General features: G+C 66.9%; 53 protein-coding genes and 2 tRNA genes. 32 read left to right on the top strand and 23 right to left on the bottom strand.

Going from position 1 to position 56,780, the window contains the following annotated elements; genetic code table 11:
• Positions 1–6 precede the first annotated feature (6 nt).
• The 4 genes from N7573_RS11135 to N7573_RS11120 all read right to left on the bottom strand — a co-directional run bounded on the left by N7573_RS11135 (position 7) and on the right by N7573_RS11120 (position 4,898).
• Complete coding sequence (locus N7573_RS11135) at positions 7–3,063, bottom strand: TonB-dependent receptor (protein WP_032129773.1); 3,057 nt, start codon at positions 3,061–3,063, stop codon at positions 7–9.
• A 76-nt stretch (positions 3,064–3,139) separates the two neighbouring features.
• Entirely contained in the window at positions 3,140–4,177 is a 1,038-nt protein-coding gene (locus N7573_RS11130; RefSeq protein WP_032129774.1) for a LacI family DNA-binding transcriptional regulator, read from the bottom strand.
• A gap of 149 nt (positions 4,178–4,326) precedes the next feature.
• Positions 4,327–4,578 carry a BolA family protein gene (locus N7573_RS11125; RefSeq protein WP_032129775.1) on the bottom strand — a complete coding sequence of 84 codons (252 nt, stop codon included), beginning with the start codon at positions 4,576–4,578 and terminating at the stop codon, positions 4,327–4,329.
• Between the two features lie 20 nt (positions 4,579–4,598).
• Positions 4,599–4,898, bottom strand: a complete 300-nt coding sequence (locus tag N7573_RS11120; protein WP_032129789.1) for a YciI family protein — start codon at positions 4,896–4,898, stop codon at positions 4,599–4,601.
• Positions 4,899–5,273: 375 nt separating this feature from the next.
• Between N7573_RS11120 and N7573_RS11115 the strand changes: the two genes are divergently transcribed.
• Genes N7573_RS11115 through N7573_RS11105 form a run of 3 tightly spaced genes read left to right on the top strand, consistent with a single transcriptional unit; the run spans position 5,274 to position 8,707 of the window.
• A complete protein-coding gene (locus tag N7573_RS11115) occupies positions 5,274–6,179 on the top strand; it encodes a ScpA family protein (RefSeq protein WP_006456456.1) in 906 nt (301 codons plus the stop codon).
• A 13-nt stretch (positions 6,180–6,192) separates the two neighbouring features.
• Positions 6,193–7,068 (top strand): SMC-Scp complex subunit ScpB, encoded by an 876-nt coding sequence (scpB, locus tag N7573_RS11110; RefSeq protein WP_279912778.1) that lies wholly within the window; start codon positions 6,193–6,195, stop codon positions 7,066–7,068.
• Entirely contained in the window at positions 7,061–8,707 is a 1,647-nt protein-coding gene (locus N7573_RS11105; protein WP_110712888.1) for a pseudouridine synthase, read from the top strand. The genes scpB and N7573_RS11105 overlap by 8 nt, the downstream gene beginning before the upstream one ends.
• Before the next feature lie 106 nt (positions 8,708–8,813).
• Here the strand turns inward: N7573_RS11105 and N7573_RS11100 are convergent, their stop codons facing one another.
• A complete protein-coding gene (locus tag N7573_RS11100; protein ID WP_279913860.1) occupies positions 8,814–9,602 on the bottom strand; it encodes a helix-turn-helix transcriptional regulator in 789 nt (262 codons plus the stop codon).
• A 90-nt stretch (positions 9,603–9,692) separates the two neighbouring features.
• Here N7573_RS11100 and N7573_RS11095 point away from each other — a divergent pair, with 90 nt between their 5' ends.
• On the top strand, positions 9,693–10,820 hold the full coding sequence (locus N7573_RS11095; RefSeq protein WP_279913859.1) for an MFS transporter: 1,128 nt from the start codon (positions 9,693–9,695) through the stop codon (positions 10,818–10,820).
• A gap of 95 nt (positions 10,821–10,915) precedes the next feature.
• Complete coding sequence (locus tag N7573_RS11090; protein ID WP_049401115.1) at positions 10,916–11,209, top strand: hypothetical protein; 294 nt, start codon at positions 10,916–10,918, stop codon at positions 11,207–11,209.
• On the opposite strand, the gene N7573_RS11085 is transcribed toward N7573_RS11090, so the two are convergent.
• The 4 genes from N7573_RS11085 to N7573_RS11070 form a co-directional block, all read right to left on the bottom strand.
• Positions 11,196–11,630: a hypothetical protein gene (locus N7573_RS11085; protein ID WP_071229733.1), complete on the bottom strand. Its 435-nt coding sequence runs from the start codon at positions 11,628–11,630 to the stop codon at positions 11,196–11,198. The two genes, N7573_RS11090 and N7573_RS11085, sit on opposite strands and share 14 nt — an antisense overlap.
• A 103-nt stretch (positions 11,631–11,733) precedes the next feature.
• Positions 11,734–12,540 (bottom strand): amidohydrolase, encoded by an 807-nt coding sequence (locus N7573_RS11080; protein WP_279913858.1) that lies wholly within the window; start codon positions 12,538–12,540, stop codon positions 11,734–11,736.
• Between the two features lie 64 nt (positions 12,541–12,604).
• The gene (locus N7573_RS11075; protein WP_279913857.1) at positions 12,605–13,216 is read right to left on the bottom strand and encodes a DUF4304 domain-containing protein; all 612 of its coding nucleotides are present in this window, start codon (positions 13,214–13,216) and stop codon (positions 12,605–12,607) included.
• A 5-nt stretch (positions 13,217–13,221) separates the two neighbouring features.
• Positions 13,222–14,370: a pyridoxal phosphate-dependent aminotransferase gene (locus tag N7573_RS11070; RefSeq protein WP_279913861.1), complete on the bottom strand. Its 1,149-nt coding sequence runs from the start codon at positions 14,368–14,370 to the stop codon at positions 13,222–13,224.
• Positions 14,371–14,557: 187 nt separating this feature from the next.
• On the opposite strand from N7573_RS11070, the gene ccmA reads away from it, so the two are divergent.
• From ccmA to N7573_RS11015, 11 genes are all read left to right on the top strand, one after another.
• Positions 14,558–15,187 (top strand): heme ABC exporter ATP-binding protein CcmA, encoded by a 630-nt coding sequence (gene ccmA / locus N7573_RS11065; protein ID WP_032129784.1) that lies wholly within the window; start codon positions 14,558–14,560, stop codon positions 15,185–15,187.
• Complete coding sequence (gene ccmB, locus N7573_RS11060) at positions 15,184–15,879, top strand: heme exporter protein CcmB (protein ID WP_032129785.1); 696 nt, start codon at positions 15,184–15,186, stop codon at positions 15,877–15,879. Before ccmA ends, ccmB begins: the two co-directional genes overlap by 4 nt.
• A 43-nt stretch (positions 15,880–15,922) precedes the next feature.
• Positions 15,923–16,693: a heme ABC transporter permease CcmC gene (ccmC, locus tag N7573_RS11055; protein ID WP_006378253.1), complete on the top strand. Its 771-nt coding sequence runs from the start codon at positions 15,923–15,925 to the stop codon at positions 16,691–16,693.
• Entirely contained in the window at positions 16,690–16,878 is a 189-nt protein-coding gene (locus N7573_RS11050) for a heme exporter protein CcmD (RefSeq protein WP_032129786.1), read from the top strand. The genes ccmC and N7573_RS11050 overlap by 4 nt, the downstream gene beginning before the upstream one ends.
• On the top strand, positions 16,875–17,336 hold the full coding sequence (gene ccmE / locus N7573_RS11045) for a cytochrome c maturation protein CcmE (protein ID WP_279912583.1): 462 nt from the start codon (positions 16,875–16,877) through the stop codon (positions 17,334–17,336). The genes N7573_RS11050 and ccmE overlap by 4 nt, the downstream gene beginning before the upstream one ends.
• On the top strand, positions 17,337–19,256 hold the full coding sequence (locus N7573_RS11040; protein WP_279912582.1) for a heme lyase CcmF/NrfE family subunit: 1,920 nt from the start codon (positions 17,337–17,339) through the stop codon (positions 19,254–19,256).
• Positions 19,257–19,264: 8 nt separating this feature from the next.
• Positions 19,265–19,882, top strand: coding sequence for a DsbE family thiol:disulfide interchange protein (locus N7573_RS11035; RefSeq protein WP_049423972.1), 618 nt, complete (start codon positions 19,265–19,267; stop codon positions 19,880–19,882).
• 4 nt (positions 19,883–19,886) lie between these two features.
• Positions 19,887–20,336 (top strand): cytochrome c-type biogenesis protein, encoded by a 450-nt coding sequence (locus N7573_RS11030; protein ID WP_049401127.1) that lies wholly within the window; start codon positions 19,887–19,889, stop codon positions 20,334–20,336.
• Complete coding sequence (locus N7573_RS11025) at positions 20,330–21,319, top strand: cytochrome C biogenesis protein (protein WP_279912581.1); 990 nt, start codon at positions 20,330–20,332, stop codon at positions 21,317–21,319. Before N7573_RS11030 ends, N7573_RS11025 begins: the two co-directional genes overlap by 7 nt.
• A gap of 138 nt (positions 21,320–21,457) precedes the next feature.
• The gene (locus tag N7573_RS11020) at positions 21,458–22,570 is read left to right on the top strand and encodes a homoserine O-acetyltransferase (RefSeq protein ID WP_279912580.1); all 1,113 of its coding nucleotides are present in this window, start codon (positions 21,458–21,460) and stop codon (positions 22,568–22,570) included.
• Positions 22,571–22,915: a DUF1294 domain-containing protein gene (locus tag N7573_RS11015; protein WP_149909178.1), complete on the top strand. Its 345-nt coding sequence runs from the start codon at positions 22,571–22,573 to the stop codon at positions 22,913–22,915.
• A 91-nt stretch (positions 22,916–23,006) separates the two neighbouring features.
• Here the strand turns inward: N7573_RS11015 and cydC are convergent, their stop codons facing one another.
• Positions 23,007–24,680 (bottom strand): thiol reductant ABC exporter subunit CydC, encoded by a 1,674-nt coding sequence (cydC, locus tag N7573_RS11010; RefSeq protein WP_279912579.1) that lies wholly within the window; start codon positions 24,678–24,680, stop codon positions 23,007–23,009.
• Complete coding sequence (gene cydD, locus N7573_RS11005) at positions 24,677–26,422, bottom strand: thiol reductant ABC exporter subunit CydD (RefSeq protein ID WP_279912578.1); 1,746 nt, start codon at positions 26,420–26,422, stop codon at positions 24,677–24,679. The genes cydC and cydD overlap by 4 nt, the downstream gene beginning before the upstream one ends.
• Before the next feature lie 228 nt (positions 26,423–26,650).
• On the opposite strand from cydD, the gene N7573_RS11000 reads away from it, so the two are divergent.
• The 10 genes from N7573_RS11000 to pgaD all read left to right on the top strand — a co-directional run bounded on the left by N7573_RS11000 (position 26,651) and on the right by pgaD (position 37,343).
• Positions 26,651–28,240: a cytochrome ubiquinol oxidase subunit I gene (locus N7573_RS11000; RefSeq protein ID WP_071229725.1), complete on the top strand. Its 1,590-nt coding sequence runs from the start codon at positions 26,651–26,653 to the stop codon at positions 28,238–28,240.
• 15 nt (positions 28,241–28,255) lie between these two features.
• Positions 28,256–29,407, top strand: a complete 1,152-nt coding sequence (gene cydB, locus N7573_RS10995) for a cytochrome d ubiquinol oxidase subunit II (protein WP_279912577.1) — start codon at positions 28,256–28,258, stop codon at positions 29,405–29,407.
• A gap of 58 nt (positions 29,408–29,465) precedes the next feature.
• Positions 29,466–29,582 (top strand): cytochrome bd-I oxidase subunit CydX, encoded by a 117-nt coding sequence (cydX, locus tag N7573_RS10990; protein ID WP_005410354.1) that lies wholly within the window; start codon positions 29,466–29,468, stop codon positions 29,580–29,582.
• A gap of 55 nt (positions 29,583–29,637) precedes the next feature.
• Positions 29,638–29,714 (top strand) — tRNA-Pro (locus tag N7573_RS10985).
• A 140-nt stretch (positions 29,715–29,854) separates the two neighbouring features.
• A tRNA-Pro gene (locus N7573_RS10980) sits at positions 29,855–29,931 on the top strand.
• Positions 29,932–30,153: 222 nt separating this feature from the next.
• The gene (locus N7573_RS10975; RefSeq protein ID WP_279912576.1) at positions 30,154–31,359 is read left to right on the top strand and encodes an MFS transporter; all 1,206 of its coding nucleotides are present in this window, start codon (positions 30,154–30,156) and stop codon (positions 31,357–31,359) included.
• Between the two features lie 343 nt (positions 31,360–31,702).
• Positions 31,703–33,730, top strand: coding sequence for a poly-beta-1,6 N-acetyl-D-glucosamine export porin PgaA (gene pgaA / locus N7573_RS10970; RefSeq protein WP_279912575.1), 2,028 nt, complete (start codon positions 31,703–31,705; stop codon positions 33,728–33,730).
• Position 33,731: 1 nt separating this feature from the next.
• The gene (pgaB, locus tag N7573_RS10965) at positions 33,732–35,618 is read left to right on the top strand and encodes a poly-beta-1,6-N-acetyl-D-glucosamine N-deacetylase PgaB (protein ID WP_032129408.1); all 1,887 of its coding nucleotides are present in this window, start codon (positions 33,732–33,734) and stop codon (positions 35,616–35,618) included.
• Between the two features lies 1 nt (position 35,619).
• Positions 35,620–36,876: a poly-beta-1,6-N-acetyl-D-glucosamine synthase gene (pgaC, locus tag N7573_RS10960; protein ID WP_010486660.1), complete on the top strand. Its 1,257-nt coding sequence runs from the start codon at positions 35,620–35,622 to the stop codon at positions 36,874–36,876.
• Positions 36,873–37,343, top strand: coding sequence for a poly-beta-1,6-N-acetyl-D-glucosamine biosynthesis protein PgaD (pgaD, locus tag N7573_RS10955; RefSeq protein ID WP_032129407.1), 471 nt, complete (start codon positions 36,873–36,875; stop codon positions 37,341–37,343). Before pgaC ends, pgaD begins: the two co-directional genes overlap by 4 nt.
• A gap of 137 nt (positions 37,344–37,480) precedes the next feature.
• On the opposite strand, the gene N7573_RS10950 is transcribed toward pgaD, so the two are convergent.
• The 11 genes from N7573_RS10950 to N7573_RS10900 all read right to left on the bottom strand — a co-directional run bounded on the left by N7573_RS10950 (position 37,481) and on the right by N7573_RS10900 (position 48,912).
• Positions 37,481–38,752, bottom strand: a complete 1,272-nt coding sequence (locus N7573_RS10950) for a glutamate-5-semialdehyde dehydrogenase (protein WP_279912574.1) — start codon at positions 38,750–38,752, stop codon at positions 37,481–37,483.
• Positions 38,749–39,906, bottom strand: coding sequence for a glutamate 5-kinase (proB, locus tag N7573_RS10945; RefSeq protein ID WP_279912573.1), 1,158 nt, complete (start codon positions 39,904–39,906; stop codon positions 38,749–38,751). The genes N7573_RS10950 and proB overlap by 4 nt, the downstream gene beginning before the upstream one ends.
• An 11-nt stretch (positions 39,907–39,917) precedes the next feature.
• Positions 39,918–40,181 carry a YciI family protein gene (locus tag N7573_RS10940; protein WP_032129404.1) on the bottom strand — a complete coding sequence of 88 codons (264 nt, stop codon included), beginning with the start codon at positions 40,179–40,181 and terminating at the stop codon, positions 39,918–39,920.
• Entirely contained in the window at positions 40,181–41,476 is a 1,296-nt protein-coding gene (gene argH, locus N7573_RS10935; RefSeq protein ID WP_279912572.1) for an argininosuccinate lyase, read from the bottom strand. Before argH ends, N7573_RS10940 begins: the two co-directional genes overlap by 1 nt.
• Positions 41,477–41,496: 20 nt before the next feature.
• On the bottom strand, positions 41,497–42,450 hold the full coding sequence (argC, locus tag N7573_RS10930; protein ID WP_279912571.1) for an N-acetyl-gamma-glutamyl-phosphate reductase: 954 nt from the start codon (positions 42,448–42,450) through the stop codon (positions 41,497–41,499).
• Positions 42,447–43,049, bottom strand: a complete 603-nt coding sequence (locus N7573_RS10925) for a GNAT family protein (RefSeq protein ID WP_049401159.1) — start codon at positions 43,047–43,049, stop codon at positions 42,447–42,449. Before N7573_RS10925 ends, argC begins: the two co-directional genes overlap by 4 nt.
• 3 nt (positions 43,050–43,052) lie before the next feature.
• On the bottom strand, positions 43,053–44,381 hold the full coding sequence (locus tag N7573_RS10920; RefSeq protein ID WP_134951255.1) for an acetylglutamate kinase: 1,329 nt from the start codon (positions 44,379–44,381) through the stop codon (positions 43,053–43,055).
• A 75-nt stretch (positions 44,382–44,456) separates the two neighbouring features.
• The gene (locus N7573_RS10915) at positions 44,457–45,545 is read right to left on the bottom strand and encodes an acetylornithine deacetylase (RefSeq protein WP_279912584.1); all 1,089 of its coding nucleotides are present in this window, start codon (positions 45,543–45,545) and stop codon (positions 44,457–44,459) included.
• Positions 45,546–45,697: 152 nt separating this feature from the next.
• On the bottom strand, positions 45,698–46,894 hold the full coding sequence (locus tag N7573_RS10910) for an argininosuccinate synthase (RefSeq protein WP_049401153.1): 1,197 nt from the start codon (positions 46,892–46,894) through the stop codon (positions 45,698–45,700).
• A gap of 119 nt (positions 46,895–47,013) precedes the next feature.
• Positions 47,014–48,024 carry an N-acetylornithine carbamoyltransferase gene (locus N7573_RS10905; RefSeq protein WP_032129398.1) on the bottom strand — a complete coding sequence of 337 codons (1,011 nt, stop codon included), beginning with the start codon at positions 48,022–48,024 and terminating at the stop codon, positions 47,014–47,016.
• A 318-nt stretch (positions 48,025–48,342) separates the two neighbouring features.
• A complete protein-coding gene (locus N7573_RS10900; RefSeq protein WP_049447897.1) occupies positions 48,343–48,912 on the bottom strand; it encodes a hypothetical protein in 570 nt (189 codons plus the stop codon).
• Between the two features lie 188 nt (positions 48,913–49,100).
• Here N7573_RS10900 and cysS point away from each other — a divergent pair, with 188 nt between their 5' ends.
• The 3 genes from cysS to N7573_RS10885 are packed head-to-tail and all read left to right on the top strand — an operon-like array spanning position 49,101 to position 52,227.
• Positions 49,101–50,477 (top strand): cysteine--tRNA ligase, encoded by a 1,377-nt coding sequence (cysS, locus tag N7573_RS10895; protein WP_032129396.1) that lies wholly within the window; start codon positions 49,101–49,103, stop codon positions 50,475–50,477.
• A gap of 53 nt (positions 50,478–50,530) precedes the next feature.
• Entirely contained in the window at positions 50,531–50,983 is a 453-nt protein-coding gene (locus N7573_RS10890) for a SufE family protein (RefSeq protein WP_049423936.1), read from the top strand.
• Entirely contained in the window at positions 50,980–52,227 is a 1,248-nt protein-coding gene (locus tag N7573_RS10885; RefSeq protein ID WP_032129395.1) for an MFS transporter, read from the top strand. The genes N7573_RS10890 and N7573_RS10885 overlap by 4 nt, the downstream gene beginning before the upstream one ends.
• Positions 52,228–52,855: 628 nt before the next feature.
• Here the strand turns inward: N7573_RS10885 and dksA are convergent.
• A complete protein-coding gene (gene dksA / locus N7573_RS10880; RefSeq protein WP_279913948.1) occupies positions 52,856–54,085 on the bottom strand; it encodes an RNA polymerase-binding protein DksA in 1,230 nt (409 codons plus the stop codon).
• Between the two features lie 272 nt (positions 54,086–54,357).
• On the opposite strand from dksA, the gene yidD reads away from it, so the two are divergent.
• From yidD to N7573_RS10865, 3 genes are all read left to right on the top strand, one after another.
• Positions 54,358–54,612 carry a membrane protein insertion efficiency factor YidD gene (gene yidD / locus N7573_RS10875; protein ID WP_014037867.1) on the top strand — a complete coding sequence of 85 codons (255 nt, stop codon included), beginning with the start codon at positions 54,358–54,360 and terminating at the stop codon, positions 54,610–54,612.
• A gap of 1 nt (position 54,613) precedes the next feature.
• Positions 54,614–55,960, top strand: coding sequence for a dihydroorotase (locus tag N7573_RS10870; RefSeq protein ID WP_010486624.1), 1,347 nt, complete (start codon positions 54,614–54,616; stop codon positions 55,958–55,960).
• Positions 55,960–56,780, top strand: an 821-nt coding sequence (locus N7573_RS10865; RefSeq protein WP_279913949.1) for a M23 family metallopeptidase, incomplete at its 3' end; no start/stop codon positions are given. The genes N7573_RS10870 and N7573_RS10865, both read left to right, overlap by 1 nt.

The raw sequence follows: 56,780 nt of genomic DNA, 5'->3' as shown, positions 1-56,780 counted from the left end.
CCGGGCTTAGAAGCGGAAGCCCACTTCGGCCTTGATCTGGCGCGGAGTACCGATGATTTCGCCGGTCTCGTTGTAGCTGGCCTGCAGCTTGCCGTTGGTCTTGACGTAGTTGTAGGTGGAGAAGTTGTCGAAGTTGAACACGTTGATGATGTCGATACGCGCGTACAGCTCGGTATCGCCCGGCATCTTGAACGTCTTCGTCGCCTGCAGGTCCACCGAACGGTAGCCGAAGATCTTGCCACCCACCAGGAACTTGCCGGTGGCATTGGGCACGGCTGCCTGCGGGGTCGGCAGGGTGTAGCCGCTGGCCTGCATCACCGGATACCAGTCGTTGACGGCAGTCGGGGTTGCCAGGGTGATCTTGCCGCCGAAGGTGATGCCCCAGAAGCCCGCGTACGAACCGGTCACCACCAGGCGGTGGCGCGGCGCGCCGTTGGAGCGGATGGTCGGATAGTCACCGATCAGGCCGCGGTCAAACGCGTACTTCTCGTTGATGTCGCGGTTGTGGCGGGCGGTGGTCCAGGTGTAGGCGATCGAGGTGCCCCAGCCGCTTTCCTTGGTGAACGGCTTCTGCGCCGACAGCAGGACCTGGGTTGCACGGGTCTTGATGCCCTGCTGGCCAATGATCAGGCTGCCGAAGCCCGGCACGTTGCAGCTCCACGCCTGGCTCAGGCCCGGATCGGTGCCGCCACACAGGCGCGGGTCATCGAAGAACTGGCCGGTCGGGTAACGGTTGCCCAGCGTGAAGGCGAAACCGTCGTAGCTCAGGGTACGTGCGATGGTGGCATCGGTCAGCCACTCGCCGATCCGGTTGCTCATACCCAGGCTGAACTGGTCCGAATACGGCGCCTTCAGCTTGTTGTTCAACAGATCGACTTCCAGACCGGCATTGCTGGTCGCACCGACCAGCGACTGCAGGTTGCCGATGCCGTTGAGCAGGTTCGGATCCCAGTTGTAGCAGGCGGCCTGGCCGTTGATGCAGGTGCCGGTGTTGGGGTTGCGGAAGTAGATGGTCGGCTGCGGCAGGGCCAGCTTGGTGGTTTCCAGCTGCAGGTTGTCGAACAGGTCACGGTCGTAGGAACGGCCGGCACCACCGTGGATCACGTGCTGCTCGTCGGCATTGATGTCATACGAGAAGCCCAGGCGCGGCTGCCAGGCATCCTTGAACGCTTTGCGGTTATGACCGTTGCTGATGTAGTCGCTGATGTCCAGGCCGCCCAGCGCCAGCGAATCGGCGTAGGTCTGGCCGGCAGGCGCACGCGGATCCTGCGAATAGATGGCGTCGACCACCTGCTGCGGGGTTACGAAGTTCAGGTAGGTCGGAGTCTTTTCGTAGTCCCAGCGCAGGCCGATGTTCAGCTGCAGGTGGTCGTTGACCTGCCAGTCGTCCTGGATGAACACGCCGTACTGCTTGGACTTCGAACGGACTTCGCCGGACACCCCCGACACGCCGGTCACCGGCTTGACGAACTGCGCCTTGTACGGAATCGAATCAGGGAAGTCCGGATCGCCCAGGGAGTAGGTGAAGGTCGGGTTGATCTGTGCCGCATCGGAAGCGTACAGATCGATCTGCTTGTACTTCACGCCCATCTTGATGGTGTGGTCGCCAGCCCACTGGATGCCATCCAGAGTCAGGTTGTCTTCGATCGACCAGCCCTTCTGGCCCTTCACCTGCGAATCCAGCGCCGATGCGCCACCGATCTTCACCACGGTGCGGTCTTCGGGACCGTCCGGCGCGGTGTAGGTGATGCCGTTGGCCAGAGTCAGCGGGTTCGGATTGTTGAACGAATCTTCGTGAGTAACCATCAATTCGTTGTAGTAGCGCTCACCGCTGTGGTTCCAGCGCAGCGCGTAACGACGGTCGGTGTTGACCACCTCACGACCGGCCTCCGGCGAGGTCTGGCCACTGAACTGCGACTGGGTTTCGTCGCGGTCCTGGAAGGTCAGCTCGATGCGATCATTGTCGGTCGGCTCGAAGTCGATCTTGGCGAAGATCAGGTCCTGCTGGAACGGCTGGCTGGCCGGACCAAGGCCAGCGGCGCCGATGGCCGGCAGCAGACCGGCAGCACCTGTGACCGCACCATCCGGCGCGATGGTCACCGGCAGGTCGAAGCGCTTGGCTTCGTAGGTCACGAAGAAGTGGGCCTTGTCCTGGATGATCGGGCCACCCAGCGCGAAGCCGTATTCCTTCTCCGCCGAATCCTCCTTGCCCTTGTTCGGCTGGCGTTCGGCCGGGGTCATCGCGCGCATGCTGTCGTTGGTGTAACGGTAGAAGGCTTCGCCCTTGAACTCGTTGGTACCCGACTTGGTCGCAGCGGTGACGGCAGCACTGGAGACCTGGCCGTACTCGGCCTTGTAGTTGCCGCTGATGACCTTGTACTCGCCAATGGCCAGCTGCGGGAACGGATTGCCGGCGCTGCCGGACTGGCCCGCCACGCCGCCGCCCTTCACGTAGCTCTTCTGGCCCACGCCGTCGATGTAGACGTTGGTGCCGTCTGCATTGGTGGCACCGCCGCGCAGCGAAGTGTTGCCCTTGGCATCACGGGTGAAGATCAGGCCCGGCACCGCGTCGGCGAATTCCAGGAAGTTGCGCGAGACCTGCGGCGTGGTCTGGATCTGCTGCAGGCTGACGGTCTTGCCGACTTCGGACGTGCGCACTTCCTGCAGCAGGGTCGGCGCGACAACGTTGACGGTGTCCAGGTTGGTGGCCGCGGTCGAACCCGGGGTACTGCTGGCGGCACCGGCGAAGTTCAGGGTGGCGGTCGAGGCCACGGTGACGGTGACCTTCTGGGTCTGGCCATTGGCGACCACGTCGTAGGTGCCCGGGTCCAGGCCCATCAGCGAGTAGCTGCCATCGGCACGGACGGTGCCGCGACGGACGGTGCCGGTGGCCACGTTGGTAGCGGTGACTTCAGAACCGGCCTGGGCGCCGGATACCTGGCCGCGCAGGCTGGCATTGGCCGACTGCGCCATGACGTTCGGAGCAGCAGCCAGCATCAGGCAGCTGACCAGTGCGGTGCTCAGCAGCCGGCGCGCCGGCGTGCGGAAGGTGGTGTGCATCATCAACTCAATCTCCGGGTGGCGGTAACCGCTCGCGCGGTCCCTGCGATCAATCAAAAAAGAAGGAACGCCTCTGGCTTCAATGGCCCGATGGCGGAGTGGTGGAATCGCGAACTATCAAGCGGGGAACCAGGGTCTGCTTGTCCCCTGTCCCGTCCGTGGAGGTGCCGTCCATCAACTGCAGCAGGCGCGTCATGGCCCGGTCGCCGAGCTCGGCGATGCTGACCTGCATGGTGGTCAGCGACGGGTGGACGAAACGCGCCAGTGGAATGTCATCGAAACCCGCCAGGGCGACATCGGTCGGAACACGGACACCGGCCTGCGTGAATGCATACAGGCATCCCAGGGCCATCATGTCGTTGGCGGCGAACACGGCATCAGGCAGCGCTCCGGCTGCCAGCAACTCCTGACCGGCGCGATGGCCGGAAGCTTCGTCGAAATCACCGGGCAGCTCGATGCCCTCGGCGCCACCGCCAAAAGCCGCCAGCGCGTCACGGAAGCCGCGCAGGCGCTCGCGCGCGTCGAAGTTGAGATCCGGGCCAGAAATGAAAGCGATACGACGGTGGCCGGCGTCAAGCAGATGGCGGGTCATCGCCATCGCACCGGCATGGTCGTCGATGCTCAGCACCGGGTGGTCCTGCCCGGGCAGATAGGTGTTGATCAACACCGTCGGCAACGACTGCGGCAGGTTGTCGGTCAGGAAACCGGGGCTCTCGGCATAGGGCGAGAGCACCAACAGGCCGTCGACGCGGCCGCGCATGGCGCGCAGGGCCGCGCCCTGCTGCTCCTGGTCACCGTGGTAGCTGGACACCAGCAGGTGCTGGCGACGGCTACGGGCGACATTGTCGATGCCACGCATCAGTTCGGAGAAGAATTCGCCGTACAGGTCAGGCAGTACCACGCCCACCGTATTGGTGCGGCGGCTGCTCAGGCTGCGGGCGGCGGCGTGCGGGGTGTAACGCAGCCGTGCGGCCACCTCCAGCACAAGCTGGCGGACCGGTTCGGCGACATTTTCATGCCCGTTGAGCGCGCGGGAAACCGTGGCCACGGAGACCCGGGCTTCGCGAGCGACGTCTTTGATTGTGATAGCTGCCTTGTTCACGAAGCCGCCCTCCACGGCTTGGACCTACCAGCATTGGCGCGGAATGTAAGCGTTTCCATCTGGGCTTGTAAACAGTCCGTTAGGCGAATGTCCCGAAATGGACATGGAAATCTGTCTGCAGCGAGCCCCCGCAGGGACCCGCCAGGACAGCGTGGGACAAGGGCTCAGCCCTGTTCTGACGGGGTCTGCGCGCGGATGGACAACGCGTGGATATCGGTCTCCATCATCGTCCCCAGCGCGGCGTACACCGCGCGATGCCGGGCCAGCGGGCCCAGTCCGGCGAAGCGTTCACTGACCACATGTACGTTGAAATGGCCGCGGCCATCGCGCGCACCGGCATGGCCGGCGTGGCGATGGCTGTCGTCCTCGATCTCGAGCACGCTCGGCGCCAGCGCATGCTGCAGCGCATCACGCATTCGCGAGATCCGTTCCGCGTTCACGGCAACACCTTCCGGAACGGTCGCACCTGCACGCGGGTGTAGACGCCGGCGGCCACGTACGGGTCGGCGTCGGCCCAGGCCTGGGCCTGCAGCAGCGACTCGAACTGCGCGATCACCACCGAGCCGCTGAAACCGGCCGGGCCGGGGTCTTCACTGTCCACCGCCGGGCAGGGGCCGGCCAGCAGCAGGCGTCCCTCGTCGCGCAGCGCGTGCAACCGCGCCAGGTGTTCCGGCCGCGCCTGCAGCCGCTGCGCCAGCACATCCTGGCCGTCATACCCTTCGATCACATACCACACCGGCATTTCCTCGCTTGCGTTGTCGGGTCCGCAGATTCTAGCCAATGCGGCCCCTGCCCCGGCCCGGCTGGACACTGGCGCAACAAAGGCTTACCCTAGACTCCATTGCACGTGGCTGGATGCAGCAGCCCGTCGGTTTTTGCGGCCAACGCAGCCCCCGACGACCGTCCCGCTGCTTCAAACCGGACCACCTGGCCGGGCCACGTAGACGACCTCCCCGTAGTTCCGTCGCTGCCGTTTCCTGCGGCGCGTCCTGCTGTTTGATATGTGTGGAATCGCGCCGATCCCGGCGTGTCTGGTGCCCTGGGGCTCCGTGGCGTTGGCCCGGCGAACCCGGTGCCGCGACTGGTCCGTTGCAATCCTGATGTCCATTAGATGACTTCCGAACTCGCGCTCGACGCGAACCCGCCAACCCGGCCGCCCGCCCCCCAGCAGCAGGAAATGCCGCTGGCCGTGGTGCATGGGCAACCGGTCCTGCAGATTCCGCAGGACCTGTACATTCCGCCGGACGCGCTGGAAGTCATCCTGGATGCCTTCGAAGGCCCGCTGGACCTGCTGCTGTACCTGATCCGCCGCCAGAACCTAGATGTCCTGGACATTCCCGTCGCCGAGATCACCCGGCAGTATGTGGAATACATCACCGTGATGCGCGAGCTGCGCTTCGAGCTGGCCGCCGAGTACCTGGTGATGGCCGCGATCCTGGCCGAGGTGAAGTCGCGCATGCTGCTGCCGCGCCCGGTCAGCGAGGAAGGCGATGAAGCCGACCCGCGCGCCGAGCTGGTGCGCCGGCTGCAGGAATACGAACGTTTCAAGCAGGCCGCCGAGGACATCGACGCCCTGCCCCGCCAGGACCGCGACACCAGCCTGGCCCATGCCTTCATGCCCGAACGCGCTACGGTGAAGCTGCCGCCGCCGGTGGACCTGAAGGAGATGCTGCTGGCGCTGCACGACGTGCTCAAGCGCGCCGAGCTGTTCAGCGGCCACGCCATCAAGCGTGAGGCACTGAGCGTGCGGCAACGCATGGGCGAAGTGCTGGGACGCCTGGAAGATGGCAAGTTCTATCGTTTTGAAGGCTTGTTCACGGCCGAAGAAGGCAAGCTGGGCGTGCTGGTCACGTTCCTGGCGGTGCTGGAACTGGCCAAGGAACAGCTGCTGGACATCGTCCAGGAAGAACCGCTGGCGCCGATCTACGTGAAATCGCTGGCCGCCGGCAACACCAACGCCCCGCTGCAGTTCAGCAGCGAGTTCGACGACAACGACGCCGCCAATGCAGACGAGTGAGCGCTGACTGCCGATGGATCAATTGCTGATCAACCGCATTGTCGAAGGTGCGCTGCTGGCCTCCAGCCAGCCGCTCACCCTGGCCCAGCTGAAGGACCTGTTCCCGGAAGAGGAACCGGCACCGCCGGGCAGCATCGAACGCGCACTGGAACGCCTGCGCGAAGCCTGCGAAGGCCGCGGCGTGGAACTGGTCGAGGTCGCCTCCGGCTTCCGCTACCAGGTCACCGGCGAAGTGCATGGCTGGATCAGCCGGCTGTGGACCGAACGCAAGACCCGTTACACCCGCGCCACCCTGGAAACCCTGGCGCTGATCGCCTACCGGCAGCCGATCACCCGCGGCGAGATCGAGCAGGTGCGCGGCGTGGCGGTCAGCAGCAACATCATCCAGGCGCTGGAAGAACGCGAGTGGATCCGCGTGGTCGGCCACCGCGATGTACCCGGCAAGCCGGCGCTGTTCGGCACCACCAAGGGCTTTCTGGATTATTTCGGCCTGAAGCGATTGGATGAGCTGCCGCCACTGTCGGAACTGAAGGACCTGGGCGAGCTGGAACCCCAGCTGTCCCTGGACCGCGATGCACCGGCAACGGCAAGCGCCGATGGCCCTGACCTCTCGGCCGGCGCCGAAGGCGCTGCCGCAAACGATGATGCCGGCCAGGCCGGCAGTGACACCCCTGATTCCGTCGATGCAGCCCCTGCGTCGGCCTCCGATGAGCAAGCACCTTCGCCCTTCGATGATGGGCACCCCGATTCCGCGCCGGGCGAGCGCGCGGTGCCAGTGAACGAACGCGAAGACAACGCCGTCGCGATGACGACCGTGGCTGTTGACCAAGCCGATTCCGAACCAGAGGCCGACCTCGAAACCGTCGGCCGGAGCAAAACTGATGAGTGACACCCCTCGCAAGCTGTCGTTGAACAAGCTCTCGCTGAAGCGCGAAGCCACCTCCGAACAGTTCAAGTTGGAAGAACGCCTGCACAAGGTGCTGGCACAGGCCGGCCTCGGCTCGCGCCGCGCGCTGGAACAGCGCATTGCCGAAGGCCTGGTCAAGGTCAACGGTGAAGTCGCGCAGACCGGCATGTCGGTCAAGAGCGGCGACAAGATCGAACTGGATGGCCGTGGCTTCGTCGCCACCGCCCTGGCCGAGCCGTCGCGCGTGCTGGTCTACAACAAGCCGGAAGGCGAAGTGACCACCCGCGATGATCCGGAAGGCCGCCCGACCGTGTTCGAGTCGCTGCCGCCGCTGAAGGGCGCGCGCTGGATCGCGATCGGCCGCCTCGACATCAACACCACCGGCCTGCTGCTGGCCACCACCGACGGTGAACTGGCCAACGCCATGATGCACCCGTCGTTCGAGGTCGAACGCGAGTACGTGGTGCGCGTGCGTGCACCGGAAGGCGAGGAAAAGGTCTCCGACGCCATCGTCGACCGCCTCACCCGTGGCGTGGCACTGGAAGACGGCCCGGCCAAGTTCGACGAGATCGAACGCATCGGCGGCACCGATTCGCACGACTGGTTCCGCGTCGTGGTGAAGGAAGGCCGCAACCGCGAAGTGCGTCGCCTGTGGGAGTCGCAGGGCTGCCAGGTCAGCCGCCTGAAGCGCACCCGCTACGGCAAGGTGAGCCTGCCGCGCGAATTGGCCCGCGGCCATTCGGTGGAACTGGGCACCGCCCAGGTGGAAGCCCTGCGTGCGCAGCTGAAGCTGGAAGAAGGCGCACCGTCGGCACTGACCCTGCAGCCGGTGATCGGCCAGCGCCGTGCCGCCAAGACCACCGTGCGCGTGCGCGAAGGTGGCCGCGGCAACGCCTACGTCAACGGCCACAACACCGCTGACGAAGGCCGCGAGCTGCGTCGTTTCGACAACGTCCGCGAAGACCGCGGCCGTGGTCGCGGTGGCAAGGGCGGCGGCTTCAAGGGCGGCCTGACGGTCAGCGGTGAAGCGGCAGCCAAGCAGTCGCAGAAGCCGTTCAAGCAGCGTGCCCAGAAGAACGATCGTTCACTGCCGGAAGGCAACCCGGCCGCGTTCCGCACCTGGTACGTGCCGGATGGCGTGAGCACCGGCCCGAGCGGCCATCGCAATGCCGGTCCGGGCGCACGTGGCCCGGGTGCCCGTGGTCCGGGCGCAGGCGGCCAGGGCCGTCCGTACGGCAAGCCGAAGGGCCCGGGCGCAGGCGCCGGTGGCGGCCAGGGCCGTGGCGGCTTCGGCGGTGAAGGCCGTGGCGGCGCAGGCGGCCAGGGTCGTCCGGCCGGCGCGGGCAACCGCTCGCAGGGCCAGGGCAACAAGCACCCGTACGGCCATCCGGGCAATGCCCCAAGCTTCCCGTCCGACCACGCCACCCCGGGCTTCAACCCGTATGGCAGCCCGAAGCCGGCGCAGGGCGCCCGTCCGGGCGGTCGCGGTCCGGGCGGTGGCAACCGTGGTCCGGGCGGTAATCGCGGTCCCGGTGGTCCGGGTGGCAACCGTGGCCCGGGCGGCCCCGGCGGCAACCGCGGTCCGGGCGGCCCGCGCCGCAGCGGCCCGCGCGGCGGCTGATCAGCAGCGACGTTGAAATGAAAAGCCCCGGCGCAGGCCGGGGTTTTTCTTTGAAAAGGGGACGGAGGGGATTAAGTCGTTTTTGCCTCAAAGGGGCGAAAGCGACTTAATCCCCTCCGTCCCCTTTTGCGTGGCGCTGGAACGCGGCTGGCGTGGTGCCGGTCATGCTGCGGAAGAAGGCGATGAACGGGCTCTCGGCGGAGAACCCGGTGTCCTGCGCCACATGCGCGACGCGATGGCCGAGCAGCAGCAACTCCATGGCTCGCATCAGGCGCCATTGCTGGCGCCAGGCCTGATAGCCCATGCCGGTATCACGCTGCATCAGCCGGCCGACAGTACGCACGCTCAGGTCCGCACGCGCGGCCAGCTCACCCAGTTCGGGCGGCAGCTGCTCGGCCAGCGGCAGACAACGTGCGATCCGCGGATCACGCGGCAGAGGCAGGTCCATCGGCGCCACCGGTGCAGCGGCGATTTCCAGCACGCACAACGCCAGTTGATGGTGTGCGCGCGGCGACTGCCAGTCATGGTCGAACGGTGCCTGCGCGATCGGCTCCAGCAAGGCCTGCAGCAGCGGACCTACGCTGATGATGGCCGGCTGGCGGGGCAGTTGGGCCGACAGGGTGGCATCGAAGTACAACGAACGGTAGTCGACCGCCTGGCGCATCTGCGCGCGATGGCGCAGCCCACCCGGAATCCACGCTGCGCGCGCGGGCGGCAGCAGGCTGATGCGATCACCGTAGGTCAGGCGCGTACAGCCCTGCCGGGTGTACAGCAGCTGCGCGCGCGCATGCTGGTGCCAACCCGAGTCGTGATCGGCCAATGAGGCCGCGATACCCAGCACCGGAGCGCCCCAGGCATCGGCGTCGAAGTGCGCATCCGGCTGCAACCAGGCCATGTCTGATTTCATGCATTCGATGACAGGATAGACAGAGTGCGCCATTGCGGACGCAACCACAATGCGCGGCCCTGTTTCTGGAGCGCCCGCATGTCGCGCCGCCTGTTGCTGCTCACCATTGCACTGCTGATGTTTCCGCAGTTGGCACAGACCCTGTACAGCCCGGCCCTGGCCGATCTGGCCGAACGCTTCGCCCTGCCGCCGAGTGCCGCCAGCCAGGCCATGAGCCTGTACCTGTTCGGCTTCGCTGCAGGCGTGCTGCTGTGGGGGCGCCTGGCCGATCGTATCGGTCGTCGCCCCGCCCTTCTCTGTGGCCTCGGCGTCTTCGCAGTGGCTGCACTGGGCGGGCTGATGGCTGGCAGCTTCGGCCAGGTGCTGCTGGCCCAGGCGTTGGCCGCAGTCGGCGCCGCCGCCGCTTCGGTGGTCACCCAGACCGTGCTGCGCGACCATCTGCAGGGGCCGGCATTGGCGCAGGCATTCTCATGGATCGGCATGGCCCTCGCCCTGAGCCCGGCCATCGGTCTTGCACTGGGCACGCTGCTGGTCACCGCCAATGGCTATCTCGGCGTACAGTCCGGCCTGCTGCTGATAGCTGCCCTGCTGGCAGTCGCATGCCTGGCTGGCCTGCGCGAAAGCCGCCCTGCACAGGTCCCGCACACGCTCATGCTGCCGCTGCTGCGGGAACTGCTGCGCGATCGCTGGATCTGGTCACACGCGTTGCTGGTGATGGCCTTCAACGTGGCGATGTGCAGCTGGTATGCACTCGGCCCCTTCGTGTTTGCACGCCTGCACTGGCCAGCCACCTGGTTCGGCGCCAGCGGCGCGGTGCTGGCATTGGGCTCGGCACTGGGCGCGTGGGGCAATGGCCGCCTGCTGCGTGCAGGCGTTGCCGCAACCACGCGCATCCGCATCGCCGCAGGCCTGGTTCTGACGGGAGGCCTGCTGGCCGCGCTGCTGCATGATCACCCTGCCCTGGTCGCGGCGATGGTGCCGGTGGTGACGGGCTTCGGCCTTGCCATTCCCAATGTGCTCGGCCAGGCCCTGCGCGGCTATCCGCATTGTCTCGGCAGCGCAGGCGCGCTCTTCGGTCTGCTCTACTACCTGTTGATCGGTGCGGCAATGGCGCTGGTCGGTGCAGTGCAGCTGCTGGCACCGACCCTCATCGTGTGTGGCCTGCTGGCCTTGTGGCTGCAGCGGCGGCGTCCCGCTGCAGCCTAGGAATTGCTGCAAAAGCAGCGCACTGTGCGCGGCTTCCGGGAACGGCTTTGATTCCCTGGCTATCGTGCGCGCTCTCCCACACCAGGCAGATGCCCATGATCACCATTACCGCCGAACAGGCCCGCGCCAACGCCGATGCCGCCAAGCGCCCGATCGAACTGTTCTACCGCGACCTCGACAACGCCATCCAGATCGGCTCGGAGAATGGCCGCCGCTATCTCGTGTTCGGCTTCAGCCAGGTGATGGCCAGCGAGCAGCTCGTCGAAGACGTGACCGCACAACTGCTCAAGAATGGTTTCGGTGTCGAACGGTTGTTGAGCGATTCCGAACAGCACTACATCCGCATCAGCTGGGGATCTGCCGAGCCGTCGCGCCTCAGCGCCGGCTGAGGGTGAACGCGGTGCCGTCCACGCCCAGGTCCCAGCCCTTGCCGGTACCGGACAGGGCCAGCGAGATGTCGCCCTTGGTCATCACCTGCGCGTTGCTGGACTTCACCGCACCGGCGTGCGCACCCACCGAGGCGTAAGTACCCAGTAGTTCGTTGACGCTGACCGCGCCGGTGAAGCTGCCACGCCCGTTGGTGATCTTCGACTTGCCCACGGTCAGGCCGCCGCCCTTCATCTGGATGCGCACCGGCATGCTGGCGCCGTTGCTGCAGGTGACCGTGCCATTGCCGGAGGCGGTCTTGTAGATCAGCGACCAGCCGGACAGGTTGTAGCGCAGCTGGCAATCGAGGTTGCCGGCGGCGTGCGCGGCCGGGGCCAGCGATGCGGCGGACAGGGCCAGCAGCAGGGCGAAGGACGTGTTCATGGCAGGACTTCCAGTTCGGTCGGACTGGCGGCGAATCTAGCAGCGCGCGCGTGCACGTTGAATGCAGGCGCGCGTGCTGGTGCGGCGGCGTTCAGGCCATCGCTCAGGCCTGCTCGTCCAGGTGGAAGGCATCGGCATCAAGCATCGCCGGGAAGCGCGCACGGTGTGCGGCCAGCGCCTCGGCCGAGATGGTGGTGGTGACCACCTGTTCGCGCTCGCGGATTTCCACCTGTGGCTGGCCGAGGAAGTCGATCACCGCGCTGTCACCGGCGTAATGCAGCTGGTTGCCATCGACGCCGACACGGTTCACCGCGGCAACGAAGCACAGATTCTCGATCGCACGTGCACGCAGCAGTGTCTTCCACGCATAGGCACGTGCCGACGGCCAGTTGGCGACGAATATCTGCAGGTCGAAATCCAGCTGCTGTGGACGTTCAACGTTGTAGCGGTTGCGGCAGAACACCGGGAAACGCAGGTCGTAGCAGACCTGCGGATTGATCCGCCAGCCCTTCCATTCCACGCTCAGGCGCTCGCGACCGGCCGCATAGCGCTCGTGCTCGCCGCCATAGCGGAACAAGTGGCGCTTGTCGTAGTACTGCAGCTCGCCGTCGGGCGTGGCGAACAGCAGGCGGTTGTAGACGCCCTCGCCCTCGCGCAGCTGCACGCTGCCGATCACCGCCGCGTCCAGCGCCTTGGCCTGTTCGCGCACCCAGGCCACGGTCGGGCCGTCCATGCCTTCGGCCTGGGCGATGGCTTCATTGGAGAAACCACTGGTGAAGGTCTCCGGCAGGATCACCAGATCGGTGTTGCCGGCCAGCGGTGCCAGCAGCGCGCCGTAGTACTCACGGTTGCCCGCCGGGTCATGCCAGCGGGTGTCGCCCTGGACGAGGGAAATGCGCAGGTCATTCATTGTCATGGATTCACTGATGTTGAAGAAGCAGTACGTGGCAATGACGCGATCATGGGATTCGACATCACCCTACGCTTTCGATGAATCGGCGCAACTGCGCCCTCAGCGAGCTTGCAGCTGGAGCTGCCCGCTCCAATCCCAGGTGAGCTAGCGCCAAAGCCTGCTCCTTACGCCGCAAATTGGCCGCTACACGCGCAAGGGTGAGCAGTTCAATGGCCCGAGCCTGCTCAAGATCTGCCTTGTCCAACATGGACTGATAGTCGTCCGGGAAAGCCTGGTGAGCTGCGAAGAAGTGGCTACCGGCGCTCTCCCACGCGGAACAAAGCGCTTTCACTGAGGCGGCACTCTCCTGCTCGGAAGCCCCATAGCCCCAGCCAGCGCCTGTACTTGCACCGTCCCCGGCAAGCCGCTCTCTGAACACACAGCCGGATTCGTCAATCGTCGCCGGCGAATACTCGCCGCCACCATGCAGAGGCAAGAAATCCAGATGCACCCCCATCTCCAAGGAGCACCATTGCCCGTTGGAACCGGTCTGGCATTCGACTACATGAATCAGCGGAGTCCGAATCCTGCGGAAGGTCCGCCCTTTACGAACGAATCCCTCCTGCAGCAGACGCGGAAAGAACTCCGACTCAAGCAGCTCGAAGAATCTCTCCCGGTCCGGATTCCAACTCACTTCCATTAGAGCAGGCGCAGGCGTTCGATCGCCGCGTCCATCGTTGCTTCATTCTTGGCGAAGCACAGGCGCACCAGGCGCTGGCCGGCCGGCGGGTTCTCGTAGAACGGCGACAGCGGAATGGCAGTGACGCCCTTCTCGATGGTCAGCCACTTCACGAACTCATGGTCCGGCAGGTCGCTGATGGCCGAGTAGTCGACCAGCTGGAAGTAACCGCCCGGCACCGGCAGCGCCTTCAGCCGGGTGCTGGCCAGCTGTTCGCGGAAACGATCGCGCTTGGCCTGGTAGAACGCACCCAGCTCCAGGTGGTGTTCGGGCTCATCGCGGATCATCGCGGCGAAGCCGTACTGCGCAGGGCCGAAGCTGGTGAAGGTGTTGTACTGGTGCACCTTGCGGAACTCGGCGGTCAGCGCCGGCGGGGCGATCGCATAGCCGATCTTCCAGCCAGTGCAGTGGTAGGTCTTGCCGAAACTGGAGATGACGAACGCGCGCTCGCGCAGTTCCGGGTAGCGCAGCGCCGACTCGTGGCGGCGACCGTCGTAGATGATGTGTTCGTACACCTCATCGGAGATCAGGTAGATCTGCGTGCCGCGCAGCAGCTCGGCCAGCGCCTGCATGTCCTGCGCCGACAGCATCGCACCGGACGGATTGTGCGGGGTGTTGACGATCAGCATGCGGGTACGCGGGGTGATCGCCGCACGCACGCGGTCCCAGGCGACGGCGAAGGTCTGCGGATCCAGCGACACATGCACGGCCTTGGCGCCGGCCAGATCGATCGCCGGTTCATAGCAGTCATACGCCGGGTCGAGCACGATCACTTCCTCGCCCGCACGCACCACAGCGTGAATAGCGTTGAAGATGGCCTCGGTGCCGCCGCTGGTGACGGTGATTTCGCTGTCCGCGTCGACCTGCGCGCCGTAGCAGTCCAACGCCTTCTGCGCGATGGCCTGGCGCAGCGGCGCCACACCCGTCATCGGCGGGTACTGGTTCAGCCCGGCGGCCATCGCCTTGGCAGTCTCGTCGATCAGGCGCTGCGGTGCGGAAAAGTCCGGGAACCCCTGACCGAGGTTGACTGCGCCGTGTTCGGCGGCGAGCTGGGACATCACGGTGAAGATCGTGGTACCGACCTTGGGCAGCTTGGTGGTGGGTTGCATCGGCCTGGGGATATGGGGAGACAGACCCCTGAGTTTACGCAATCCCTGCTTCGGTAGTGCCGGCCGCTGGCCGGCAACCCCAGGCAATCTGCGACGCTGGGTCGCACCTGCCGGCCAGCGGCCGGTACTACCCTGTGAATTCACCGCTACAATTGCCGCCGCACTCCGGCATGAAGACCTTTGCCCCTTGAACACCCCTGCATTGCTGGCCGCCAGCGGCCTGAGCTTTTCCCGCAATGACGAGCCGGTGTTCGGCCCGCTGGACTTCCATGTGGACGCCGGCGAAGCCCTGCTGGTGCAGGGCGGCAATGGCGCCGGCAAGACCACCCTGCTGCGCGTGCTGGCGGGCCTGGCCCGGCCTGGTGCCGGGCAGGTGCAGATCGATGGCAGGCCGGCCGGCAATGCCGAGCGCGCGCGTTACGTCGCCTACCTCAGCCACCTGCCCGCATTGAAGCCCGATCTGGACACACTGGAGAACCTGCATTTCCTGTGCGGCCTGCACGGCCGTCGCGCACGGCAGATGCCGGGCAACGCGCTGGCCATCGTCGGCCTGGCCGGTTATGAGGACACTCTCGTTCGGCATCTGTCCGCCGGACAGAAGCGGCGGCTGGCACTGGCACGCATCTGGCTGTCACCGGCGCCGTTGTGGCTGCTCGACGAACCCTATGCCAACCTCGACCTGGAGGGCATCACCCTGGTCAACCGGATGATTTCCGCGCATCTGCGTGCCGGCGGCGCTGCACTGGTCACCACCCACGGCGCCTATGCCGCACCACCGGTGCGTACCCGCCAGCTCGACCTCGGCGGTACCGCATGATCGCGCCAGGCACCGAACCGGGCCTGTGGCAGACCGCAGCGGCCCTGCTCAAGCGCGACCTGCGCCTGCTCTGGCGCCGCCGCGGCGATGCGCTGCAGCCGCTGCTGTTCGCGGTACTGGTGGTGGTGCTGTTCGCGCTCGCCCAGGGCCGCGAACCGCAACTACTGGCCGCCACCGCCGGCGCGGTGCTGTGGCTGGCCGTGCTGCTGGCCGGCCAGCTGTCACTGGATTCACTGTTCCGCTCCGATGCCGAAGACGGCTCGCTGGAGCAATGGCTGCTGGCGCCGGTGCCGCTGGCCTGGCTGGTGCTGGTGCGCGTGCTGCTGCACTGGGCCACCACTGCGCTGCCGCTGATCGTGGTCAGCCCGTTGCTGGCCGAAATGCTGCATCTGCCGCATGACCAGCTGCCGATGTTGCTGGCATCGTTGCTGCTGGGAACACCGTTGCTGAGCCTGATCGGTGGCGTGGTCGCTGCACTGACCGTAGGCATCCGGCGCTCTGGTATTCTCGTGGCGTTGCTGTCGTTGCCGCTGTACGTGCCGGTGCTGGTGTTCGGTGCAGGCAGCCTGGCAGCGGCGGGACGCGGACAGGATCCGGTCGGTGCGCTGCTGATGCTGGGCGCCGGCCTGCTGGTCGCGCTGGTGCTGGCGCCGTTGGCCACCGCCGCTGCAATACGTATTTCTCTGAGTTGACCGAGCTGAGAGCCAATCCACCCCTGCTGGATAGCCGCCACGCATGAATCCGATTGTCCGCTGGTTCCACCAACTCGGTTCGCCCCCCACGTTCGACCGATTCGCTGCCCGCTGGTCGCGGGTGTTCTACCTCGCGGCGGTGCCGGTGCTGCTGGTCGGCATGTGGCAGGCGCTGCTGGTGGTGCCGCCGGAAGCCAAGCAGCTGGACAGCTTCCGCATCCTCTACATCCACGTGCCCAGCGCCTGGATGAGCCTGTTCGTGTTCGCGCTGATGGCGCTGTATGCCGCCATCGCCCTGATCTGGCGGATCAAGGTCTGCGAGATCCTGGCCATGGCCTGCGCACCGATGGGTGCCGGTTTCACCCTGATCACCCTGCTCACCGGCAGCATCTGGGGCAAGGGTACCTGGGGCACCTGGTGGGACTGGGACCCGCGCATGACCAGTGAGCTGGTGCTGCTGTTCCTGTACCTGGGCGTGATCGGCCTGTATCACGCCATCGAAGACCGCCGCAGCGCCGCACGCGCAGCCGGCCTGCTGGCCATCGTCGGAGTCAGCCTGCTGCCGGTGATCCGCTATTCGGTGGACTGGTGGGGCGGCCTGCACCAGCGCCAGTCGATCAACGTGTTCGGTGAATCGGCGATCAGCAGCGCGATGATCGCGCCGCTGTGGTGGATGGTGATCGGCACCAAGTTCTGGTTCGCCGGTTCGGTGCTGGCCAAGGCCCGTGCCGACAATCTCGACCGCGAGGCCGGCAAGGCCTGGGTCGGCGGCCGCGTCGATGCCGCACGTCCGGCCGGGGAGGCCCAGCCATGACCCACCTGCCCTATGTGATCGGCGCCTACGCCGTGTTCGTGCTGGTACTCGGCGCCGATGCCATCGGTTCGTGGCTGCGCCTGCGCGTGGCACGCCGGTTGGCGCTGGCACGCCAGCAGCGGCAGCAGACCCGCGCCGTCAAACAGGACGCTGCGGCGCCGCTGTCGACGGAGCTGGAACGATGACGCCGGTGCAACGTCGCCGCCTGGTCTGGGTACTGCTGGCCCTGCTCGCCTCCGGGCTGGCCACCGCGCTGGTGGCGATGGCGCTGGAACGCAACATCGCCTACCTGTACACGCCTTCGGAAGTGCTGCGCGGCGATGTCGATGCGCAGGCGCGGTTCCGCCTGGGCGGCATGGTGGTGAAGGGCTCCTTCAACCGCCCGGTCGGTTCGCTGGAAGCACGTTTTGAAGTGACCGACGGCGATGCCCAGCTGGCGGTGACCACGTCGCGGATCCTGCCGGACATGTTCGCCGAAGGCACCGCGGTGGTCGCCAGTGGCCGCCTGCAGGACGATGTGTTCGTCGCCGACGAGGTGCTGGCCAAGCACGATGAGAAGTACGTGCCCAAGGAAGTGGCCGACAAGATGGGCGACGCCCATCGCAAGCATGACGTGCCGGTGACGGCACCCGAGGTGCGCTGAGTGCTGCCCGAACTGGGTCAGATCCTGCTGTTGTGCGCGCTGCTGGCCTCGCTGCTGCAGGCCGGGCTGCCGCTGGTCGGCGCGCATCGCGGCAACACGGCATGGATGGCGGTGGCACGGCCAGCCGCCTTCGCACAACTGCTGCTGCTCGCCGGCGCCTTCGCGGTGCTCACCGCTGCGTTCGTGCAGCAGGACTTCTCGGTGCGCTACGTGGCCGAGAACTCCAATTCGCTGCTGCCGATGATCTACCGCTACTCGGCGGTGTGGGGTGCGCACGAGGGCTCACTGCTGATGTGGGCGCTGGTGCTAGCGCTGTGGACCGGCGCAGTGGCGCTGTTCTCGCGGCACCTGCCGGCACCGGTGCAGGCGCGTGTACTGGCGGTGATGGGCGTGGTCAGCGTCGGCTTCCTCGCCTTCCTGATCTTCACCTCCAACCCGTTCCTGCGCCTGAACCCGGCACCGCTGGAAGGCCGCGACCTCAATCCGCTGCTGCAGGACCCGGGGCTGATCATCCATCCGCCGATGCTGTACCTGGGCTATGTCGGCTTCGCGGTGCCGTTCGCATTCGCGGTGGCCGCACTGCTGGAAGGCCGCGTCGACGCACGCTGGCTGCGCTGGACGCGGCCGTGGACCAACGTCGCCTGGGGCTTCCTGACCCTGGGCATCGCGCTGGGCAGCTGGTGGGCCTATTACGAGCTGGGCTGGGGCGGCTGGTGGTTCTGGGACCCGGTGGAAAATGCCAGCTTCATGCCGTGGCTGGTCGGTGCGGCACTGATCCATTCGCAGGCGGTCACTGAGAAGCGCGGCACTTTCGGCAGCTGGACCCTGCTGCTGGCGATCGCGGCCTTCGCGCTGTCGCTGCTCGGTACCTTCCTGGTGCGCTCCGGTGTGCTGACCAGCGTGCATTCGTTCGCTGCAGATCCGTCGCGCGGCCTGTTCATCCTGGTGTTCCTGTCGGTGCTGGTCGGCGGCAGCCTGCTGTTGTACGCGCTGCGTGCCAGCCAGCTCAGCGTGGACGCCGACGATCCGCGCCGTGGCTTCACCGCCACCTCGCGCGAGACCCTGCTGCTGGCCAACAACCTGCTGCTGGCCACCGCCTGCGCGATGGTGCTGCTCGGCACACTGTATCCGTTGCTGGCCGATGCACTGTCGCTGGGCAAGATCTCGGTCGGCCCACCCTACTTCGGCAGCCTGTTCCTGCTGCTGATGGCACCGATGATCCTGCTGCTGCCGTTCGGCCCGCTGGTGAAGTGGCAACGCGACCAGCCCTCGCGCGCGTTCGCGCTGCTGGCACCCTGGCTGGGGCTGGCGGTGCTGCTGGGTGCGCTGGCCTGGTGGCAGGCGCCGCAGAACGGCTGGAAGGCCGGTCTCGGTGTCGCTGCCGCGGTCTGGGTCGGCTTCGGTACCGCACGTTTCGTCTGGCAGCGACTGCGCGGCAATGGCCGCTTCACCGCCGAAATGCTCGGCATGATCGTCGCCCATGCCGGCATCGCCGTGTTCCTGGCCGGTGCGCTGCTGGTGGAAGCCCTGAACGTACAGCGTGAAGTGGCGCTGGCACCGGGCCAGCAGGTGGTGGTCGGCCGCCACGAAGTACGCTTCGAGGGCGTGGACCATCGCGAAGGACCGAACTTCATCGCCGACCGCGGCCACCTGCGCGTGTTCCGCAACGGCCGCGAGCTGGCCCTGCTGCATCCGGAAAAGCGCCAGTACGCCAGCGGCGGCCAGGTGATGACCGAGGCCGGCATCGATGCACGCCTCGATGGTGATGTCTACGTGGCATTGGGCGAGCCGCTGGGCAACAATGCATGGGCGGTCCGGGTGCACATCAAGCCGTTCGTGCGCTGGATCTGGCTGGGCGCGCTGTTGATGGCCCTGGGCGGATTCATCACCGCCGCCGACCGCCGCTTCCGTCGTCCGTAGGAGTTTCCATGTCCGAGTCCCCCACCCCGCGCCCCTCCCGCCCGCTGCCGCCGGTAGCCATCGTGATCGGCGTGCTGTTCTTCTTCGGCCTGCTCGGGCTGATGATCTACGGGGTGATGAAATCGGGCGATCCGCAGCGCGACGTGCTGCCATCGGCGCTGATCGACAAGCCGGCGCCGGCGTTCGCGCTGCCGGTGCTGCACGACCCGGAAATGATCGTGCACAGCGACGAACTGCGCGGCGCGCCTTACCTGTTGAACGTGTGGGGCAGCTGGTGCGCGGCCTGCCGCGAGGAACACCCGGTGCTGACCCGTTTCGCCGAGAGCAAGCGCGTGCGCGTGATCGGCTACAACTGGAAGGATGAACCGACCGATGCCCTGCATTGGCTGGAACAGCTGGGCAACCCGTTCATGGTCGTGCTCAGCGACGTGGAAGGCCGCACCGCGATCGACTGGGGCGTGACCGCCGCACCGGAGACCTTCCTGGTCGATGGCAGCGGCGTCGTGCGCTGGAAGTACAGCGGTGCGATGACCCAGCGCGTGGTCGACGAGAAGCTGATCCCGGCACTGGAGAAGATCGAAAAGGCCCAGGGCAATGCCGGCAGCACGCTGCACACGGCGCCCTGAGCCCATGCGCTGGCTGCTGGCATTGCTGCTTCTGATGCTGCCCCTGGCCGTGCTGGCACAGCAGCCGTTGCATGATCCGCAGCCACTGCAGTTCCGCGATGGCGCCGAAGAACGCCGCTTCCATGACCTGGCCGCACAACTGCGCTGCGTGCAGTGCCAGAACCAGTCGCTGGCCGATTCGAACGCGCAGATCGCGCAGGACCTGCGCCGCGAGGTGCTGCAGCTGATGCAGCAGGGCCACGACGACGCGCAGATCAAGCAGTTCCTGGTCGCGCGCTACGGTGAGTTCGTGCTCTATCAACCGCCTCTGCAGCCGGGCACCTGGCTGCTGTGGGGCGGTCCGCTGCTGGTGCTGGGCGCCGGCGCGCTGGTGGTACTGGGCATCGTCCGCCGCCGTGGCCGCACGGTTGCTGCCGCCCCCGCCAGCAAGACCGATGAAGGAGACGGATGGTGAGCCATTGGCTGCCGATGCTGGCTGGACTGGTGGCCGCACTGATGGCGGCGCTGGTGCTGTGGCCGCTGCGCCAGCACGGTCGCCGCGGTTTCGTGGTGGGCGTGCTCGCGCTGGGCGTGGCCGGTGCCTGCCTGTATCTGCTGGTTGGTGATCCGCGTGCAGCACAGGTACAACCGACCCCGTCGGTAGCCACCCTGCGCGATGGTGTGCAGGCCCTGCAGGATGCACTGCAGCGAGACCCGCAGCGAGCCGATGGCTGGGCGTTGCTGGGCCGGTCGCAGGCCGAACTGGGCAACGCCGCCGCCGCAGCGGATGCCTTCGCACGTGCTGCCGCTCTCGCCCCGGAAGACCCCGGCGTGCTGGTGGAAGCGGCGCAGGCACGTGCGCAGGCCGATGCCGGCAAGCAGTTCGATGACACCGCGATGGCCTGGTTGCAGCAGGCCCGTGCACTGGCGCCCGATGCAGAGCGCGCCAGCTGGCTGCTGGGCATCGCCCTGCGCCAGCGCGGAAAGAATGCCGAGGCTGCCGACATCTGGAGCGGCCTGCTGCCACGGCTTGAGCCCGGCGCCGCGCAGGCGCTGCAGGCGCAGATCGCCATCGCCCGTGAGGCCGCCGGCCAGGCGCCCGATGCTGCCGCTGCGGCGCCACCGGCGCTGCTGCAGGTGCGCGTGCAACTGCCTGCGCTGAACAACGCTGAGTGGCCCACCAGCACCCAGGTATTCGTGCTGGCCCGCGCCGTGGGTGGACCGCCGATGCCGGTGGCCGCACGCAAGCTGCCTCTGGCCGATTTCCCTGCCACGGTCGGGCTGGGCGACGCAGACAGCCCGATGCCGACCGCACCGTTGTCCGCGCATCGCGAAGTAGAAGTGCTGGCACGCATCTCGCGCAGCGGCAGTGCCAACCGCAGCGAGGACGATCTGCAGAGCGTGCCGGTGAAGGTGAGCCTGCCGCATGAAGGCGTGGTGGAGCTGCGGTTCCCGTAGTGCCGGCCGCTGGCCGGCAACCACGCGGGCGCATCCAGATTCATGAGGTTGCCGGCCAGCGGCCGGCACTACCGGGTGCATCGCCGATGAAAACCAGCGTGTCGCCAGCTCCACATGCGGCCCCGCTAGAATGACTGCATGACCGAATTCATCCCGCCCGGCACCCGCTTCCACGCCCTGCCCTCGCCGTTCCCGTTCAAGCGCGGTGGCGCCCTGCATGGCGCACGCGTGGCCTATGAAACCTGGGGAACGCTGGCGGCGGACGCCAGCAATGCGATCCTGATCGTGACCGGCCTGTCGCCGGACGCGCATGCAGCGGCCAACGAGGCCAACCCGGCACCGGGCTGGTGGGAAGGCATGGTCGGCCCCGGCAAGCCGATCGATACCGACCGCTGGTACGTGGTGTGCGTGAACTCGCTGGGCAGCTGCAAGGGTTCGACCGGCCCGGCATCGCTCAACCCGGCCACGGGCCAACCGTATCGCCTCGACTTCCCCGAGCTGTCGATAGAAGACGGCGCACGCGCCGCCATCGAAGTCGTGCGTGCACTGGGCATCGAACAGCTGGCCTGCGTGGTCGGCAATTCAATGGGCGGCATGACCGCACTCGCGTTACTGATGCTGCACCCGGGCATTGCGGGCAGCCACGTCAACATTTCCGGCAGTGCGCAGGCACTGCCGTTCTCGATCGCGATCCGTTCGCTGCAGCGCGAGGCGATCCGCCTTGATCCGCGCTGGAATGGCGGTCACTACGACGATGCCGAGTATCCCGAGTCCGGCATGCGCATGGCGCGCAAGCTGGGCGTGATCACCTACCGTTCGGCACTGGAATGGGATGGCCGCTTCGGCCGCGTGCGGCTGGATTCGGACCAGGCCGACGACGATCCGTTCGGCCTGGAATTCCAGGTGGAAAGCTACCTGGAAGGCCATGCCCGGCGCTTCGTGCGCTTCTTCGATCCGAACTGCTACCTCTACCTGAGCCGTTCGATGGACTGGTTCGACCTGGCCGAATACGCCGACGGTGATGTGCTGGCCGGGCTGGCGAAGATCCGGGTGGAGAAGGCGCTGGCGATCGGCGCCAACACCGACATCCTGTTCCCGGTGCAGCAGCAGCAACAGGTCGCCGACGGCCTGCGCGCAGGCGGTGCCGATGCGCGCTTCATCGGCCTGGAGTCGCCGCAGGGCCATGACGCCTTCCTCGTCGATTTCGAGCGTTTCGGCCCGGCCGTGCGCGGCTTCCTCGACGCGCTGTAAGTGGCATGGCGGCGTAACCTCGCGCTGGCCGCATTCGGTGCGTTGATCGCACTGACGGTCAGCGGCGTGCTGCCGCTGTGGCTGGGCGGTTGGTGCCTGCTCGCCAGCGCGGTGTCGTTCGGCCTGTACGGCCACGACAAGCGCGCGGCGCAGCGAAAGCAGTGGCGTGTTCCCGAGCGCACACTGCAGTTGCTGGCCTTTGCCGGCGGTTGGCCGGGCGCGCTGCTGGGCCAGGCGCTGTTCCGCCACAAGCATCGCAAAGCCGAATTCCAGTGGGTGTTCTGGCTGTGCGTGCTGGCCAACGTGGCCTCGATCGCGGTGATGCTGCGCGAGTTCTCGCGGTAACCGTTCGAATGGGTAGTGCCGGCCGCTGGCCGGCAATTGCGTATCCATATCAAGCGCCATGAGGTTGCCGGCCAGCGGCCGGCACTACCATTCACGCTTCGCGCACCACTCCCCCATCACGCAACCGGTACTGCGCATCCACCACGCCGTCGGGCAGGTCGTCGTGGGTGATCATCAGCAGGCTGCGCCCGTCCAGCAACCCGGAGAGGTCCTGCAGCAACGCACGTGCGGTATCCACATCCAGGCCTTCGGTCGGTTCGTCCAGCAGCAGGATCGGCGCATTGCGCAGCAGCGCGCGCGCCAGCGCCAGGCGTCGTGCCTGGCCGGCCGACATCGTCGCGCCGTTCTCGCCCACCCAGGTCTGCAGGCCACCGTTGCGCTCGGCCCACTCGCCCAGGCGCACGCGACGCAGTACCGCCCACAACGCTGCGTCACTGGCATCGGGATCACCCAATCGCAGGTTCTCGGCCACGCTGCCGGCAAACACCGGCGCGTTCTGCGGCAGCCACGCCAGTTGCCGGTGCCAGTCGCCCTGGGCGAAATCACGCAGGTCGCGGCCCCCGTAGGTCAACCGTCCCTGTTGCGGATCCCATAACCGCAGCAGCAGGCTCGACAGGGTGGTCTTGCCACTGCCGCTGTCGCCGCGAATCGCGATCCGCTCGCCCGGTACCAGGGTCAGCTGCAGGCCGGACAACACCGGCCGCGCCGCACCGGGCCACTGGAAGTGCACGTCATCCCAATGCACGCGCGCGGCCTGCGGCACCGCCTGCGGCGCCTGCGGGTCCTCCACCGTCGGCGGTTGCTCGACGATGGCCTGCAGGCGATCGGCGGCGATGCGCCCGGACTGCAGCGACTGCCAGGCCAGGCCCATGCCGGCCCACAGTTCGATCAGTGCCACGGTGAGGAACACCAGACCCGCTGCCATTTCCGGCGCGATGCGCTGCTGTTCGGCCGCATGCAGGGCCAACGCCAGCATCGCCACCAGGCCCAGCCCGGCGACCAGGCCATGCAGGGTCGAGGCCGCGATCAGGCGCCAGCGCCGACGACGATCCCGCGAAGCCAGCTGCTTGGCGGCCACGCGCACCTTCAACTGCCACGCTGCACCGGCATGCAACGCGGCCAGATCACCCGCGCCCTCCAGTCCTTCGAAGGCTGCGGTACGCAGGGCAGCACGATGCGCGGCACGGTCGGCCTCCTCATCGTCGCGACCACGCACGCCCAGCCACGGCACACCGAAGGCGATCAGCAACGCCAGCACCGCCAGCAGTACCGCCGCAGACGGCAGGATCACAGCGGCCGAGGCGATCGCCACCAGTGACAGCGCACCCAGCGCCACCAGCGGCCCGATCGCACGCACCAGCAGGCCATCCACCTCATTGATGTCACCCAGCAGGCGTGCCAGCAGTTCGCCGGTACGCGTGGCCCCCAGCCGCGCCGGTGCCAGTGGCAGCGCGCGGCGGAAGAACCACACGCGCAGGTCGCGGGCGATGCGCAGCGTGGCATCGTGGCCGACCAGCTTCTCGAAGTAGCGCGACACGATGCGCGCCATGGTCAGGCCGCGGATGCCGGCCGACGGCGAAAAGAAGTTGAAGCCCTGCGCCAGCCCGGCCGCACCGGCCAGCGCAGCGGCGGTCAGGAAGCCACCGGACAGGCCCAGCAGGGCGGTGCCGGCCAGCATCGTGATCCACAGCAGCAGCACGGTCAGCAGCAGGCGCGGGCGATGGCGCAGGAACACCGCGCGCAGCGAATCAGGCGAACGGCTCATGCGCGCACCGCCTGTGCCGGCTCGACCAGGCGGCCTTCCGGCAACAGCAGGCAACGGTCAGCCCACGCGATCACCGCAGGGCTGTGGGTGGCGACCACCACGCTGCGTCCACGTGCATAGGCGGCCAGGCTGCGCAGCAGCGCGGCTTCGGTATCGGCATCGAGGAACGCAGTGGGTTCGTCCAGCAGCAGCACCTGCGGGTCGCGCAGCAGCAGGCGGGCCAGGCCGATGCGGCGTGCTTCACCACCGGACAGGCCGAAGCCGCGCTCGCCGATCACGGTATCCAGCCCCTGCGGCAGGCGCTGTGCGAACTGCAGCACCTGCGAGGCCTCGGCCACTGCGCGCAACCGCGCATCGCTGGCACCGGGATCTGCCAGGCGCAGGTTGTCGGCGATGCTGCCGTGGAACAGGTACGGTCGCTGGCTGGCATAGGCCACCTGCACGCCGGGCCGCAGCTGCAGCTTGCCGGCACGCGGCGGCAACCAGCCGGCCAGCGCCTCCAGCAACGTGCTTTTGCCGGACCCGCTGGGACCGACCAGGGCCAGGCGCTGGCCCGGCTCCAGCAGCAGGTCCAGATCCTGCAGCACGTCGTGCGGCGCGCCCAACGGGCGCAGCACCAGCCCCTGCGCCTGCAGCGGCGGCAATGCGGCCTCGGCCGGCTCCGCCGCCAGCGGCGCGATCTCGTTCTCGATCAGGCCCTGCTCATCGGGCAGCGACTGCAGCAGGCGCTCCACCTCGGCGGCGGCAGCCAGTGCGTTGGCACGATCGTGGTAGTGCGCGGCCAGACGCCGCAGCGGCGCGTAGAACTCCGGCGCCAGGAGCAGGCAGAACAGCCCGGCGCCCAGCGTCGGCACTGCTGCATGCAGCGTCATCAGGCCCAGATAACTCAGGCCCAGGTACAGCGCAACCATCGCCACGCTCACCGAGGCGAAGAATTCCAGCACCGTGGACGACAGGAAGGCGATGCGCAGCACCTTCATCGTACGCACGCGCACGCCTTCGGCGGCGGCCGCGATGCCGTCCAGTTCGGCCTCGCCGCGGCCATACAGGCGCAGCAGGCCCAGACCCTTGATGCGGTCGGCGAAGTGGCCGCTCATCCGCGCCAGCTCGCCCAGCTGCGCACGGCCGGCGGCTTCAGCGCCCCAGCCCACCAGCATCATGAAGAACGGCACCAGCGGTGCGGTGAACAGCAGGATCAGCGCCACCACCCAATCCACCCAGGCCACTGCGGCCAGGATCAGCAGCGGCACCACCACCACTTCGGTGCGCACCGGCAGGAAGCCGCTGTAATAGCTCTCGATCGCATCACCGTGATGAAGCATCAGTTCGCCCAGCTCGCCGGTGCGGCGCTGGCGCAGCCACAGCGGCCCATGCCCAAGCAGGCGCGCGAACACACGCTCGCGCAGCGCCAACCGCGCGGCATCGGCCACATCACCGGCAGCCGCCTGGGTGGCGCTGCCCAGCAGCGTGCGCAGCACCAGGATCACCGCCAGCCCAGCGAGCACCAGCAGGCCCGACGCCAGCGGTGCGCGTTCCACCAGCACCTGCTGCACCAGCCAGGCGATGGCAGCGGCCTGGCCGATCAGCAGCGCGCCGGACAGGCTGATGCACAGCGCCGCCAGCCGCTGGCGACCTCGAGCGGAGCGCGCAAGATCGGCCAGCCAGGCGGTGCGGGCACGCCGCTGGCGGGTCGTTTCGGCTTCCGGGGAAAGGCCGTCAGGGGTCGTTTCGGCAGCGCTCAAGGGGTCTTCACGGGTAACAGGGGAGACACGGCATTGTAGGCGCAGGCAATAGCCGGCCTCTGCGGCCAGCGGTCGCACTCTTCATCAGGTTGGCATACGATCAACCGGGGCACCTGTTCATACATTGATCTGGATCAAGGCTGTTTGAAGTAGTCGGTCACATCATTCACGTCGTAGACCACCCTTCCCGCCACCTGCAACGGCACTATCCAACGAGGTAGCCAGGCCATGATTGATCAGACAGTCGTAGAACTGTCGCGGCTGCAATTCGCGCTGACCGCGATGTACCACTTCCTATTCGTACCGCTCACCCTCGGCCTGTCCTTCATGGTAGCCATCATGGAGAGCGTGTACGTGATGACCGGCAAGGAGATCTGGCGCAGGATGACCCTGTTCTGGGGCGTCCTGTTCGGCATCAACTTCGCCATGGGCGTCGCCACCGGCATCGTCATGGAATTCCAGTTCGGCATGAACTGGTCCTACTACAGCCATTACGTGGGTGACATCTTCGGTGCACCGCTGGCCATCGAAGGCCTGATGGCGTTCTTCCTGGAAGCCACCTTCGTCGGCCTGTTCTTCTTCGGCTGGAACCGCCTGACCAAGGTCAAGCACCTGATGGTGACCTGGCTGATGGCGCTGGGCACCAACCTGTCGGCCATCTGGATCCTGATCGCCAACGGCTGGATGCAGAACCCGACCGGCGCGGTGTTCAACCCGGAAACCATGCGCATGGAAGTCGTCGACTTCATGGCCGTGGTGTTCAACCCGGTGGCGCAGGCCAAGTTCGTGCACACCGTCAGCGCCGGTTACGTGACTGGTGCAGTGTTCGTGATGGCGATCAGCGCCCTGTTCCTGCTGCGCAACAAGCACAAGGACCTGGCCCGTCGTTCGTTCGCCGTGGCCGCAGCCTTCGGCCTGCTGTCGTCGCTGTCGGTGGTGGTGCTGGGTGACGAGAGCGGTTACGCCGCCAGCGAACACCAGAAGATGAAGCTGGCCGCGATCGAAGCGATGTGGGAGACCGAGCGTGCACCGGCCGACTTCACCGCCTTCGGCATCCCGAACCAGGAAACCCACCAGAACGACTACGCGGTGAAGATCCCGTACCTGATGGGCCTGATCGCCACCCGTTCGTTGAACCAGCCGATCCCGGGCATCCTGGAACTGGTCGAGCGCGCCGAACACCGCGTGCGCGGCGGCCAGCTGGCCTACGGTGCGCTGGAACGCCTGCGCGCGAACAAGAACGACGTTGAAGCGCGCGAGATGTTCGACCGCCATTGGCAGGACCTGGGCCATGGCCTGCTGCTCAAGCGCTACCGCGATGACATCCTCAACGCCACCCCGCAGGAAATCTCGCAGGCGGCGATGGACACCGTGCCGCGCGTGATGCCGCTGTTCTGGACCTTCCGCGTGATGGCCGGACTGGGCTTCTACCTGATCGCCTTCTTCGCGCTGGCCTTCTACTACTCCTGCCGCAACAACTTCCAGGACAAGCGCTGGTTCCTGCGCCTGGCCCTGTGGACGCTGCCGGCACCGTGGATCGCGATCGAATGTGGCTGGTTCGTCGCCGAATACGGTCGCCAGCCGTGGGCGGTCGACGGCGTGCTGCCGACCTTCTATGCAGCATCGGGCCTGGCCCTGCATGAAATCGTGCTGACCCTGGCCGGCTTCACCGCGATCTACACCGCGCTGATCGTGGTCGAGATCAAGCTGATGCTCAAGGCGATCCGCAAGGGTCCGGACGAGGTGCTGCCGTCGCTGCAGTCGCCCCAGCCGCATGCTTCCCACAATGCCTCGGCGCCGGCCGCCGGCCAGGCCTGAGGCAGGAGAACCAAGATGGATTTCATTCTTCTGGACTACACCACGCTGCGCGTGATCTGGTGGTTGCTGCTCGGCATCCTGCTGATCGGTTTCGCCGTGATGGATGGTTTCGACCTGGGCGTGGGCACCCTGCTGCCCTTCGTCGCCCGCAACGATGCCGAGCGCCGGCTGGTGATCAACACCATCGGCCCGGTCTGGGAAGGCAACCAGGTATGGCTGGTGCTCGGTGGCGGTGCGATCTTCGCCGCCTGGCCGCCGCTGTATGCGGTCAGCTTCTCCGGGTTCTACCTGGCGATGTTCGTGATCCTGTTCGCCCTGATCCTGCGTCCGGTCGGCTTCAAGTTCCGCAGCAAGATGCCCAGCGAGCGCTGGCGCAACACCTGGGACTGGGCGCTGTTCATCGGCGGCTTCATCCCGGCGCTGATCATGGGCGTGGCAGTGGGCAACGTGGTGTTGGGCGTGCCGTTCCACTTCGATGACAGCATGCGCATCTTCTACACCGGCTCGTTCTTCGGCCTGCTGATGCCCTTCGCACTGCTGGCCGGCCTGCTCAGCGTGTCGATGCTGGTCGCCCACGGTGCCGCCATGCTGGTGCTGAAGACCGATGGCCCGGTGGCCGAGCGTTCGGCCCGCTTCGGCAGCATCGCCGCGATCATCGCCTTCGTGCTGTTCGCCGTCGGTGGCGCCTGGGTGGCCTTCGGCCTGCCGGGTTACCAGATCACCTCGCAGGTGGTCACCGATGGCGCCACCAATCCGCTGCTGAAGACCGCCGAACTCGGCGCCGCCGGTGGCTGGATGCGCAACTACAGCACGATGCCGGCCACGATCCTGGCCCCGCTGCTCGGCCTGGCCGGCCTGCTGGCCAGTGCGGTGCTGCTGCGTGCCCGTCGCGGCGGCCTGGCCTTCATCGCCTCCGGTGCGGCCATCGCCGGCATCATCCTGACCGTCGGCTTTGCGATCTTCCCGTTCCTGCTGCCGTCCTCGAGCCAGCCCACCTCCAGCCTGACCGTGTGGGACGCCTCGTCCAGCCACCTGACCCTGTGGATCATGCTGCTGGCCACGGCGGTGTTCCTGCCGATCATCCTCGCCTACACCACCTGGGTGTACCGCGTGCTGAAGGGCAAGACCACCACCGAAGAGATGGGCAACAACCCGAACGCGTATTGATTGCTTGCACGTGTGCCGACCAACGGTCGGCACCTACCCGGAATGAAGGAGACTGATCATGTGGTATTTCGCCTGGATTCTCGGTGCCGGCCTCGCCTCGACGGTGGCTATCCTCAACGGCATGTGGTTCGAAGCCCGCGAGCAGAACCGTATCGAGAAAGAAAATCGTCGCTGAGCTGTAAAAAAACCTTGCCGCCCCGGCCTTCACACGGTATCTTAGGCGGCTCCTTCGGGGTGTAGCTCAGTCTGGTAGAGCGCTACGTTCGGGACGTAGAGGTCGCAGGTTCGAATCCTGTCTCCCCGACCACTCACGTGGTCGCATTGAAGCCTGGTGAAGTCGTCCAGGCTTCTTTGTTCCCTGAAGTGGCACTGCTTCCGCAGTGTGAAGAAAACAGCATTCACCCCTTGCCGCCATCGGGGTGAATCGCTAGAATAGGCGGCTCCCTTCGGGGTGTAGCTCAGTCTGGTAGAGCGCTACGTTCGGGACGTAGAGGTCGCAGGTTCGAATCCTGTCTCCCCGACCACTTCGGTGGTCACCAAGAAGCCTGGAAGACATCACTGTCCTCCGGGTTTTTTTGTATCAAGCGCCAGGCCGCCCGCGTGACGGGACCTTGCCGCGCAGCGCACGTACAATGGCCGCGCTGCCGGCCCTCCTGCAGCCCCCACCCCCACCTGCCGCTTCGGCGTAGACCGATGCCGGCGCTGCATGCCGTTGCTGCGGCGTGCGACACCTGCAAGGACCACCGATGAGTTCCTCCCCTTCCGATTCGCCGTCGCTGCTGCACGGCCGTGTCCTCGCGTTTGCCGCGATCCTGCTGGCAGCGGTCAACCTGCGCACTGCGGTCACCTCGATCACCCCGCTGCTGGACGTGCTCGGCCAGCAGTTCGGCTTCGGCACCACCATGACCGGCGTGCTGGGCATGCTGCCGACCGCCTCGTTCGCGCTGTTCGGCGTGGCCACGCCGGCATTGGCGCGGCGCCTGGGCCTGGAACGCACCACGCTGCTGGCGATGGTGATGGCGATGGCCGGCCTGCTGCTGCGTTCCAGCGCCGGCAACGTCGGCACGCTGCTGCTCGGTTCGGTGGTTGCACTGGCCGGCATGGGCATCGGCAACGTGGTGGTGCCGCCGCTGGTGAAGCGCTATTTCGCCAACAAGGTTGGTACCATGAGCACGCTGTACATCAGCGTGCTGCAGCTGGGCACGATGCTGCCGGCGCTGCTGGCAGTGCCGGTGGCGAATGCTGCGGGCTGGCGCGTATCGCTGGGCATGTGGGCGCTGCTGGCGCTGGCCGCCGCCCTGCCGTGGCTGCTGCTGGCCAGGCGCGCACCGAAGCCGCAGGCCGACGCCACCGATCCCACCGCACAGCCGCACGGCAAGGTCTGGCGCACGTCGCTGGGCTGGAGCATGACGCTCATGTTCGGCATGACCTCGCTGATGACCTATTCGATGTTCACCTGGCTGCCGCGCATCGTGGTCGAGGCCGGTGGCACGCCCGCGTTCGGCGGCGTGATGGTCGCCGTGTTCTCGGCACTGGGCCTGCTGCCGTCGCTGGTCATTCCGTCGATGGCGGTGCGCCTGCAGAACCCGTTCCCGCTGGTGCTGATCGGTTTCTTCTCGTTCGTGATCGCCTTCACCGGCCTGCTTGTGGCCCCGATGAAGGCGCCGCTGCTGTGGGCCTGCCTGCTCGGCGTCGGTCCGTCCACCTTCCCGCTGGCGCTGACCCTGATCAACCTGCGCACCCGCACCCCCACCGGCTCGGCCGCGCTGTCCGGGTTCATGCAGGGCGTGGGCTACAGCTTCAGCTGCCTGGGGCCGTTCCTGGTCGGCTGGCTGCACACCGTCAGCGACGGCTGGACGGTCCCATTCAGCTTCCTGTTCGGCTGCGCCACCCTGATGCTGTGCGCCTCCTGGGTGGCCTGCAGGCCGCGCAAGCTGGAAGACCTCTGGTAAGCCACGTGGGGCCTCGCAACCGGCCCCACCTACCGCTCGTCAGCCCGTCTGCGCATTTTGACGCCGGGCTGACAATTCCGGGCGGATAGTGCCCACGAATGCCCATCCTTGCCGCGTGCCGGCATCGGGCATGGGGGCGGCAGCGCCGCCCAGGCCACCACTCGGTGTGCGGGGGACTCTCGTTTCAGACAAGACATTGCAGGTCGCTGTCCTGGTTTCGCCCATCCCTGCTGGATGGGAGTTCGCGAGGGGAGTGACGCAGGCCACGGCCATCCCAAAATCTGGCATGTGATGTGCGTCACATTTTTCAGGTTGTCTGGTTCGGAAGCCAAGGGGGTCCCCAATGGTTGTCCACCGCCGGCTGGCGCTCTGCGTCGGCCTTGCCTGTACCGCCCTGGCCTGGGCCAGCAGCGCTGCCCCGCCTGACCGCGAGGCGGCCCTGGCCGAGATCGGCCGCTACCGCGACCAGGCCCGTTGGCTGGATGCGCTCGGCGCGATCGAGCGCGCCAGCCAGCAGCAGCCCAACGACGACCTGCTGTTCAAGCTGCGCGTCCTGACCCTGGGCGACATCGGCAATGCCTGGCGCGCCTGGGAGCTGTACCAGCAGCGCCCGCAACTGTTCGACGCTGCTCAGAAGCAACGCATCGAAGGCGACTACCTGGCCAGGCTGGTGGTCTGGAGCCTGGCCTACAGCAGCAGCGAAGACAGCCGGCTGGAAGAAGCCGAATCGACCCTGGCGCGCATGCAGCGCTATCTGGGCAGCGAAGGCACCCCACCTGTGCAGGCGCCATTGCGCATCCGCATGGACCGGCTGATCCTGCTCAACCGGCTGGGCCGCCATGCGCAGGTGCGAGAGGAAGCCCGCGCACTGCAGGCTGAAGGCCATGCCCTGCCCGACTATGTTCTGCCTGCGGTCGGCGATTCGCTGATGGGCACGCTGCATCCGGAAGAAGCCATTCCGGTGCTGCAGGCGGCCGTCGCAGGCGATCCGACGCGCGACGCCTCGCATTCGGAACTGGCTTACGCCTACCTGGAAAACGAGCAGCAGGAAAAGGCCGTCGACCTGCTGCAGGCGTGGCGCGACAAGGAACCTGCCTGGCGCTGGAGCAACGGCAAGTCGCCGTATCCAAACTGGTCGCGCTACGAAGCCGACCTCAACCTGGCGATGGTGCGCGCCTACAGCGGTGACCTGCCCACCGCGCAGCGCGATCTGGAATCGATGGTCGACATCGCACCGGGCAACGGCGGCCTGCAGAGCGCGCTGGGCAGCGTGTACATGATGCGCGGCTGGCCACGCAGGGCGCTGCAACGGCAACAGATGGCGCATGCGCTGGACCCGCGCGACATCGAGCCACGGCTGGGCATGCAGGAAGCCTACGTCGCCCTGCAACGCGATGACCTGGCGCGACCGCTGCACGACGATCTGGTCGCGCGTTACCCCACCCAGCCCGCCGTCGAACGCATGGACCAGGCCTGGCGCGCGCACCGCGGTTGGCAGCTGAAGGCATGGACCGACATCGGACGCAGTTCCGGCGGTGGTGGCACCTCGCCACTGGGCAACGACGACCGCCGCTATGGCATGGAAGTCCAGACACCCGTACTCGACGATCGCTGGCGGCTGTTCGCCTTCGCCGATCGGCGCTCGGTCGATTTCCAGGACCAGCGCATCGACCCGCTGTGGCTGGGCGCGGGCGTACGCTACCGATTCGGCCGTCTGGATGCGGAAGCTGCAGTGCTGCGCGCCAACGACCACATCGGTGATACCGGCCTGCGCGTCGGCGCGGGCTGGCAGTTCAACGACCACTGGCATGCCGGACTGACCGCCGCACGCAATGATCCGGATGCATCAATGCAGGCGCGCGTGGCCGGCATCACTGCCGACAGCGTCAGCGCGCAGGTCGACTACCGGCGCAGCGAACGCACGCACTGGATGTTCGGCGCCAGCCGCTTCCGCTACGACGATGGCAACCATCGCGAACTGTTCAGCACCCGCGTCGAGCAGCGGCTGCTGACACGCCCACGGTGGCTGATCGATGGCCTGGGCAGTGCCTACACCAGTCGCGGCAGCCGCGATGATGCTCCCTACTTCAACCCGAAGCGTGATCGCATGGTCGAGATCGGCCTGCGCGTCGACCAGCAGCTGTGGCGCCACTACGAACGCCACTTCCGCCACCGGCTGACCGTCTCGCTGGGCGATTACTGGCAGGACGGCTTCGGCAGTGCACTGGTGCCGTCGGTGTCATACATGCACGAGTGGCAGCTGGGCCAGGGCCGCGTGTTCGAGTATGGCGTGCGCTGGTCGCGGCCGGTCTACGACGGCCATCGCGAACGCCATATCGGCTTCGAAGCCGCACTGCGCTGGGGAGACTGACATGACCCGCATCCTGCGCCTGATCGTGCTCCTGCTGCTGTCGGCTGCGCCGCCGGCCTTCGCGCAGCAGGCCCTGCATCTCGATGCGATCGACAACGGCCTGCTGATCCTCAGCTACCACGACATCCGCGACCAGGTCGCAGCCAAGGGGGATGCCGATACCTATGCGGTGAGCACGCAGAACTTCGCCGCCCATCTGGACTGGCTGGGGGCACACGGTTACCACCCGGTGTCGCTGTCGCAGGTGATCGACGCCTCCCGGGGACGCGCCACGCTGCCACCGAAACCGGTACTGCTGACCTTCGATGACGGCCTGCGCAGCGTCTACGACAAGGCCTTCCCGTTGCTGCAGGCTTACCGCTATCCGGCGCTGGTGGCGGTGATCACCGACTACGTGGACATGGCACCTGGCCGCACCATCGACTATGGCTACCGGCCGTTCGGCCGCGACGACTTCATCACCTGGGCACAGCTGAAGCAGATGCACGACAGCGGCCTGATCGAAGTGGCCAGCCATACCGACGACCTGCACCACGGGGTGCTCGCCAACCCACAGGGGAACTCCACCCCGGCTGTCGTGACCCGCGTTTACAACCCCGCCACGCGCAGCTATGAGAGCGAGGCGCAGTACGCGCAACGCCTGCGCGCCGATCTCTCGCGCAGCGTGCAGCGCATCGAGCAGCACCTGGGCGTGCGCCCGCGCGCCATCGTCTGGCCATACGCGGCCTACAACCAGTTGAGCAACGACATCGCCGAGCAGCTGGGCATGCCGGTGTCCTTCGATCTGGAGGGCCGCAGCACGCCGGTGGCCAGCGACCTGCATGGCCTGGCGCGCTTCCTGGTCAGCGACAACCCGACCGTGGAGGGGCTGGCCTACGAGCTGCGCCGCGACGTCGCGCTCGATGGCATCCGTGCCCTGCAGATCGACCTGGATGATGTCTACGATCCGGAGCCCGCACAGCAGGCGCGCAATCTGGATGCACTGATCGAGCGGGTCAAGCGCATCGCACCGACGCACGTCTACCTGCAGGCGTTCGCCGATCCGGACGGCAACAACACCGCCGATGCACTGTACTTCCCCAACCGCCACATGCCGATGCGCGCGGACCTGTTCAGTCGCGTCGCCTGGCAGCTGAAATCGCGTGCGGGGGTGAAGGTCTACGCATGGCTGCCGGTACTCGGCTTCGAGCTGCCCGACCCGGTGCAGCGCAAGGCGCTGGCGATCCGCAACGGCGATGCCGATGGCATGTACCGGCTGGACTTCACTAATCCCCAGGCGCGCCAGGTCATGCTCGACCTCTACGAGGATCTGGCGGTCAACTCCTACTTCGAGGGCCTGCTGTTCCATGACGATGGGTACCTGCGCGATACCGAGCTGCCCACGCTGGCGGCCGGCGATGGGGGCAGCGCACGCACGCAGGCGTTGATCGACTTCACCCTGGCGCTGCGCAACAGCGCGCAGCGCTGGCGGCCGAAGCTGGCCACGGTGCGCAACCTGTACGCGGAGCCGGTGCTGCGCCCGCAGAGCGAAGCCTGGTTCGCGCAGCGCCTGGACCTGTTCAACAAGGCCTACGACCAGACCGCACTGATGGCGATGCCGTGGATGGAAGGCAGCAAGCATCCGGAGCGCTGGCTCGACCAGCTGCTGGCCGCGGTGCGTGCACATGACCCACAGCTGCAGCACACCCTGTTCGAACTGCAGACCGTCGATTGGCGCAGCGGGCAACCGATTCCCGCCGAGCGACTGCGCGCGCAGATCCGCCAGCTGCAGGCGCAGGGCGTGCACCACTTCGCCTGGTACCCGGACGACTTCATCGCCGACCAGCCCTCCACCCGCGATGCCCGCGCGGCAATGTCCGCCGGCAACTTCCCGTACCCGGAGAAGTGACATGGACATGCATCCGTTGCTGCAGGTCCTGTTCCAGTTCGCCTTCTACTACCCGATGGTGATGGCATTCTTCTGGATGTCGGGCGGCCTGTATTACTACTTCCGGCGCGAACGCCATTCGCGCCCACGCAACGACCCGCCGCTGATGGTCGATCCACCGTTCGCGAGCCTGCTGATTCCCTGCCACAACGAGTCGGCGAACCTCGACGACACACTCGGCGCGGCGCTGGCCCAGCGCTACCCGGCCGACTATGAGGTGATCGCCATCGACGACGGCAGCAGCGACGACACGGGTGCGCGGCTGGACGCCCTGGCGGCAAAGCACCCACGGCTGCGTGTGCTGCACCTGGACCGCAACCTCGGCAAGGCCAATGCGCTGCGCATGGGGGCGCTCGCTGCACGCTCGGAATACCTGGTGTGCATCGACGGCGACGCGATGCTGGAAGAACACGCGCTGCACTGGATGATCTGGCACCTGGTGAGCGGCAACCGGGTCGGCGCGGTCACCGGCAACCCGCGCATCCGCAACCGCTCCACCCTGCTCGGACGCCTGCAGGTGGCCGAGTTCTCCTCGATCATCGGCATGATCAAGCGCGCGCAGCGGGTTTACGGGCGCATCTTCACCATCTCCGGCGTGATCGCCGGCTTCCGCCGCACCGCCCTGCACCAGGTCGGCTGGTGGTCCGATGACATGGTGACCGAAGACATCGACATCAGCTGGCGGCTGCAGCGCGCGCACTGGGACATCCGCTACGAACCCAACGCACTATGCTTCATCCTGATGCCGGAAACCCTGAAGGGACTGTGGCGGCAGCGGCTGCGCTGGGCCCAGGGCGGCGTGGAGGTGATGCTGCGCCACGCCCGCTCGCTGCTGCACTGGAAGGAGCGGCGCATGTGGGGCGTACTGCTGGAGTACGTGCTCAGCGTGATCTGGGCTTACACCATGTTGTTCATCGTGGTGCTGTGGGCGCTGGGCAAGTTCATCGAACTGCCCCCGCAACTGCATATCGCCAGCCTGCTGCCGGAGTGGCATGGCGTGATCCTGGCCCTGGTCTGCCTGCTGCAGTTCGCCAGCAGCCTGATCATCGACCGTCGTTACGAAACACAGATTGGACGCAACTACTTCTGGGTCATCTGGTACCCGATGGCGTACTGGTTGATCAGCCTTTCCACCACCCTGGTGGCGTTGCCGAAAACCCTGCTGCGCCGTCGCAGCAAGCGCGCCACCTGGACCAGTCCCGATCGGGGGATCCGATGAACGCACAACGCCCGTCCAACCGCTTCGACTCGCGGATGATCCGCAAGCCGCATCGCCAACCACGCTTCCAGCGCACCGCCTGGGGCTTCGTCACCCTCGCGTTCTGGGGGTTCTACTTCTACCTGTGGGCGCCACTGGTCACCCTGGTGTCGTGGCTGGTCGGCGGCCAGCTGGCCTGGCAGCAGCTGTACGAACGGCAAAGCCAGTTCGACCCCTATGTGCTGGTGGCGTTGCCGCTGATGCTGCTGTGCGCCAGCGTACTGCTGATCGGCTGGGCCGAGTACAACCGCGCGCGCTTCCGCGGCCACGACCGGCGCCTGCCGCGGCCGCTGGCCAGCCTCAACGAAGTGGCCGCCGACCTGGGGGCCAGCACCGGGCTGGCCGAGCGCCTGCTGGGCTGCAAAGCCGCCACGCTGCACATGGACGATCACGCGCGGCCGATCGGCATCCGCCGCGAGGTTGTGTAACTCGATTGCCCTGGGTGCCGACCCTGGTCGGCACTTGCTTTGGTAGATGCCGACCTTGGTCGGCGTTCTCTCTGGTGGGTGCCGACCTTGGTCGGCACCGGGGGCTACCGCGAAGAGCATCCATGCATGGCGTGGATCTACGTGCGGGTCTGCCCTTCACCGCGCACGACAAATCGTTCGACGGTGAGTGCCTCCAGCCCCATCGGGCCGTACGCGTGCAGGCGCGTGGTGGAGATGCCGATCTCGCTGCCCAGGCCCAGCTGGCCGCCGTCGGAGAAACGCGAGGACGCATTGACCATCACCACCGCCGAGCGCAGCGCAGTGACGAAGCGCTCGGCGTTGCCCGCGTCTTCGGTGGCGATCACTTCAGTATGGTCGGAGGTGTAGGCACGGATGTGCGCAATGGCAGCGTCGAGATCGTCAACCACGCGCACCGCCAGTACCAGATCGAGGAACTCGGCGGCATAGTCGTCTTCAGTGGCCAACATGCTGCCCGGCAGCAGCAGCTGCGCCTGCGCATCGGCGCGCAGCTGCACGCCGCGCTCGCCGAGCGCCTGCGCCACGCGCGGCAGGAACGCTTCGGCCACCTCGCGGTGCACCAGCAGCGTTTCCAGCGAGTTGCAGGCTGCAGGGCGGCTGCACTTGCCATCCACCAGCAGGTCAATGGCCTTGCCGAGGTCGGCGCTGGCATCCACGAACAGATGGCACACGCCCTTGTAATGCTTGATCACCGGCACCCGCGCATGCTCGGCGACGAAGCGGATCAGGCCTTCGCCGCCACGCGGAATGGCCAGGTCGATCAGCTCATGCAACTGCAGCAGTTCCAGCATTGCTTCGCGGCGCAGGTCGGTCAGCACGGTCACCGCAGCCGGCGGTACGCCGTTGGCCTTCAATGCGCCGGACAGCGCCTGGGCGATGGCGGTGTTGGAGTGGATCGCCTCGGAACCACCGCGCAGGATCACGCCATTGCCGGCCTTCAGGCACAGCGCGGCCGCTTCGGCGGTCACGTTCGGGCGCGCCTCGTAGATCATCGCGATCACCCCCAGCGGAACGCGCACCTTCTGCACACGGATGCCGTTTGGACGCACATCGTCGCGGGTGACCTGGCCGACCGGATCGGGCAGCGCAGCGACCTCACGCACGGCTTCGGACATCGCCAACAGGCGTGCCGGGTCCAGCGCCAGGCGGTCGAGCATGGCACTGCCAACGCCCTTGTCGCGCGCGGCAGCAAGGTCACGCGCATTACCGGCCAGGATCAGCCCGGCATTCACTTCCAGTGCCTGCGCCATTGCCAGCAGCAGCGTGCGGCGCGCCGCACTGTCGAGGCCGGCAACGATCTGGGCCGCGTCACGGCAGGCACGCGCCTGCGCTTCGATTTCGCTCATCGGGGTGTCCTTCAAACCGGTCATGGCAGCACCAGATCGTCGCGATGGACGACACTGCCACCGTAGTTGTAGCCCAGCACGGCCTCGATGTCGCGCGAATGGCGACCGGCGATCCGGCGCACATCATCGGCGGCGTACTGGCTGACACCGCGGGCGATGCAGACACGGCCCTGTGGTGCATTCCAGCACACCTGCACCATATCGCCACGCCGGAACGCGCCCTCCGCACCGGTGATGCCACCGGGCAGCAACGAGGCGCCCTTCTCACGCATGGCCTGTGCCGCACCGGCATCGATCACGATCGCGCCTTCGGTCAGCGGTGCATGCCGCAGCCAGTGCTTGCGGGCCGCCTCGCGGCTGCGCGCGGCGTGGATGCGGGTGCCGAACAGGCGGTCCTGCGCCAGTGCACGCACCACGTCGCTGCTGCGGCCGTTGAAAAGGTAGGTCTCGATGCCGAGACGACCCGCCTTGGCCGCCGCCTCAAGCTTGGTCCGCATGCCGCCGGTACCGGCGCGCGACCCTGCGCCGCCGGCCATCGCCAGCACCTCGTCACTCAGTTCCGGCACGTCGTGCAGTGGCCGCGCATCGGCCACGGTGCGCGGGTCCGCGCTGTACAGGCCGTCGATGTCGGTGGCAATGAACAGTGCATCGGCATCGACCAGCGCGGCCACGGTGGCGGCCAGGTTGTCGTTGTCGCCGAGCTTGAGTTCGTCCACCGACACGGTGTCGTTCTCGTTGACCACCGGCAACGCGCCCAGCCGCAGCAACTCATTGAGCGTGGCGCGTGCGTTGAGGTAGCGGCGGCGGTTGCGCAGGTCGTCGTGGGTCAGCAGCACCTGCGCCACGGGGCGCTCGAAGAAGCGCTGCCACAGCCCGATCAGCTGGGCCTGACCGAGCGCGGCCAGGGCCTGCCGCGCCGCCATCGCCGCACCAGGTTCATCGGCCCGCGGCAGGATCGCGCGCCCCGCCGCAACCGCACCGGAGGAGACGATCACCACCTCACGCCCGGCCAGTACATTGGCCGACACGAACTGTGCCAGGCCCAGCGCGTGGCGAGGTGACAGGCCGCCGCCATCGGCAGCCAGCAGGCTGCTGCCGACTTTCAGCACCGCACGCCGCCACGGCGGCAGCGCTTGTTCGGGGAACGGCGAGGCGACGAGGGCAGCGTGCTGGATCATCGGTCAGGCTCTCAGCGGGTGTTCCATTCGTGCACGGTCAGCGCGGAGGCCTGCATCGTCACCAGCGGATCGGTGGCGACGATGGCCTGCGCCTGCGCCAGGCTGTCCACGTTGCACAGCACATAGGCGCCACCGCTGCCATCGGCAAAGCCGCCGGTCAGCTGCAGCTTGCCCTGTGCCTGCAACGCATCGAGAAAGTCACGGTGCGGCTGCACGGCGGCGGCGTTGAAATCGGGCCGGCGCATGGCCAGCACCAGGTAGACGGTGCCGGCCATCAGGACAGCGCCTGCCAGCGCGCGTGCAGTTCGTCCAGGCGCAGGTCGGCGGCCGAACCCGGCGATACGCGTGCGGCCAGGCTGCCTTCCGGGGTACGCCCCTGCCCTGCGCTGTCGGCACCGGCGGCAGCAGCCTTGTAGGCCTCGCGGAACGGCACACCGGCCACCGCCGCTTCCACCGCCACATCGGTGGCGTACATGCCCGAGTCGATTGCCGCGCGAACCTTGTCGTCGCGCCATTCCAGGTTGGCCAGCAGCGCCGGCAGCAGTTCCAGCGCCGACAGGCCGCGACCGAAGCCGTGGAAGATGGCGCCCTTGGACGACTGCAGGTCGCGGTGATAGCCCGACGGCAGCGACAGCAGCTGCTCGATCTCGGTACGCGCGGCGGCGACGCTGGCGTGGGTCGCGCGCATCAGCTCGATCACGTCCGGATTGCGCTTGTTGGGCATGATCGAACTGCCGGTGGTGTACTGCGCCGGCAGCGCGACGAAGCCGAACTCGGCGCTGGTGAACAGCGACAGGTCCCAGGCAATGCGGCGCAGGTCCAGCGTGGCGCCGCCCAGCGCTTCCAGCGCGGCCAGTTCGAACTTGCCGCGCGACAGCTGCGCGTAGATCGGCGAGATCTGCATGCGGGCGAAACCGAGCGCGGCCGTGGTGTGCTCACGGTCCAGCGGCAGGTTCACACCGTAGCCGGCAGCCGTGCCAAGCGGATTGGCGTCGACCAGCGCATGGGTGTCGCGCGCGCGGATGGCGTTGTCGATGAAGGCCTCGGCCCAGCCGGCCCACCACATCCCGGCCGAGGACACCACGGCACGCTGGATGTGGGTATAGCCGGGTATCGGCAGATCCTTCTCGGCCTGCGCGCGGTCCAGCGCGACCTTGGCCACGTCGGCGCTGAGCTGGGCCACGCGCAGCAGCTTCTCCTTCAGCCACAAGCGGGTGGCGACCAGGATCTGGTCGTTGCGGCTGCGGCCGGTGTGGATCTTGCGGCCCGCATCGCCGAGGCGTTCAGTCAGCCGCGCTTCGATCGCCGAGTGACCATCTTCGTACTGGGTATCCAGCACGAAGCGGCCTTCGCGGAAGTCCTGCGCCAGGATATCCAGTTCGCGCAGCAGGCCAGCCAGTTCATCGGCGCTGAGGATGCCGATGTGCTGCAGTCCCTGCGCATGCGCGGCGCTGGCGGCGATGTCGTGCAGGAAAAACTCGCGATCGAGGATCACGTCATCGCCGGCGAGGAAGGTCTGGATCTGTGCGTCGACAGCGACGCCGGGCTTCTGCCAAAGAAGGTCTGCCATGGGGGCTCCGGAATACGTGTTCAGTGCGGGATCGACGTCAGTTCGTCGATGCCCAGCGCGAGGTTGAGGTTCTGCATGGCCTGGGTGGCCGCGCCCTTGAGCAGGTTGTCCAGGGTCGCCACCACCACCACCCGCTTGCCGCCCGGGGCCAGGGTGAAGCCACCGACCTGCGCACCGTGGCGGCCGGCGATGCGGCTGACCCACGGCGCTTCATCCACTACCTCGATCAGCGGTTCGCCCGCATAGGCCTGCTGGAAGCGCTCGACGATCTGTTCGCGGGTCTGCACGCGGTTCAGCCACAGGTTGGCGGTGAGCGTGATGCCCCGGAAATGCGGCGCGACATGCGGCATGAATTCAACCGCCACGCCCAGCTGGACCGACACTTCACGCTCGTGCACGTGGTTGGTCAGCGCATACGGCATCAGGTTGTCGGCGAGCAGTTCGACGTTGTTCTTGTCCGACGGCGTGGTGCCGGCGCCGGAATAGCCGGACACACCGAAGCACTGCGGCGGACCGGCCAGCAGGTCCAGCAGCGGATGCACCGCCAGCTGCATCGCCGTGGCATAGCAGCCCGGGTTGCTGATGTGCTTCTGGCCGTTGTAGCGGCCTCGGGTCAGCTCCGGCAGGCCGTAGTACCAGCTGTTGTCGAAGCGGTAGTCGGCCGACAGGTCGACGATGACGGTGTCCGGCTTCGCCGCTTCCAGTGCGGCCACGAACGGTGCGGCCAGGCCGTTGGGCAGGGCCAGGATCACCGCTTCCACGCCCTTGGCGGCCACCGCGTCGGCGTCCAGATTCTCGTACTGCAGCTCGCCCTGGAACTCCGGATGGTGGTCGGACAGGCGCTGCCCGGCGCGTTCGCGCGAGGACACGAAGGCCAGCTTCAGCCGCGGATGTGCGGCCACCAGCTTGATCAGCTCGGCACCGGTATGGCCACGGGCGCCGACGATGCCCAGGGTGAAAGTCGAATCGTTCATGCGTGGCTGTCCAGGCGGTACTGCAGGTGGCGCTTCACGCCCTGCCATTCCGTATCGATGATGGAGAAGATGACGGTGTCGCGCGGCGTGCCGTCGGCGTGCCGCTTGTGGTTGCGCAGCACGCCGTCCTGCTTGGCGCCGAGGCGGGCGATGGCGGTGCGCGAGGTGAAGTTGAACCAGCTGGTTTCCAGCACCAGGCTGATGCAGCCCATGGTTTCGAAGGCGTGCTGCAGCAGCAACAGCTTGGTTTCAGTGTTGACGCCGGTACGCTGCACGCGCGGTGCATACCAGGTGTAGCCCAGGCTGAGCTTGGGCACGCCGGCATCCAGGTCGTAGAAGCGGGTGGTCCCCACGATGTCACCCGCCGCATCGAGGATCACGAACGGCAGCACCTTGCCTTCTGCCTGTGCCTGCAGCGCGGCCTGCACATAGTGCTCGACCCGCTCCGGCGAAGGCACCTGGGTGTACCAGAGCTGGTCCAGGCCACTGCCCTCCACGGCGGCGCGCAGGCCAGGCACATGCTCGGGCTGCAGCGGCTGCAGTGTCACGTGCTGGCCGCGCAGGGTGGGAATCGTAGTCCAGTGATCGGAATGGTCCATCATTCAGCCCTGCAGGCTCGGTGCGCGCTGGGCGCAGTGGTCGACATAGGTGCTGATCCGGTCGATGCCATCGGCGCCGTACCAGAACACCTTCCAATGGCCCTGCTTGTAGCAGCCATCGGATTCAGCATAGTAGAAGTGATTGATCGGGTTGCCATTGCGCGAACGCCAGAACAGCTGCGGCGTTTCATCCCGCATCACGTTCCACACCGCGCGACCGAGGCCTTCACCCTGTGCGTCATCGAGCACCGCGAACTTGTCCAGGTACACGCCCTCGGCCTCGTCGGTGAGGATCACCGCCGTGCGGTAGTTCTCGCTGACGTAGGCGCGCAGCAGCTTGGTCTTCTGGAAATAGTCAGGCACCAGCGTGCGGCCGAAGCTGGATTCGATCAGGCCCTTCAGCCGTGGCAGGTCCAGCTCGTTCCACGCGGTGGCGCGCAGCACCTTCTCGCCCTTGCGCACCAGCGTGCCCGAGCCCTTGTGGGTGAACAGTTCCTTGGCCAGGTCAGCCGGGCGCGTGATGGACACCGACGATTCCAGCGGCAGGCGGTCGAGCAGATCCTTGATCTGTTCGATCTTCACCTTCATGCCACCGTGGATCCACGGCTGCGCGATCAGGTGGTCGTACTCGGTGGACAGGTTGATCGAATCGATCACGCTGCCCTGCTCGTCCAGCAGGCCGCCGGTGCCGGTCAGGAAAATGATCTTGTACGGCTGCAGCTCCTGCACCAGCTCGTTGGCGGCGAAGTCGGCGTTGACGTTGAGGATCTGGCCACCCGCGGTTTCGCCCAGGCTTGTGATGACCGGGATCGAGCCGGCGCGCAGGCTGGCCTCGATCGGCGCCAGGTTGACCTTCTTCACCTCGCCGACCAGGCCGTAGGTGTCCACGTCCAGGTACTCCGCCTCGAACACGCCACCGGTGATCGAGGTGGCACGCGCGCCGTTCTGCTGCAGCGCTTCGACCAGGCGCAGGTTGGACTGCTGGAACACCCGGCGCACGATCGCCAGTGCCTCCGGCGAGGTCACGCGCAGACCGTTGACGGTCTGCTTTTCGATGCCGGCGGCCGACAGTTCGGCATCCAGCTGCGGGCCGGCGCCGTGCAGCACGATCGGGGTCAGGCCGACTTCCTGCAGGAACGACAGCGAAGAGGTCAGCGCGTCGAGATCGTCGCGCAGCACCGCGCCGCCGACCTTGACCACGGCAAAGCGCTTGGCATCCAACTGAGAAAAGCGCTTGAGGTACTGGCTGATCTCCTTCGCGCTGGCCATGCTGGAAAGCAGGCGCACGATGGTCTGGCGGGTCTGGCGGTGGGGCTGGAGGGCAGGAGACATTTCGGTTTCGTCACAGGCGGCGGTCGCCGCGTTGCAGTTCCACCCGGCCAGGGCCGGGCGGCGTTGTGGGGTCGATCAGGCGCCGGCGGCGATGATGCGGTGCACGGCGTCGGTGTAGCGCTGCAGCTGCTCCAGCGTCACGAACTCATCGGCGGTGTGGGCCTGGGCGATGTCACCCGGGCCGAACACCAGCGTGGTGTAGCCGCCGGCCGAGAACAGCGAGGCCTCTGTCCAGAAGTCCACCGCGTTGCCGATCGGCAGTTCCAGCGCATCGGCTACGTCGCGTGCCAGCAGACGGCGGTTCTCTGCCTCGGCGATGTCACCGGCCGGCAGGCTGGGGCCACGGAAGGTTTCGGTGAACAGTGCCGCTTCCGGCTCGGCAAAACCGGCGAAGGTCGCCAGCAGGCCATCGATGTCCATCGACGGCAGCGGACGGAACCCGAACCGCACTTCGGCGGCCGGCGCGATCATGTTGGCCTTGATGCCACCTTCCACGCGACCGATGTTGAAGCGCAGGCCGGTCAGCCCGCCGAAGCGCGCCGAGGCCAGCGATTCCACATGGTCCAATGCGCGGTTGCCCCAACGCATGGCCTGATGCAGCGCACTGGCGGCCGCATCCTGCTTGCCCGACGCGTGCCCGGCGCGGCCGGCGAACTGCATCAGCACCGAACTGATGCCACGGTGCGCCAGCACCGCTTCGCTCATGGTCGGCTCCGCCACCAGCACCGCTTCATATGGCAGGCCACGGGCCAGGAACGCGGCGATGCAGCGCGGATCGTTGGCTTCTTCGTCGCTGGAGAACAGGAACGCGGCATCGCCATCACTGGCGTTGGCCGCGGCCACCAGTGCAGCGGCGGCGCCCTTGATGTCACACACGCCCAGGCCGACCACACAGTCGTCCAGACGCCGCATCACGTGCGGGTCGGCACTCCAGTGCGGCGAATCCGGCACGGTATCCAGATGCACGTTGAACAGGTACTTCGGCGTACCACGCACGGCGTACAGGCTGACCGCACCGGCGCCATGGTCGATCACCTCGACGTTGAAGCCGGGCAGGTTCGCGCGCAGGTAATCGAAGATGCCACCGGTGGTGATCGCACGCGGCGGGTTGCGGGTGTCGAAGGACACCAGGGCCTGCAGGTGATCGAGCGTCTGTTCAAGCATGTGTCTGAATATCCGTAGGGTTCGAAATCGGTAGTGCCGGCCGCTGGCCGGCTCCGCAATGATCCAGCCGTGCCACGAGCCGGCCAGCGGCCGGCACTACCCTCCATTGACGTTGCGAGGCGCCGGCCAGCGGCCGGCACCCCCGTCACAGGTCAACCGCGATTGACCTGCGCATAGACAGTGGAGCTCATGCCGAACAGCTTGATGAAGCCCTCGGCCTCCTCCACGCCCCAGTCGGCCGACTGCGCGTAGGTGGCGCCCTTGGTGTTGAGCAGGTGCGGCGACTTCACCGCCACTGCATCGACGCGGCCGCCGCGGGTTTCCAGCACCACTTCGCCGTTGACCTTGGCCTGCGAGGACTTCAGGAAGGCCTCGATGTCGGTCTTCAGCGGGTCGTGGTAGAAGCCTTCGTAGACCAGCTCCACCCACTTGCGCGCCACGTCCGGCTTGAAGCGGTTCTGCTGCTTGGTCAGCACGGCATCTTCCAGCGCGCGGTGCGCGGCCAGCAACGACACCAGGCCCGGGGCCTCGAACACGATGCGACCCTTCAGGCCGATCACGGTGTCGCCGGTGTAGACACCGCGGCCAACGCCGTACGGGGCGAACAGCTTGTTGAGCTGGGCCAGGATCTGGTCGCCCGGCAACGCCTTGCCGTTCAGTTCGACGGCTTCGCCCTCGACGAACTTCAGGGTCACGTTCAGCGCCTGCTCCGGCCACTCGCTGCGCGGTGCGCACCAGCCACGGGCGCCCTCGCCCGGCGCTTCCCAACGGTCGATCTCGCCGCCGGACATGGTCAGGCCCAGCAGGTTCTCGTTGATGGTGTAGGCCTGCTGCTTGGCGCGCACGCCGAAGCCGCGCTCTTCCAGGTACTTCTGCTCGTAGGCGCGGGTCTGGGTGTGTTCCTTCTGGATCTCGCGGATCGGCGCGATGATCTGGTAGTCACCCAGGGCCTTCACCGCCAGGTCGAAGCGGACCTGATCGTTGCCCATGCCAGTGCAGCCGTGGGCGATGATGTTGGTGCCCAGTTCGGCGGCACGCTTCAGCGCGGCATCGACGATCAGGTAGCGGTCCGAGACCAGCAGCGGGTACTGGCCCTGGTAGCCCTCACCGGCCCACACGAACGGCTTGACGAAGCCTTCCCAGATGGCCGGGCCACCGTTGACGGTGACGTGGCTGGCCACGCCCAGCTCGGCGGCGCGCTTCTCGATGAAATCACGCTCTTCATCATCCACGCCGCCGGTATCGGCGAACACGGTGTGCACGTTGTAGCCCCGCTCCTGCAGGTACGGCACGCAGAAGCTGGTATCCAGGCCGCCGGAGAAGGCGAGAACGACGTCTTTGTTGCTCATGGGAGTCAGGTCCACTTGGGGGATGGGAATTCGGTAGAGCCGACCGTTGGTCGGCTGGAATGATGGATGCGCCGCTGCGGGAGCAGCCGACCAACGGTCGGCTCTACCCCTTGTTTGATTCAGCGCCCGGCAACCGCCGCCATGATCGCCTTCTGCACGTGCAGGCGGTTCTCGGCTTCGTTGATGGCGATGCACTGCGGCGAATCCATCACCGCGTCGGTGGCCTTCACGTTGCGGCGCAGCGGCAGGCAGTGGCTGAACACACCGTTGTTGGTCAGCGCCATCTTCCGCTCGTCCACGATGAAGTGCTTGAACTGGTCGCGGATCGGCTTTTCCGGTTCCCAGTTGCCGAAGAACGGCAGCGCGCCCCAGCTCTTGGCGTAGACCACGTCGGCACCGGCGTAGGCGCTGTCGATGTCATGGCTGATCTTCAGCGAGCCGCCGCTCTCGGCCACGTTCTGCTCGGCCCAGCCCATGTAGCGGTCGTCGAGGATGTAGTCGGCGGTCGGGCACAGCAGGGTCACGTCCATGCCCATGCGGGTGGCGATGGTCAGCGCCGAATTGGCGACTGCGGTGTTCAGCGGCTTGGGGTGGTAGGTCCAGGTCAGCACGTACTTCTTGCCGCGCAGGTCCTGGGTGCCGAAGTGCTCCTGCAGGGCCATGATGTGGGCCAGCTCCTGGCACGGGTGGGTGATGGTCTCCATGTTGATGACCGGCACCGGCGAGTACTTGGCGAAGCTGTTGAGGACGATGTCCTGGCGGTCGTAGGCCCAGTCGATGAACTTGGGGAATGCGCGCACAGCGATGATGTCGCAGTAACGGCCCAGCACCTTGGCCACTTCAGCGATGTGCTCTTCGGTATCGCCGTCCATCACCGTGCCGAGGTTGAACTCGATCGGCCACGCATCCTTGCCCGGCTGCAGCACCACCGCGTGGGCACCCAGCTGGAACGCACCCAGTTCGAAGCTGGTGCGGGTGCGCATGGACGGATTGAAGAACACCAGCGCGATCGACTTGCCCTTGAGCTGGTCGCCGAGCTTGTTGCGCTTGAACAGCGCGGCCTGGGTCAGCAGCGCGTCGAGCTCGCTGCGGCTCCAGTCCTGGGTGTTCAGGAAGTGCTTGGGGGACATCATCTTTCCTTGCGTGGCGGCGCCGGGTTCGACGCGGTGGAAGGGAAAACAGGAAGCAAAAGTGGAACGAAAAGGTTGCAGTTGCAGCTTTCATGACGCAGAAACGAAAAAACCCAGCCGGCGGGCTGGGTTTTTTTCGGACGAACAGCAAAAAGCTCCGGTTACCCAGCGAGGATGTGGGGTTCCGGTCGACGCGCACGCGAGGTCATGCCCGACGCCTGTCGGGCTGCGCTGCTGTCGTGCTGGAAGTCGGTGAGCTTCATGGTCATCCATCTTTGCATGCGGCCGGGGCCGGCGCAAGGGGCCGGGGTCGCAGAATCAGGGATTGCTGGCTGTACCCTGCTCGGGGCCGACCCAGGGGGTGATCGACACCCGGATCTTGAGCCGGTTGCCAGGGTCTTCCGGCAGCCGCGAGCGGTACTTGGTGCCCTTGTAGACGTAGTCCACGTCGTAGGCGATGGGCCGGCGGAACTCACGCCCCACCGGCACGATGCGACAGTCGCGGGTCAGCATCGGACCATTGTTGGCCGGTGCCGGCGCCGGGGCCGGTGACTCGGCGGCGGTGTCCTCGGAGACCTCTTCATCGCTGCGCTTGAACATCGAGCGTACCGAGTCCCAGAAGCGGCTGATCCGGCCCTTGTCCTCGACCGGCTCCTCACCAGTGACATTGACCGGCGCCAGGGTCCGGGTCGAGACCGGCTCGCAGTGTTCTTCGGTACGGGTCGCGCGCAGGGTCTGGAACACGGGTTCGACGTTCAGTACCTGCGCGTAGTCGAACTTCACGTTCTCCACGATCACCACCCGGTTGCGGGGCTCGGCCTCCTGCGCCTGGGCCACGGCGGCCAGCGCCGACAGGCAGGCCAGGGTCAGCAACGCGGTGGATTTCATTGGCGAAGGGAGCAAGGACACGGCAATAGTGTAGGCAGTGGCGAGCGCAAGGGGCTGAACATTACCCGTCCACGCTGCTCCTGCCCACCCCACCCTGGTTGGACCCGGCGTCCACCGGTGGCAGGCGGTGCCCCCAAAGGGGGCCGACACGTTCTAAAATCACAGGCTTGTCCCCCAGCCACAGCCCCATGACCCTGCGCCTGCACAACAACCTGACTCGCCAGCTCGAACCGTTCACCCCGCTCGACCCGGCCTGTCCGACCCTGTATGTGTGCGGCCCGACGGTCTACAACTACGTGCATATCGGCAACGCCCGTGGCCCAGTGGTGTTCGGGGTGCTGGCCGACCTGCTGCGACGCCGTTTCGGTGGCCTGCGCTACGCGCGCAACATCACCGACGTGGACGACAAGATCAACAACGCCGCGCGTGAGCAGGGCGTGCCGATCAGCACCATCACCGACAGGTTCGCCGCCGCCTACCGTGAAGACATGGCCGCGCTGGGCGTGGTGCCGCCGGACATCGAGCCGGAAGTGACCGCGCACATCCCGCAGATCATCACCATGATCGAGCAGCTGATCGCCAATGGTCATGCCTACGCCGCCGAAGGCCACGTGCTGTTCGCGGTGGCCAGCTTCGAAGGCTACGGCAAGCTCTCGCGCCGCGACCCGGAAGAGATGCTGGCCGGCGCTCGCGTCGACGTGGCCCCGTACAAGCGCGACCCGGGCGATTTCGTGCTGTGGAAGCCGTCCAGCGATGACCTCCCTGGCTGGGAGTCTCCCTGGGGCCGCGGCCGCCCGGGCTGGCATATCGAATGCTCGGCGATGGCTGCCGCCCACCTGGGCGAGACCATCGATATCCATGCCGGCGGCGTCGACCTGCAGTTCCCGCACCACGAGAACGAGCTTGCGCAGAGCGAATGTGCCCACGGCGGCAAGATCTTCGCCCGCTTCTGGCTGCACAACGGCATGCTCAACTTCGGCGGCGCCAAGATGAGCAAGTCGCTGGGCAACATCGAACGTGTGCACGACCTGGTCCGCCAGCACCCGCCGGAAGCGCTGCGCCTGGCCCTGCTGTCGGCCCACTACCGGCAGCCGCTGGACTGGTCCGATGGCCTCATCGAGCAGTCGGTGCGCACCCTGGACCGCCTGTACGGCACCCTGCGCGAGCTGGCGTCGGTCGAGGCGGTCGTGGCGATCCCGGCCACAGTCGAGGCGACCCTGGATGACGACCTGAACACCCCGCAGGCACTGGCCGAAGTGGCCCGCATCGCTGCCGATGCACGACGGGCCACCGACCCGGCCGAACAGGCGCGCCTGAAGGGCGAACTGCTCGGTGCCGGCCTGGCCCTGGGCCTGCTGCAGGCCGATCCAGCGCAGTGGTTCGGCACCGCGGCCAGCGATGATGGCGAAGATGCCCGCATCCAGGGCCTGATCGACGAGCGTGCCGCCGCCAAGCAGGCGCGCGATTTCGCCCGTTCCGATGCCATCCGCGACCAGCTGGCCGCCGAAGGCATCGTGCTGGAAGACACCCCGCAGGGCGTGCGCTGGTCACGCAAGCGCGGCTGACCCACCCTGCCCCGTGGCCGGTCCGCCGGCCACGCTCCACTGTAGAGACTGTTGTGACCGACTCTCCGTTCCCGCTTGAACCCACCGCCGCCGAGGCCCAGACCGCCATCGCCGAGGAATTCGGCTTCTTCGGCGACTGGTCCGAGCGCTACCAGTATCTGATCGACCTCGGCCGCAAGCTGCCCGCCTTCCCGGACGAATGGAAGACCGAAGAGCACCGCCTGCTCGGCTGCCAGTCGATGGTCTGGATCGTGCCGGAAGGCAATGCGCAGTCGCTGCGCTTCCACGCCATCAGTGATTCGGCCATCGTTTCCGGCCTGATCTTCCTGGCCCTGCGCGTGTACTCCGGGCGCTCGGCGCAGGAGATCCTGGCCACCGAACCGAGCTACATCCAGGACATCGGCCTGGCCCGCCACCTCTCGCCCACCCGCAGCAACGGCGTGGCGGCGATGCTGGCCTTCATCCGCGAGACCGCGCAGGCCCAGCTGCAGCGCGACCCGTCGTGAGCGAACCCGCCACGGCCGAAGACACCGCGCTGGGGCTGCTGTCCCGGCCCGGTTTCGCCAAGCTGCTGGCCTACCGCATCTTCGCGATGCTGTCCTACCAGGTGGTCGCGGTCACCGTCGGCTGGCACATCTACGAAGTCACCCGCAATCCGTTCTCGCTGGGCCTGGTTGGCCTGGCCGAGGTGCTGCCGTTCTTCTGCGTCGCACCGTTCGCCGGTTATCTGGTCGACCACCTGCCGCGCCGCCGGCTCGGCATGGTCGCCTGCTCCGGGTTGATCGCCACCGCGCTGGTGTTGACCGGCGTGGCCAAGGGCTGGCTGCCGTTCGAAGGCGTGTGGCCGATCTATGCGGCCATTGCGCTGACCGGCATGGTCCGCGCCTTCCTGTCGCCGATCTACAACGCACTGTTCGCCCGCGTGCTGGCCCGTGACCAGTTCGCACGTGGCGCTGGCCTCGGCGCCGTGGTGTTCCAGGCCGGCATGGTGGCCGGTCCGGCATTGGGCGGCGTGCTGGTCGGCTTCGGCGGCAAGGGCCTGTCCTACGCGGTGGCCACGGGCTTCGCGCTGGTGGCGATGGCCTGCCTGGCCACGCTGAAGGTGGAAGAACCGGTGCATACCGGTCCGGCCGCCCCGATTTTCAAGAGCATCGCTGAAGGCGCGCGCTTCGTGGTCGGCAACCGGATCATGGTCGGGGCGATGGCGCTGGACATGTTCTCGGTGCTGCTGGGCGGCGTGGTGGCGATGCTGCCGGCGTTCCTGCACGAGATCCTGCACCACGGTCCGGAAGGCCTGGGCATCCTGCGCGCAATGCCGGCGCTGGGCTCGGTCTGCGTTGGCCTGTGGCTGGCACGCCACCCGCTGCACCGCAATGCCGGCCGCGTGCTGCTGTTCGCGGTGGCCGGCTTCGGCCTGTGCGTGATCAGCTTCGGGCTGTCGCAGCACTTCTGGCTGTCCGCGCTGATCCTGCTGTTCTATGGGGCCTTCGACGGCGTGTCGGTGGTGATCCGCTCGACCATCCTGCAGCTGGCCACACCGGAAGAAATGCGCGGCCGGGTGTCGTCGATCAACGGCATCTTCATCAGTTCGTCCAACGAGCTGGGCGCGTTCTATGCCGGCACGATGGCAAAGCTGCTCGGCCTGGTGCCGGCAGTGGTGCTGGGTGGGTTCGCGGTGCTGAGCGTGGCCGGGATCACCGCGTGGAAGAACCCGACGTTGCGGAAGCTGAATCTTCGCGACCTGCAATAGAGCGGATTTCCGCGCGCCCACGCGCCGGTAGCGCCGGGCCATGCCCGGCGGGCTCTTTCCGTGACCGCGGTGGGGTGTCACTTTTCTTTTCGCGCGAAAAGAAAAGTAACCAAAAGAAACGCGCCGCCATCCGCGAGCCGGCGCTGCGCGCCGGTGCCCTGTGCTCCTCGGTGAATCAGGAGACGGCGCCGAACTCGCTGCGCTCAAACAGCGGCGCCTCTTCGCCCCTGATTCCCCTGCGGTGCTCGGCTCGCTACAAGGCGGACCCAACAGCCGCGAGCGCACGCATGACTGCCCTTGGTAGAGCCAAGCCATGCTTGGCTGCTTTTGCTTTTGCTTTTGCTCTTCCTTGCCCTCCGGCTTCGGCCCGAGCCGGGCATGGGCTCGGCTTTACAGCAACCGCGCACGCAGGAAACCGTCGAGAGCCTGCGGGTGGGGCCGGGCAGGACCGTCCGCGGCATGGATGCCGCGGACGAGCTTACCGGGATGTACTTGCAGCGTGTCCTGCCCGGCCCCACCCGCAGGCTCCCTCCTATACCTGGAAGGCGCCGTTCTACCCAGCCAACCACACCCAACAAAAAACCCGGCCGAGGCCGGGTTTTTCGCATGACCAGACAACGATCAGGAATCAGTCCCCCTGCTGCTTCTGCAGGTGCTCCCAACGCTCCTGGGCGTCGATGGTGCGTTCGGCGGTCAGGCGCGCCTCCAGGCGCTCCAGGCCGATTTCTTCGCCGGTGTCGACGCAGTAACCATAGTCGCCCGCTTCCAGGCGCTTCAGGGTGCTGTCGATCTTGCCGATCAGCTTGCGGTAGCGGTCACGGGTACGCAGTTCCAGCGAGTTCTCGGTCTCGCGGGTCGCGCGCTCGGCTTCGTCGCCGATGTCACGCACTTCCTCGCGCAGGTTCTCGATGGTCTGCTTGGACTCTTCCACCAGGTCCGCGCGCCAGTTCTGCAGGCGCTGACGGAAATACTCCTGCTGCAGCGGGCTCATGTATTCCTCTTCCGAGGACGGCTTGTAGCCAGCCGGCAGGATCGGGCGGCCGGTGGCCTCGTCGGTCTTGTACTCGACCACCTTGTACTTGCTGCGCGGGGCCGGTGCCGCCGAGCGGGCGGCGACGGCCACGGCAACCTTGCCGACAGGGCGCGACACGGTCTTCGGGGCGGAATCGGATTTCACGGCGGTTTTGGCAGGCGATTTCGAAACGGGCACGGGATTCTTGGATTGCGGGGCCTTCGAAGCAGCAGGAGCGGCGGCCGGGGCCGGCTTGGGGGCCGGTTGGGCTGCTGCCACTGCCACGGTCTTGGCCGGGACAGGCTTGGCCGGAGCCGGCTTGGGGGCAGGCTTCGGTGCGGACTTCACTACGGGGGCCGGGGTCGGCTTTGCGGCCGGCGCGGCAACATTCTTGGTGACTTTCTTTACAGCGGCAGGCGTGGCCACCGGTTTAGCCGCAGCAACCTTCTTCGCTGCAGGTTTGGCGACCGGCTTGGCCGCAGCCTTCTTCACCACCGCCTTCGGCGCCGGCTTGGCTGCTGCCTTCTTCGCCACCGGCTTGGCGGCGGCCTTCTTCACCGGCGCGGCCTTGCTGGTGGCTTTCTTCACCACCGGCGCCTTCTTGCTGGCAGCGGCAGGCTTGGCCTTGGCGGGCGCAGCAGCCTTCTTCGCCACCGGCTTGGTTGCCTTGACCGGCGTTTTCTTTGCGGTGGCCTTCCTGGCCGCCGGTTGCGAGGACGCTGCCTTGGTCGCCGGCTTGCTGGCCGGTTTCTTGGCAACGGGCTTTGCCGCCAACTTCTTCACAACAGGCTTGGCGGTTTTCTTGGCGGCCGTTGCGGCCTTCTTTGCAGTTTTTTTAGCAGCCACGAAACGCTCTTCCTTGGATTCCCCGGGGCCCGGGAAAGCGGGCCTTTATAGCCTACCCGACCCGCAGCAGCAACCTCGACCCCCTGCTCCATTCAGTCCTGGAGTCAAGGCGCCCTTGGAGGCAGTCCGACGAACACGGACCGCCTTGCGCGGTACGGAACCTGGCCAGCACCCGAAGGCGCTGGTACCGGTCGCAGGCCATCGGCGACATGCGACCAACGGCCCATCCTGCACAAATGCGGCCTTCATGCCAACTGGCATAAGATGACTGGGTGATCTCGCGCCTGCTCATTGCCCTGCTGCGCTTCTACAAGCGCTTCATCAGCCCCCTGCTGGGACCACGCTGCCGTTTCGTGCCGAGCTGTTCTGAATACGCGATGGACGCCATCTCGCGGCACGGCCCGCTGCGCGGAAGCTGGCTGGCTGCGCGCCGGCTGGGCCGCTGCCACCCGTTCCATCCCGGCGGCTTCGACCCCGTGCCCGAGTCCCCCAACGCCCCCTCTTGCCGTTGCACAGGAAAACACTGACATGTCCTCCACCCTCATCACCAACGCCCGCATGGTCAACGAAGGCCGCACCTTCGACGGCGACCTGCGCATCGAGAACGGCCGCATCGCGCAGATCGGCAACGGGCTGGCGCCGCGCGACGGCGAGCAGGTGGTGGACGCAGCCGGACGCTGGTTGCTGCCTGGCATGATCGACGACCAGGTGCACTTCCGCGAACCGGGCCTGACCCACAAGGGCGACATCGCCAGCGAATCGGCGGCTGCGGTGGCCGGTGGCCTGACCAGCTTCATGGACATGCCGAACACCAATCCGCCGACGCTGGATTCGACCATCCTGGAAGCCAAATACGAGCTCGCGCGCGGCCGCGCCTGGGCCAACTACGGCTTCTACCACGGCGCCAGCAATGACAACCTGGACGCCATCCGTGCGCTGGACCCGAAGAAGGCCCCGGGCGTGAAGGTGTTCATGGGCGCCTCCACCGGCAACATGCTGGTGGACAATCCGGAAACGCTGGACGCGATCTTCCGCGAATGCCCGACGCCGATCATCACGCACTGTGAAGACACGCCGATGATCGACGCCAACCTGAAGGCCTTCCAGGAGAAATACGGCGATGCGCTAACCCCGGACATGCATCCGGACATCCGCTCGCGCGAGGCCTGCATCAAGTCGACCCGCCTGGCGATGTCGCTGGCGCGCAAGCACGGCACCCGCCTGCATGTGCTGCATATCTCCACCGCCGATGAGCTGGCGCTGTTCGAGAAGGGTCCGCTGATCCGCGCCGACGGCAGCCGCAAGCAGATCACCGCCGAAACCTGCGTGCACTTCCTGCACTTCGCGCGCCCGGACTATGCGACCAAGGGCAACCTGATCAAGTGCAACCCGGCGATCAAGGAAGTGTCCGACCGCGAGGCGATCACCGCCGCGCTGGCCGATGACGTGCTGGACGTCCTGGCCACCGACCACGCGCCGCACACCTGGGAAGAGAAGCAGAAGCCCTACGCGCAAGCACCGTCGGGCCTGCCGCTGGTGCAGTACGCGCTGGTGGCCGCGCTGGAACGGGTGCACGAAGGCAAGCTGACCCGCGAGCAGGTGGTGCAGAAGTTCGCGCATGCGCCGGCACAGCTGTTCGACGTGGAAGAACGTGGCTTCCTGCGCGAGGGTTACTTCGCCGATCTGGTGCTGGTCGAGGACGTGCCGTTCACGGTCAAGCGCGAGGACGTGCTATCCAAGTGCGGCTGGTCGCCGTTTGAAGGCACCACCTTCCGTTCGCGCGTGGCCTCCACCTGGGTCAATGGCCAACTGGTGTGGGACGGCAGCAAACTGGTGGGCGAGCCGGCCGGCCAGCGCATGACCTACGACCGCTGATGCGCTCCGCACTTCTGATCGGGGCGCTGCTGCTGGCCGCGCCCCTGTTCACCGCACCGTCGGCGCAGGCACAGGACGGCATCGGCAGCCTGATCGACAGCCGCGTGGTGTTCCCGGCCAGCGCGTCGCAGGGTGCGCTGGTGATCGGCAAGGTACCCGCCGGCAGCCGCGTGCAGTACGCCGGCCGCCAACTGCGGGTGAGCGGCTATGGCAGCGTGGTGTTCGGCATCGGCCGCGACGAGAAGGGTCCGCTGCGCGTGCAGGTGCAACGCCCTGACGGTGGCAGCGAGACCGCGACCATTGCGGTGACCCCGCGCGACTGGCCCACCGAGCGGGTCAACGGCGTGCCGCCGAAGACGGTCAACCCGCCGCCGGCGATTGCCGAGCGGATCAAGCGCGAACAGGCGCAGGTGACTGCCGCGCGTGCCCGCGATGACGATCGCACCGACTTCACCCAGACCTTCATCTGGCCGGTGCAGGGCCGCATCAGTGGTCGCTTCGGCAATGCCCGCGTCTATAACGGACAGCCCGGTGCCGGTCATTCCGGCATGGACATCGCGGTACCGACCGGCACGCCGGTGAAGGCGCCGGCCGCCGGCATCGTCACCTTCGCCGGCCCCGACCTGTACCTGACCGGCGGCACGCTGCTGCTCGACCACGGTTTCGGTGTCAGCTCCAACTTCCTGCACCTGTCGCGCATCGACGTAAAAGTTGGCGACCGTGTGGAACAGGGCCAGGTGATCGCTGCGGTCGGCGCCACCGGTCGTGCCACCGGCCCGCACCTGCACTGGGGCATGAACTGGTTCGATACCCGTATCGA

Source organism: Stenotrophomonas sp. GD04054, from assembly GCF_029836955.1.
GTDB classification, from domain to species: Bacteria; Pseudomonadota; Gammaproteobacteria; order Xanthomonadales; family Xanthomonadaceae; genus Stenotrophomonas; species Stenotrophomonas maltophilia_A.
The sequence above is the reverse complement of the archived record's forward strand: the minus strand, read 5'-3'. Positions and strand labels throughout refer to the sequence as shown.

Excerpts from the sequence above, each read along its gene's own strand:
- N7573_RS11135 (WP_032129773.1), bottom strand. The coding sequence starts at position 3,063 with ATGATGCACACCACCTTCCGCACGCCGGCGCGCCGGCTGCTGAGCACC.
- N7573_RS11125 (WP_032129775.1), bottom strand. The coding sequence starts at position 4,578 with ATGCGTGATGCGCTGCAGCATGCGCTGGCGCCGAGCGTGCTCGAGATC.
- N7573_RS11115 (WP_006456456.1), top strand. The coding sequence starts at position 5,274 with ATGACTTCCGAACTCGCGCTCGACGCGAACCCGCCAACCCGGCCGCCC.
- scpB (WP_279912778.1), top strand. The coding sequence starts at position 6,193 with ATGGATCAATTGCTGATCAACCGCATTGTCGAAGGTGCGCTGCTGGCC.
- N7573_RS11105 (WP_110712888.1), top strand. The coding sequence starts at position 7,061 with ATGAGTGACACCCCTCGCAAGCTGTCGTTGAACAAGCTCTCGCTGAAG.
- N7573_RS11100 (WP_279913860.1), bottom strand. The coding sequence starts at position 9,602 with ATGGCCTGGTTGCAGCCGGATGCGCACTTCGACGCCGATGCCTGGGGC.
- N7573_RS11095 (WP_279913859.1), top strand. The coding sequence starts at position 9,693 with ATGTCGCGCCGCCTGTTGCTGCTCACCATTGCACTGCTGATGTTTCCG.
- N7573_RS11090 (WP_049401115.1), top strand. The coding sequence starts at position 10,916 with ATGATCACCATTACCGCCGAACAGGCCCGCGCCAACGCCGATGCCGCC.
- N7573_RS11085 (WP_071229733.1), bottom strand. The coding sequence starts at position 11,630 with ATGAACACGTCCTTCGCCCTGCTGCTGGCCCTGTCCGCCGCATCGCTG.
- N7573_RS11080 (WP_279913858.1), bottom strand. The coding sequence starts at position 12,540 with ATGAATGACCTGCGCATTTCCCTCGTCCAGGGCGACACCCGCTGGCAT.
- N7573_RS11070 (WP_279913861.1), bottom strand. The coding sequence starts at position 14,370 with ATGCAACCCACCACCAAGCTGCCCAAGGTCGGTACCACGATCTTCACC.
- ccmB (WP_032129785.1), top strand. The coding sequence starts at position 15,184 with ATGATCGCGCCAGGCACCGAACCGGGCCTGTGGCAGACCGCAGCGGCC.
- ccmC (WP_006378253.1), top strand. The coding sequence starts at position 15,923 with ATGAATCCGATTGTCCGCTGGTTCCACCAACTCGGTTCGCCCCCCACG.
- N7573_RS11050 (WP_032129786.1), top strand. The coding sequence starts at position 16,690 with ATGACCCACCTGCCCTATGTGATCGGCGCCTACGCCGTGTTCGTGCTG.
- ccmE (WP_279912583.1), top strand. The coding sequence starts at position 16,875 with ATGACGCCGGTGCAACGTCGCCGCCTGGTCTGGGTACTGCTGGCCCTG.
- N7573_RS11035 (WP_049423972.1), top strand. The coding sequence starts at position 19,265 with ATGTCCGAGTCCCCCACCCCGCGCCCCTCCCGCCCGCTGCCGCCGGTA.
- N7573_RS11030 (WP_049401127.1), top strand. The coding sequence starts at position 19,887 with ATGCGCTGGCTGCTGGCATTGCTGCTTCTGATGCTGCCCCTGGCCGTG.
- N7573_RS11025 (WP_279912581.1), top strand. The coding sequence starts at position 20,330 with ATGGTGAGCCATTGGCTGCCGATGCTGGCTGGACTGGTGGCCGCACTG.
- N7573_RS11020 (WP_279912580.1), top strand. The coding sequence starts at position 21,458 with ATGACCGAATTCATCCCGCCCGGCACCCGCTTCCACGCCCTGCCCTCG.
- cydC (WP_279912579.1), bottom strand. The coding sequence starts at position 24,680 with ATGAGCCGTTCGCCTGATTCGCTGCGCGCGGTGTTCCTGCGCCATCGC.
- N7573_RS11000 (WP_071229725.1), top strand. The coding sequence starts at position 26,651 with ATGATTGATCAGACAGTCGTAGAACTGTCGCGGCTGCAATTCGCGCTG.
- cydB (WP_279912577.1), top strand. The coding sequence starts at position 28,256 with ATGGATTTCATTCTTCTGGACTACACCACGCTGCGCGTGATCTGGTGG.
- cydX (WP_005410354.1), top strand. The coding sequence starts at position 29,466 with ATGTGGTATTTCGCCTGGATTCTCGGTGCCGGCCTCGCCTCGACGGTG.
- N7573_RS10975 (WP_279912576.1), top strand. The coding sequence starts at position 30,154 with ATGAGTTCCTCCCCTTCCGATTCGCCGTCGCTGCTGCACGGCCGTGTC.
- pgaA (WP_279912575.1), top strand. The coding sequence starts at position 31,703 with ATGGTTGTCCACCGCCGGCTGGCGCTCTGCGTCGGCCTTGCCTGTACC.
- pgaB (WP_032129408.1), top strand. The coding sequence starts at position 33,732 with ATGACCCGCATCCTGCGCCTGATCGTGCTCCTGCTGCTGTCGGCTGCG.
- pgaC (WP_010486660.1), top strand. The coding sequence starts at position 35,620 with ATGGACATGCATCCGTTGCTGCAGGTCCTGTTCCAGTTCGCCTTCTAC.
- pgaD (WP_032129407.1), top strand. The coding sequence starts at position 36,873 with ATGAACGCACAACGCCCGTCCAACCGCTTCGACTCGCGGATGATCCGC.
- N7573_RS10950 (WP_279912574.1), bottom strand. The coding sequence starts at position 38,752 with ATGACCGGTTTGAAGGACACCCCGATGAGCGAAATCGAAGCGCAGGCG.
- proB (WP_279912573.1), bottom strand. The coding sequence starts at position 39,906 with ATGATCCAGCACGCTGCCCTCGTCGCCTCGCCGTTCCCCGAACAAGCG.
- N7573_RS10940 (WP_032129404.1), bottom strand. The coding sequence starts at position 40,181 with ATGGCCGGCACCGTCTACCTGGTGCTGGCCATGCGCCGGCCCGATTTC.
- argH (WP_279912572.1), bottom strand. The coding sequence starts at position 41,476 with ATGGCAGACCTTCTTTGGCAGAAGCCCGGCGTCGCTGTCGACGCACAG.
- argC (WP_279912571.1), bottom strand. The coding sequence starts at position 42,450 with ATGAACGATTCGACTTTCACCCTGGGCATCGTCGGCGCCCGTGGCCAT.
- N7573_RS10925 (WP_049401159.1), bottom strand. The coding sequence starts at position 43,049 with ATGGACCATTCCGATCACTGGACTACGATTCCCACCCTGCGCGGCCAG.
- N7573_RS10920 (WP_134951255.1), bottom strand. The coding sequence starts at position 44,381 with ATGTCTCCTGCCCTCCAGCCCCACCGCCAGACCCGCCAGACCATCGTG.
- N7573_RS10915 (WP_279912584.1), bottom strand. The coding sequence starts at position 45,545 with ATGCTTGAACAGACGCTCGATCACCTGCAGGCCCTGGTGTCCTTCGAC.
- N7573_RS10910 (WP_049401153.1), bottom strand. The coding sequence starts at position 46,894 with ATGAGCAACAAAGACGTCGTTCTCGCCTTCTCCGGCGGCCTGGATACC.
- N7573_RS10905 (WP_032129398.1), bottom strand. The coding sequence starts at position 48,024 with ATGTCCCCCAAGCACTTCCTGAACACCCAGGACTGGAGCCGCAGCGAG.
- N7573_RS10900 (WP_049447897.1), bottom strand. The coding sequence starts at position 48,912 with ATGAAATCCACCGCGTTGCTGACCCTGGCCTGCCTGTCGGCGCTGGCC.
- cysS (WP_032129396.1), top strand. The coding sequence starts at position 49,101 with ATGACCCTGCGCCTGCACAACAACCTGACTCGCCAGCTCGAACCGTTC.
- N7573_RS10870 (WP_010486624.1), top strand. The coding sequence starts at position 54,614 with ATGTCCTCCACCCTCATCACCAACGCCCGCATGGTCAACGAAGGCCGC.